This is a genomic window from Candidatus Accumulibacter propinquus (genome assembly GCF_056856495.1).
This window is the reverse complement of sequence record NZ_JBSEHC010000003.1, coordinates 399,891-456,282: the sequence shown is the minus strand read 5'-3', so window position 1 is coordinate 456,282 and position 56,392 is coordinate 399,891. Positions and strand designations below refer to the sequence as shown.

Genomic DNA, 56,392 nt, shown 5'->3' with positions numbered 1-56,392 from the left:
TTTTGACCTATCCGCGTACCGACGCCCGTGCGCTACCTGAGGACTATCGTCCAACAGTCTGCAGCACACTCGCGATGCTCACTGGCGAGGGAGTGGGCAAGGGTCACGACGAGGCCACGCTGGCTCGTTACGCGCCGTTTGCGGGGCGGATACTCGCAGCCAATTGGGTCGTTCCCAACAAGCGCATCTTCAACAACGCAAAGATCTCGGATCACTTCGCGATCATACCGACCCTGCAGGCGCCCAAGCACCTCTCCGAGCCCGAGTTGAAACTCTACGACATGGTGGTCAAGCGTTTCCTGGCGGTATTCTATCCCGCGGCGGAATACCTGATCACTACGCGCATCACGCGTGTCGAGGGCGAGCCCTTCAAGACCGAAGGCAAGGTCCTCGTCAATCCCGGTTGGCTCGCAGTCTATGGCCGCGAGGGCCAGGAAGGCGAGGAAGGCAACCTCGTCGCTGTGGCGCCACAGGAGCGTGTCAGAGCCGAGGAAATGGTGCTCAGCTCCCACCAGACGCGACCACCAGCCCGTTATTCCGAAGCGAGTCTGCTCACTGCCATGGAGGGTGCCGGCAAAGCCATGGACGACGAGGAATTAAGGGCAGCCATGGCAGGACGCGGGCTTGGCACGCCGGCAACGCGGGCCCAGATCATCGAGAACCTGATCGCTGAACAGTACCTTCTCCGCGAAGGACGCGAGTTGCAGCCGACAGCCAAGGCTTTTTCCCTGATGACCCTGTTGAACGGGCTAGGTATTCCTGAACTCACGGCACCAGAGCTTACCGGCGAGTGGGAATGGAAGCTTGCGCGTATGGAACGTGGGGAAATGTCACGCAGCGACTTCATGCGGGAGATCGCTGCCATGACCCAGCGCATCGTCGATCGGGCGAAGAGTTACGACAGTGACAGTATCCCCGGCGATTTTGGCGAACTCTCCACCCCTTGCCCCAAGTGCGCTGGACTGATCAAGGAGACGTACAAGAAATTCCAGTGCCAGTCCTGTGACTTTTCTCTGTGGAAAATCGTCGCCAGCCGCCAGTTTGAGGCCGCCGAAATTGAGGAATTGCTCACCCGGCGCAAGGTCGGCCCGCTAAGCGGTTTCCGCAACAAGATGGGGCGCCCTTTCAATGCGATCGTCCAGCTCAACGCCGAAAACGTACCTGAGTTTGACTTTGGCCAGAGCGCCACCGGTGATGACGGCGCCGTTGAGGTTGTGGACTTCTCCCAGAGTGAAGCGCTCGGCGCGTGCCCGAAATGTGGTGCGCGTGTGTTTGCGCACGGCATGGCCTACGTTTGCGAAAAGTCGCAAGGACCCACGAAGTCCTGCGATTTCCGTTCGGGAACCATCATTCTGCAGCAGGCTGTCGAACCCGAACAGATGCAGAAGCTGCTCAGCACCGGGCGAACCGACTTGCTGCGGAATTTTGTCTCCGCTCGCACGCGCCGCAAGTTTTCGGCCTATTTGGTGCGCGGAAGCGACGGAAAAGTCGGTTTCGAGTTTGAAAAACGAGAACCAAAGGCTGCTGCCAAGCAAAGTCGGACATCAACCAACGATGTGGCGTCAGATGAGGTGGCGGCCCTGCCAGCCAAGGCAGCAGTTCGCCGACGCAAGACAACGACTTAGCCTTGAGCCTTCTTCCCCGCTGCTACCAGACTGACGTTCCACGTGAAACCTATACGGACGCCAATCCTTCTCCACAGTTCGCCGCACGCATCCTCCCCTGCAGTTCCTCCACCCTTCGCCTGGCCGAACCCCTGTAACGCATCCCGAACTCCAGGGTGCGACACAGAGAGAACCGAGGCAAGGCATCCGCCCAGGTCCAGATAGCCAACCTCAGGCCACGACGACCCCGGGGGGCGGAGAATCCAGGATCGCCGCCCGTAAGACATCGATGGCCTGCGGGCGGGGAAAGGTCGCCCGCCAGGCGATGATCACCTGGCGCAGCGGCACGGGGTCCCGGAAGGGTCTCGATACCAGCAAGGCATCTTCCTGTGGCCAGGATGCGGCTGCCGATACCGGGACCACAGAGATCCCAGCTCCGCTTGCCACCATGTAGCGCACAGTCTCCAGAGAGCTGCCCTCGATGGCTCCATCCGTGCCCCCTGAAGCCGAAAGTTGCGGGCAGGCTTGAACAACCTGGTCCCGAAAGCAGTTGCCATTGCCGAGAAGGAGCACATTCTCCGCGGCGACTTGGCGCGTATCGATCAGGACCTCCCGCGCAAGGGCATGCCCGCGCGGCATCACTACACAAAAAGGTTCCGCATACACCACGCGCGAGACAATCCCAGGTTCAGAAAAAGGGAGCGCCACTACAATGACGTCTAGATCACCACGACGCAACTGAGCGCTCAGGCTCACGGTGAAGTTTTCCTGCAGATAAAGCGGCATCAGCGGTGCGCGTGCATGCAGTGCCGGAATCAGACGCGGTAGAAGGTACGGGGCAATGGTATAAATCACACCCAGGCGCAGCGGCCCCGACAAAGGATCCTTCCCTTTCGCACAAATCTCTCTGAGCTTCCCCGCTTCCTCCAGTACTCGCTCAGCCTGCGCTGCAATTTGTTCGCCCGTCATCGTCAGGCGAACATCCGCAGACGATCGCTCGAACAAGATCACCCCAAAACGTTGCTCCACCTTTTTCAACGCCACCGACAGCGTTGGTTGGCTGACATGGCATTTGTCAGCCGCATGCCCAAAGTGTCTTTCCCTCGCCAGAGCCACGATATACCGCAGTTCGGTCAACGTCATCGCCCAGGATCCCCCGCAAAGAGACTACAACCCTCCAAATCCTCCCCCTGCCGCCCCCCCCCGGCAAACAGAGAATGCCTGCTGCTTCGAATGTTTTATCCACGATCAGTCAAACACCTCAGTTCCCCGGATCCCAGCCACACCCACTGCCCTGGAGACAGGCTTGCGGGCAGCAACAGGCCGCCGATCGCCACCCGGTGCAAACCCTCGACGCTGTTGCCGGCAGCAGCGACCATTCTTTTGACGAGGTGATACTTGCCAAGCGTCACGGTCAGCCGCAACCGCCTGTCGTCGAGCCGCGAACAAGCCGCCGCGGAAAGCGATTGCGCCTCGCCATGCAACACCACCCCGTTCAACAGGGCGTCTACTTGCGCATCATCTACGGACTCACGGGTCGTCACTTCGTAAACCTTCGGCACCTGCTTCCGTGGTGAGGTGCAATGATGAATAAACGGCCCATCGTCCGTGAACAACAACAATCCGGTGGTGTCCTGGTCGAGCCTTCCAACAGCCTGGACCCCGCGCGCTACCAACTGCCACGGAAGTAGTGAATACACACTAGGGTGGTGCCCGGGATGTCGGGAACACTCATAGCCCGCGGGTTTGTGCAGCGCAAGATAGGCAAACCTGCAATAGCACCACTCCACCCCGTCGACCACAAAGCGAAGCCCCTCCGGCTCGAAGGCCAATGAGGCGTCCGTACAAACCCTCCCATTGATGCTGACGCGACCGGCGCACACCAGTGCGCGACACTCCGCCCGACTCCCGAACCCCTGCGAACGCAGCATCCGTTCAAGCTCCATACTGCCTACCGCCTCAGGACCATATCCACTACGCTCCCATATTGCCTATACTGATAACCGGCGTCAAAGAAGCGAGAGGAATGAACAGCCCAGAGCCAGGGTTGCAGACACTTCTCTTCGCATTCGTCGAATACCGGAAGTGCTCGCTGCTCGTTCTCAGGAACTGCCCAGGCTGCACCGCCATCCCAAAATCCATGGAGAACTTCCACATGCTGGTCAAATTCATTTCGAGCACTTCGGGCCAAATCATGATGTTCGCCCCTGTCGCGCGCCAAATCCTGGAGATCCTCGGCAAGGACTGCAACGCACGTGGAGTCATCACCAGCGAACAAATCCCGGAGGCCATAAACCTCCTGCGCCTGGCGGCTGCCGATTCCAGGCGCCAGGCCGAAGGCATCACACCGTCGCCCAGTGAAAACCGTGATGGCAAGGACGAAGCCTCGCCGGTTGACCTCAGCCAGCGCGCCCACCCCCTGATCGAGTTGCTCGATTGGACACACAAGGACGATGGCTTCGTTCTGTGGGAGGCTGCGAAGGACTTCTGACGATTGTCAGTACCTGCGGGTGACCCGATCCCTGCGGAAATCAGTGCGCTAGCTACCCAGGATATGGAAGGTGCTCATTATTTGACGCGCTGCAGTTTCGCTCGCCCGGCCGGTGGGGTCGGCGTGGGCGGATCACCGTCGTCTTCCCGACTACCTGTCGCACCTCCAGACGTACCGGCAGTCGCTGCGCTCTCCGGTTCAAAAGCCATGCCCGCGCCGTTCTCGCGAGCATAGATTGCCGAGACATTACCAATCGGTATAGAAATATCGCGCGCCACGCCACCAAACCTGGCTTGGAAACTGATGTAGTCGTTGGCGATGCTGAGTTGCGCGGTCGCGTCGTAGCCGACATTGAGAACGATCTGGCCATCGCGAACATGCTCACGCGGTACGCGCGTGCGTGCATCGACAGCCACCGCCAGGTACGGGGTAAACCCGTTGTCACTGCACCATTGGTGTATGGCGCGAATCAGGTAAGGTTTGGTTGATGGCAGGTCCACACGTTTTCCCCTTGCGCGTGATTGAGTTGCGCCACCATCGTAACGGTACAAGAGCGGCGGCGCCACATGATGACACGCACCTACTTGCGCATCGCTTTCTCGGACGGCGTCAGTGCATCAATGAATCCTTGCCTGCTGAAAATCCGCTCACCGTATTTCATCAGGGGCGCGGCAACTCGCGACAGTTCGATTCCGTAGTGATCGAGACGCCAGAGCAACGGGGCAATAGCCACATCAAGCATCGAGAACTCTTCGCCGAGCATGTGCTTCTGCTTGACGAACACCGGAGCCATTTCGGTAAGACGGTCGCGAATCTGCTGGCGTGAGCGATCCGCGGTCTTGCTGCCCTTTTCGAGCGCTTCGATGTAGGCGAAAACCTCTCGCTCCATGGTGATCAGCAGTTGCCGGGCCCGCGCTCGCATGATCGGATCCGCCGGCATCAACTGCGGATGCGGGAAACGTTCGTCGATATACTCGTTGATGATGTTCGGCTCATAGAGGATTAGATCGCGTTCAACCAGTACTGGCACACGACCATAAGGGTTGATGATGGCGATGTCCTCGGGCTTGGCGAAGAGATCCACATCGATCACCTGAAAATCCATGCCTTTCTCGTAGAGTACGATGCGGCAGCGGTGGCTGAACGGGCAGGTGGTTCCCGAATAAAGATTCATCATGATCAATACCCTCAAAAACGAATCGGCATCGCGGCGGCTACGGACGCTTGTCGCGCCCTCGCCGGCGATGCCGTGGCCTGAAACCCGGCGCTTAATCTTCTGTTATTTGATGTCTTTCCAGAACTTCTTCTTCATCGCATAGGCGAAGCCGAAAAGAACGACGAGAAAGGCCAGAACGCCGAAACCGAGATGCTTGCGGAAACCGGCATCTGGCTCGGCAAGCCAAACCAGAAATCCCACCAGATCCCCAACCTGCTTGTCGTACTCTCCAGGAGTCAGGGTACCGGGAACGGCCAGTTCCAGCTTGTGATCCTTGTTGAGCACCTGCAGACCCTGCAATTGCCAGAGCACATGCGGCATGCCGACGTTTGCGAAGACGGTGTTGTTCCAGCCGGTCGGACGTTTCTCGTCTACATAGAACGAGCGCAGATAAGTGTACAGCCAGTCGGCACCGCTACCTTCCTCGGACGCACGAGAACGCGCAATCAGAGACAGATCCGGTGGTGCCGCCCCAAACCACTGTTTCTGCTCGTCTGGGCGAGCTGCGACCCGCATCAACTCGCCCGTCTTGACAGCGGTGAACATCAGATTGTCCTTGACCTGCTGTTCGGTCAAGCCAAGCTCGGTCAGGCGATTGTAGCGAACATAGCTCGCGCCATGGCAGTTCAGACAGTAGTTGACAAAGGTCCTGGCACCGCTTTGCAACGCCGCCTTGTCGCCCTGCACGTCAGGCGCTTTGTCGAGATGGAGGCCTGCGCCGCTGGCAAGGGCGATGGCCGGGGCAAAGAGCAATGCCGTAAGCAGTTTTTTCATTGTGTGCAGTCCTATTACATCGTCACGCGATCAGGTTCCGGCTTGTACTTGTCGATCTTCGACCACCAGGGCATGGTCAGGAAGAACAGAAAATAGTACGCGCTGAGGACCTGCGCTACCGGAGCGCTGGGGATGACGCCGAAGAAGGCGTAAGACGGTGGTTGCGTGCCGAGGAAGCCGAGCAGGAAGAACGCGATCACAAACACTGTCAGCAGCGTCTTGAAAATCGGCCCACGATAGCGGATCGACTTGACGGGACTACGATCCAACCAAGGGAGGAAGGCCAGGATGACCACACCGGCACCCATGGCCACGACTCCCCAGAACTTGGCGTCAATACCCAGCAGCGGCCACACCATCGCCCGCAGCAGCGAGTAGTAGGGAGTGAAATACCAGACCGGAGCGATGTGCGGCGGCGTCTTGAGCGGATCGGCAGGGATGAAGTTGTTGTATTCGAGGAAGTAGCCGCCACCCTCCGGGGCAAAGAAAACGATGATGGAGAAAACCATCAGGAACACCACGACGCCGACGATATCCTTCACCGTGTAGTAGGGGTGGAAGGGTATGCCGTCGAGCGGGATGCCATGAACGTCCTTGCGCTTCTTGATCTCGACGCCGTCCGGATTGTTGGAGCCCACCTCATGCAGGGCCAGAATGTGCGCGGCGACAAGGCCCAGCAACACCAGCGGTACGGCGATGACGTGAAACGAGAAGAAGCGGTTGAGCGTCGCGTCACCAACCACGAAATCGCCGCGGATCCAGATCGACAGCGGTTCGCCGATCAGTGGAATGGCCGAGAACAGATTCACGATCACCTGTGCACCCCAGAAGGACATCTGTCCCCACGGCAACAGATAGCCCATGAAGGCTTCAGCCATCAGGCAAAGAAAGATCAGGGTGCCGAAGACCCAGATCAGTTCGCGGGGCTGTCGATACGAGCCGTACAACATGCCGCGGAACATGTGCAGGTACACCACGACGAAAAACGCCGAAGCGCCGGTCGAATGCATGTAGCGAATCAACCAGCCCCACGGCACATCGCGCATGATGTACTCGACACTGGCAAAAGCCACCGGAATGCCGTTTGCGTTGATCGATGCGTCCGGTTTGTAATGCATGACGAGGAAGATACCGGTCACGATCTGGATCACCAGCACCAGCATCGCCAGCGATCCGAAGAAGTACCAGAAGTTGAAATTCTTCGGCGCATAGTACTCGGACAGGTGCCCACGCCACATCGACGTTGCCGGAAAGCGGGCATCGAACCACTCGAGCAGATTGCCCTGCAGGGAACCATCAGACTTGTACTTTTCGAAACTGCTATTCGACGCCATGGCTTAAGCCCCCTTCTTGTCTTCACCGATGAGAATGCGCGTATCCGTCAGATACATGTGCGGCGGCACCTCAAGGTTGTCCGGTGCCGGCTTGTTCTTGAAGACCCGACCGGCGAAGTCGAAAGTTGAGCCATGACACGGACACAGGAAGCCACCTAGCCAGTTCCCGTCCATGCCTTCGTCGCTGCCCTTCTTGAACTTGGCTGAGGGCGAACAGCCCAGGTGCGTGCAAATCCCCACCGCCACCATGATCGCCGGCTTGATCGAGCGCGTCTCGTTCTTACAGTAATCCGGTTGCATTTTCTTGTCGGACTTTGGGTCGGCAACCGCCCCGTCGAGGACGGGCAGCGTTTCGAGCATGGGTTGGCTGCGGTTGATGATCCAGACGGGCTTGCCACGCCATTCGACGGTCATCATCTGGCCCGGCTCGAGACCACCGATCTCGACTTCGACCGGCGCACCGGCTGCCTTGGCCCGCTCGGACGGCAGCATGCTGGAGAGGAAAGGCACGAGCGCAGCTATCGCCCCCGCCCCGCCGACCGCAGCGGTTGCGACGACCAGTCGCCGCCTTCCGCAGTCCACCTTGCACTCATTGCTCATAGCGCTGATTCCTAGGACGTAATGAAAAGTTGGTACGAACTAAACCGCCGCATTATACGCCAATCTCAATACGGATTAAATCGAGGAACGCCTGTAACCCTTAGTTCGCGAGCGGTCTACGCTCACGCAGCGCCTGTGCCAGCGTCCCCGCATCGACGTATTCCAGTTCGCCACCGACCGGCACACCACGCGCAATACGCGACACGCCGACATCTCGGTTCCTCAGCATTTCCGACAGGTAGTGAGCCGTTGCTTCACCCTCGTTGGTGTAATTGGTGGCAATGATCACCTCTCGCACCACTCCGTCACAGGCCCGCGCGAGCAGGCGCTCGAGATGCAGTTCAGCGGGGCCAATGCCGTCCAGCGGCGACAAACGGCCCATTACAACGTAATACAGGCCCGAATAGGCCTGCGTCTGCTCCATCATGTTCATGTCAACCGGCGTCTCAACGACACAAAGCTGGCTGGCGTCTCGCTTCGCCGAAAGGCAGCGGCTGCAGATGTCGGACTCGCTGAAGGTATTGCAGCGTTGGCAATGGCGCAGTGTGTCGAGAGCCCGCTGCAATGAATCGGCCAGCCGACGCGCGCCTGGCCGATTCAGCTGCAACAGGTGGTAAGCCATGCGCTGAGCCGATTTTGGGCCAATGCCCGGCAGGCAGCGCAAAGCCTCGATCAATGCCTCGAGGCTCGAAGGTGTGCTCATCAGAAGGGCATTTTGAATCCGGGCGGCAGATTGAGCCCAGCAGAGAAACCAGCCATGCGCTCCTGCGACGCCTCCTCGGCACGCCGAGTGGCATCGTTGAGTGCCGCCGCCACCAGATCCTCAAGCATTTCCCTGTCGTCCATGACCGAGGGGTCAATGCTGACCCGACGCACGCTGTGGCCACAGGTCATCAGCACTTTGACCATGCCGGCTCCCGCTTGCCCTTCGACTTCTAGCTGCGCAAGCTGCTCCTGGGCCTTTTTCATGTTTTCCTGCATTTGCTGAGCCTGTTTCATCAGACCGGCGATTCCGCCTTTCATCATCTTGCTTGCCTCAAATTGAAATAATGGACTACACGGGTTTAATGGAAGATTCGATCAGTGTTGCGTCGAAGACCTCAATCACCTCGCGCACAAAACCATCCTGCTCGACCGAAGCGATGGCGCGATCCATGCGCTCGCGGCGGTCACGTTGCGCCGCCGCCGCGGGTGTATCGCCAGAGACTTCTTCAAGCTCGATGGTCAATTGCAACGGCCTCGCGAAGTACTCGCCAAGCGACTGCTGCAATTTGTCTTGCGCGGGCTTCATCAGCAGATGGCGATGTGCCGGCGAAAGACGAAGGACGATACGTGCCCCCAAAAATTCGCGCAACTCGCAATGCTGCGCCAACTCCCGCGCCATGCCGCCGATTTTGAGGGCCGCGAGAATGTCCGGCCAGTCGCCGGCCGGCCGACCTGGCTCGGCAGCCGCCACAAAAACCGCCTGCACAGCGGGCTGATCCAACGGCCCCCGCTCATCGTGGTCCAATCCGCTGTCGGACGCAGTGACCCGTGGCTCCGGTGCCGTCGGCGTGCCAACGCCGGAACTGCCAAGTGCCGGGTGCGTGCCGGCAGCGCCATCGAGCAGAGGGCGGAAAGCGTGCAGGCGCAACAACGTCATGATGAACCCGGCCTGCTCGTCAGGCGCCAAAGGCAATTCCTGACGCCCATGCACAGCGATCTGGTAGGCCAGATGAACGAATTCCGGATCCAGTCTGGAGGCGATTTCGAGAAGGCGCAAACGCTCCGGCATGTCGTCGGCGATCGCCAGCGGCGCCAGTTGGGCGATCTGAATACGGGTGAACAGACCGGCCATTTCCTGCAGCGCCGCGTCGAATGACAGGCTACGTGCGGCCATGTCATCGGCCACCCGCAATAGTGCCGTCGCATCGCCGGCAAGCAGAGCGTCAATGATCGAGAACAGGTGATCCAGATCGACTGCGCCAAGCATTTCGCGCACCTGTGCTTCCTCGACCTTGCCCGACCCATGCGCGATCGCCTGATCGAGCAGTGACAGCGCATCGCGCATGCTGCCTGCGGCCGAGCGGGCCAGCAACTGCAGGGCGCCAGGCTCGGCGCTGATCCCTTCGACTTCCAGTATGTGCCTCAGATGATCGGCAATCAACGGCTGGGTCATCTGCTTGAGATTGAACTGCAAGCAGCGTGACAGAACAGTGACCGGGATCTTCTGCGGGTCGGTGGTCGCCAGAATGAACTTCACGTGCTCGGGCGGCTCTTCGAGAGTCTTCAACATGGCGTTGAAGGCCGAGTTCGAGAGCATGTGAACTTCATCGATCACATAGACCTTGAAACGGCCGCGCGTTGGCGCATAGACCGCATTCTCAAGGAGCTGTCGCATTTCATCGACCTTGGTGTTGGTCGCCGCGTCTACCTCGAGCAGATCCACAAAGCGCCCGCTATCGATCTCCTGACATGCGGCGCAGGTGCCGCAGGGGGAAGCGGTGATTCCTGTTTCGCAATTCAAGGCTTTGGCCAGGATACGCGCCAGGGTGGTTTTCCCGACTCCACGCGTGCCGGTAAACAAATAGGCGTGATGCAGACGCCTTGCGGTCAGTGCGTGCGTCAGCGCCCGCACCACATGTTCCTGCCCGACCAGGCTGGCGAACGATCGCGGGCGCCACTTGCGCGCCAGGACTTGGTAACTCATGGCGGGATTCTAGCAGATGGCGTTACCAGCTCCGCAGGTGTTTTCCGTGCCGACCGGCAGGGAGACCCTGCATCAATCTCGACCAACGGCTTGCGAAACGAAGAGAGAAAGGTGGCGAGCCTTACCCCCGGCACTCACATCAGACGGCTGTGGCTGCTTCCTTCCGGACCTGACCAGGTTCACCATCCTGCGATGCGGGGAGACCCGCCACCACGAATGCTAGCACATCATCCGCCGCCGCACCCGAAATTGAGCATACGGTCCCTGCTTGTCAGGCGAAATGGCTTAGAATTCCGGCCTCCCGGATAGACTTGCCGGTCGAACCCGCTACCAAAACATGAGACGCGCACTTGTGGCGCGCAAGATAAAGCGATCTACCCCGACGCCCTTCCTTACCCACCGCGCGCCGACCAGGACCTGGTTCGGAACGTATTCATCGAACGACAGAATATGGAAGAAAAAACCCGAATTTGCATCGTCCGGCACGGTGAAACCACCTGGAACGCCGAGAAGCGTATCCAGGGACAGATCGATATCGGTCTCAATGCGCTGGGACAGACCCAGGCAACTGCCGCAGCGAAGTGGCTGTCAGGGCAGCCGGTGGCAGCCTTGTACAGCAGCGATCTGCTGCGTGCTCGGCAGACCGCCGAGCGCATCGCCGTCAGCCTGAGCCTGCTCCCGACCTTGCGACCGGAGTTCCGGGAACGGCGCTATGGCCTGTTTGAGGGCCTGACCTACGACGAATCCCGCGCCCGATACCCGGCCGAGTATCAGGCGTTCGAAAGGAGAGACCCGGATTTCGTGATTCCTCAGGGGGGTGAGAGCTTGCGGCAATTGTACGACCGCGTTCGCACCGGCCTGCAGCGCGTGGCCACCGAACACCAGGGAGCAACCGTACTCGTAGTCACCCACGGCGGTGTCCTTGATATTGTGAACCGCCTGGTCCGCGGCACTTCCCTGAGCCGTCCACGCGACTTCCTGATTCCGAACGCAGGGATAAGCTGGGTCAGCCTGTGCGGCGAACGCTGGGCTCTGGACACCTGGGGCGGAACCGAACATCTGGCCATGGTCGGCCTGGACGAACTACCCTAGTGCTGCTGCGGCAAATCTGCACTCGTCCTCGTGTGCGTATCGGAAGGAGGTTTCCCTGTATTCGCTGGCGTTAGTGCGGCGGTCGCCTACTGGGCGATGTGCCAGACGCCATTGAATCCATCACCGGTCTTGTCGCCTGGCTTCTGATCCTTGGACCAGAAATAGAGCGGCTTGCCCTTGTAAGCCCATTGCTTGCTGCCGTCGTCGCGGTTGAGAATGCACCAGTTGCCAGCGGCCTGATCGCTTCCACCGGCCGTCAACGGCGGCCAGTTGGTGGCGCACGGACCGTTGCAGACACTCTTGCCAGCGGCATCCTTGTCGAAGACGTAGAGGGTCATGCCGTTGTTGCCAACCAGCAGGCCCCCCTCGACGCGCGCTGGTGGATTTGTTTCAGCGGCAGCAACTGCTGCCTACCAGGGTTGCACAAAAGGCGAAGGTACGGATGGAAACGTGCAAGGCGCTCATGGGATCTCCTCCGCTGGTGTGAATTTGAGTAAACAGCACGCAACGCCAACTTATTCCGTTGCAACGTCGGTCATTGTCTGACGATTGGCGGCAGCAACGGAAACCTCTCTCCATCTGCGAGCAACCAGAAAACCGCGCTGAGCGATCATGGCCACCCGCGATGCCCGATTGAGCAATCAGGCATCAACGGGCTCAACCCAGTTCTTACGGCTACCGGCCTGCGCAACTGGGACGACGCGCACGCATGTACGCCGCCTCAACCCGCGATGTATTTTTCCATTTGCTGGATGATGAACTGCTGCTCACAGATCGTTTCCTTGACCACATCGCCAATGGAGACAATCCCCAGAACCTTCTGCTCGTCGTCAAGAACCGGCAGGTGCCGGAAGTGCTTTTCCGTCATGATGGCCATGCATTCATCGACCGTCCGGTCCGGCGTAACGTAAAGCACCTTGTCGGTCATGATCTCGCTTACCCGGGTGTCCTTTGAAGCCTTGCCATGCAGGATCACCTTGCGGGCATAATCACGCTCGGAGAAGATACCAACGAGATGCTCCCGATCGAGCACTAGAACCGCACCAACGTTATGGTCGGCCATGCACTGCAGCGCGTAAAAGACCGCATCGTCGGGAGCAACGGCCACCAGGGGTACATTCTTGGCGGCGAGGATTTGCCTGAGGGTCTTCATGAAGCGTCCTTTCTGGTCAGGAAGTCATACCATACTAGAGCGTCAGGCGGTCCTTGCCAAGGGGGCAGGATGTCTACTACTCGCCGCCCCCTGGCCTTCCACCCGTGTGAACGGGGACCACCGGCGCCTAGCGCAGACCGGCAGCGTACTCGGAAACAGCGCTGATCTGCTGATCGGAGAGCTTGCCGGCAATCACACGCATCACCTTCTCTGCGTCGTTGGCCCGCTCCTGACTCCGGAAGTTCTTCAACTGAGTGGACGTGTACTCGGCGTACTGTCCGGCCAGCCTCGGATACTGTGCTGGCAACCCGGCGCCGGCAGGGCCGTGACACCCGGCACACGCCGGAATGCCCTTCTCGAAATCCCCCTTGCGCCAAAGCGTCTTGCCATCCGCAAGCAACTTCTCGTCCTTGGCCACTGAAGGCTGCATCTTCTGCTGCGAGAAATACACCGACAGGCTCCGCATGTCCTCATCCGACAATGCTGCAACCATGCCGCCCATGATGGCGTTGTTGCGGACCGCCGGCTTGCCGTCGACTGCCTTGAAGTTGCTCAACTGCTTGTAGATATACTGGGGAATCTGTCCGGCAAGAATGGGATTGGCCGCCGCCGGGCTGTTACCATCGGCACCGTGGCAGGCAACGCAAACTCCGCCAGCGATTTCCTTGGCTTTCGCCAAATCAGGCTTGTCTCTTGCCTGTTCCGTTGCGACGGTGGGGAAACTGACGGCCAGGAGAACCGCAAGTGCCGTTGTACGAATCATGTCCAAACTCCCATTGACAACAATGACTAATCTCAGGCCGCAGAAGCGATGCAACAAAGCTGATATTCTATAACAGTTTGCCGTCTGGGCGCGTGCCTCTCCTCTCCATCCACTCTCGGGTTCCTCCATGCCCCTTTTCCAGCAGGCCATCTTTCACACCACCGTTGCCGATTTGCGTGATCTCCCCACCGATTCGCAGTGTGAGGTAGCTTTTGCCGGACGCTCCAATTCCGGCAAGTCTTCGGCGATCAACACCCTGGCCAATCACTCGCGCCTGGCTTTCGTCTCCAAGACGCCGGGACGAACTCAGCACCTGAACTACTTTCGCCTCGACCCGGGAAAGTATTTCGTCGACCTGCCAGGATATGGATTTGCCAAAGCCCCGGAGGCCATCCGATCGCAATGGGAGGGCCTGCTCGCACCCTATCTCCGTCACCGTGAAGCGCTGTGCGGCCTGGTGCTGATCATGGACAGTCGCCACCCGCTCACTGAACTGGACCTGCAGATGTTGGGCTGGTTCGCACCGACCGGCAAACCGATTCATGTTCTGCTTTCGAAGGCCGACAAGTTGACTCGCCAGGAGCAGGCCCTCGCATTTCGCGAAGTACAGACGGCACTGACCGCCATTGGCAGCAACTGCACCCTGCAACTCTTCTCCAGCTTGAAGAAGTCGGGGGTGATGGAGGCCGAGGCGGTTCTTGGCGCCTGGCTGGGTCTCGCCATCACACCGCAGGCACCACCGCCAACAGGTCTGGCCACCGAGAAGACGGCCCGCGCGAAAAAGCGCAGTGCCATCGGTTGGGGCGCCCGCAGTGTCGATCGTGCCGGCGGGCGTCACTAAAAAAAGCCCCCGGCGAACCGGGGGCAGGACATGCCTTACAGGAATAAGGCACCCGCTCAGGGAGGTGAAGCGGGAGATGGCATAGCCATCTAGGCGCTAAGAACAATTTCTCTGGCGGATAGTTCCCCCGCCACAAGACCATTCCATCAATTGTATCTATCGGACCACAACGACTTCCATGGACTACCACGCGAGTTTCCCTTGTACGCGCATGCGGCGGATGCGCCGCGATGACTTTTCGCGTCGCCTGATGCGCGAATCGCAACTCACTGCCGATGCACTGATCTACCCCGTGTTCGTTCTCGATGGCAGCAAACGCGTCGAGCCGATAGCCTCGATGCCTGGAATTGCACGGCAAAGCCTCGATCAACTGCTGAAAACCGCCGAACAGGCCTGCACCCTCGGCATTCCCGCCTTGGCCTTGTTCCCGGTCATCGAAGCCGAGAGCAAGACACCGGGGGCTGAAGAAGCGTTCAACCCCGAGGGTTTGGTACCGCGTGTGATCACCGCGCTGAAGCGGGCATTTCCCGACCTGGGCGTAATTACCGACATCGCCCTCGACCCCTATACCAGCCATGGACAAGACGGCCTGATCGACCCGGCAGATCCGCGCGGCTACGTGTTGAACGATGAAACGCTCGAAGTCCTGGCACGACAGGCGCTGGTCCATGCACAGGCGGGAGCCGACATCGTCGCGCCTTCGGACATGATGGACGGCCGGATCGGCCGCATTCGCCGCGAACTTGACGCTGCCGGGCAGATTCACACCCGCATCCTGGCTTACTCGGCGAAGTACGCATCGAGCTTCTACGGCCCTTTCCGCGACGCGGTCGGATCCGCCGGCAACCTCGGCAAGGGAAACAAGCACAGCTATCAGATGGATCCGGCTAACAGTGACGAAGCCCTGCGTGAGGTAGCCCTGGACCTCGCCGAAGGCGCCGACATGGTGATGGTCAAGCCGGGGATGCCCTATCTCGACATCGTCCGACGCGTAAAGGAAGAGTTCAAGGTGCCCACCTACGCCTACCAGGTCAGCGGCGAATACGCCATGCTCAAGGCTGCGGCAGGGAATGGCTGGCTCAACGAACAGGCCTGCGTTCTGGAGAGCCTTCTGGCCTTCAAACGTGCGGGGGCGGACGGCGTTCTAAGCTACTTTGCACTGGCCGCGGCAAAGTGGCTCAAGGCATTTGCCTGACGCCGGAAGCCGAGGAGGCTCCGCGAAAGAATCGTTGCGAGGGACTCTCGACCCAATGGTAGAACAGCGCGCCGGCAGCAATGCTCGCCAGCCAGGCAAAGAGCATTCCCGTCAGATTGATCCACGCGTCGCTGCCCGCGAAACGCGAAAATGTTCCGCTGATCAGCAGGCAAATGGGGAAGTGAATCAGAAATACCGAGTAGGAAATCCGGCCAAGGTAGGCCAGCACGCGCGACTGCGGCCAGCTCTCAAGAAAACCCAGCATGCGGGCCAGACTGAGCGCCAGCGCCACCAGCAACGCCACGGCAATACGCGGCCGGTAGTCCAGCAGCAGTGCGGCGATCACCGCCGCGACCAGTGGCAGTAGCCAGACCAGCGGTCGTCGCCCGTTTGTTGCCCAGTAGCCGGCAACCCCCAGACCGTAGGACCCGAAGAAGTACACCCCCCAGTCATCCCAATCGGCATCGCGATTGAAGTGGTACAGCGACGACAGCGCCAGACTGGCCACCAGCGAGGCCCCAATGGCAGCAGTTGCTGCACCTCTTTGTGAAACACCACGGGCCAGCCAAAGGATCGCCACCAGCAGTGTAAACAGTTGAAAATCGATGGCCACGTACCAGACGCCCGCCGACAGCCCGTCGTAACCCAGAATCCCCTGCAACAGCAGCGCGTGCGCCAGGATCTGTGGCAAGGTCGGCGGACCGGGTATTGAGTCATGCACCATCAATTCGCGCGCAATGGCCGCGCAGACGATGCCGATCACCACCGCGGCAAGGAAGGGTGTGACCAGTTTCAGATACCTTTGCTGCAACAGCACGAACGGCTCGTTCGACAGCAACGCCCCGTTGGGAGCAATGCTTCGTGCGGCCAGGAAGCCTGCGATCACCAGAAAAGCCTGCACTGCCATGCGTGCATCCTGGCTCAGCCATGTCATCAGGACGGGCGCCAGCGGGTAGGCATGGTCGGACATCGGCCCATAAAAAGCCAGGTGATGCAGAACGATCAACTGGAAGGCCAGCGCCTTCAACGCGTCGACGAAGGCCAACCTCGACCGGCCATCAGGCCTGCGGGCTTCAACCATCGAGGAAGCGCTGTTGATACTCGGCGAAGGGCATCGGCCGTCCCCGCAGGTAGCCCTGCATTTCGTCGCAACCCTCGCGTTTGAGGAACTCACGCTGGGTCTCGACCTCAACGCCCTCGGCAATGACCGTCAGTTGCAGGCTGTGCGCCAAGGCAATTACCGCACGCACGATGGCGCAGTCTTCAGTGTCACCGGGCAGCCCGCGCACAAAACTCTGATCCACCTTGAGCTTGTTGAGCGGCAACCGCTTCAGGTAGGCCAGCGAAGAATAGCCGGTGCCGAAATCGTCGATCACCAAACCCAGCCCCATTGCCCGCAGATTGTCCAGAACCTGGACACTGCTTTCGGCCTGACTCATGATGGCGCTCTCGGTAATCTCCAACTCCAGGAACTGCGCCGGCAGACGCGACGCCTCCAGCGCCTTGCGCGCGGTTTCCTGAATTCGTCCGCGCGCGAATTCAACTCCGGATACGTTGACCGACAGCACACCCGGAGCGAACCCGGCAGCCACCCAATCCGCCCACTGGCAGCAGGCAGCATGCTGGACCCACTCGCCGATCGGCACGATCAGGCCTGATTCCTCGGCAAGTTTGATGAACTCGCCAGGCATCACCAGTCCCCGTTCGAAACGAAACCAACGGACCAGAGCCTCCGCGCCGACGACTCGACCCGTGGTCAGCGAAAACTGTGGCTGCAGATACACCTGCAACTCGTCGCGTTCGATGGCCCGCCGCAGGTCGGTTTCCATTTGCAGACGCGCCAGCGAGGACTGAGTCAGGTCCTTGGTGAAGAATTCGTAGGCATTCCGGCCGCGCTCCTTGGCTCGATACATGGCCACATCGGCGTGCTTCATCAGGGTTTCCGCGTCGTCCCCATCTTGCGGAAAAACGCTGATGCCAATACTGGCGCCGACGAAGAACTCCTGCTCGACCGTCACCGGAGAGTCCTGCAGGATATTCAGAATCTTCTCCGCGATGTGCGACACCGCATTTGGCCCGACGACCCCCTCTATGACAATCAGGAATTCGTCGCCACCCAGGCGACCGACGGTATCGGATTCACGCATCAGCCTGCTGAGCCGCCAGGCCACTTCGCAGAGAACCCGATCACCGACCTGATGCCCGAGGGTGTCGTTGATGTTCTTGAAGCGGTCCAGGTCGATGAACAGTACGGCGAGTCCGCACTCGTCGCGGTGCGCACGCTGCAGTGCCTTGTGCAGACGGTCGCCAAGCAGCAGCCGGTTGGGCAGACCGGTCAGCGGATCGTGATGTGCCTGATGATCCAGTTGATCGTGGGCCTTGCGCAACTCGGTGATGTCGGAGAACACCCCGACATAATGCGTGAGATGCCCATCCTGGTCCTTGACGGCGCTGATCGTCAAGGACTCCAGAAAGGGCTGACCGTCCTTTCGACGGTTCCAGAGTTCGCCACGCCAGCGCCCATAGCGGCCAAGCGTCTGCCACATCTCGCGGTAATAGCTTCTTTTCTGACGACCGGACTGCAACATTCGCGGGTTGCGCCCGATGACTTCATCCTCGCTGTAGCCGGTAATCTCCGTAAACGCGCGGTTGACCGCAATGATGCTGCCGTCTGGCGCGGTAATGGTGATGCCCTCGGCACTGCTGTCGAAGACGGTCGCCGCCTGTTGCAGGCGCACCTCCATTCGCCTGCGATCGGTGATGTCAAGCATCACCCCGACCAGGCCGCCACCGGGCTCTCCGTGCTTGCCATAAGTCGCTTTGTGAAACACCACGTCACGATAACTGCCGTCAGCGTGCCGGACCTTGGTCTCATACACCTGCGAACCACTCCGCTTGAAAAGCTCTTCGTCTGCTGCCTGGTAGCGATCGGCCAGGTCGCGGGGCGCCAGATCATGGACCGTAGCACCGATCACCGCGCTGCGTGGCTTGCCCAGGAGCGCAAGAAAGGCCTGATTGCAACCCAGGTAACGTCCCTCCCGATTCTTGTAGAAGACCGGGCCAGGAATGGCCTCCACGAGTTGACGCATGAAATGTAGCTGCTGCGACAACGCCAGTGTACGTTCGGCAACACGGCCCTCGAGTTCCAACTGCGTTTGCTGCAAGGCCTGCTCGGCAGCCCGGTGGGCGGTGACGTCCTCATAGGTCCAGATCCAGGTCCGCTCTTCCGGATCATCGCCAATGGTGCGGCCGATCACATGCACCCAGATCGAAGTACCGTCGCGCCGGCGATAAAGGAATTCCCCGTCAAAAGTCTCGGTCCCCGGGCCATCTCGATAGATTTCACGTTCGGCCTCCTCCCATTCCTCCAGACTGCCGAAGAGTACACGAGTCGACTGGCCCCGCAGCCCTCGTGGTGGATAGCCAAAAATTTCTTCGCAACGTCGATTGCAGCGCAGGATCGTCCGATCGCGCTGATAGGAAATCCCGATCATCGCGTTGTCGAAGATCAGTTGCTGCTCCCATAGGCTCTCGACGAGCGCCTCCTCAGCGGCTCGACGCGCGCTGACGTCTTCGAACAGCCAGACATGTCCTTCGTCACGGTTGTCCGGGTTGAGCAGGCTACCGGTAACCTGGCACCAGATCGGTGTCCCGTCCGCCTTGCGGTACTCCACCTCACCAATGAACCTTCCCGACTGGTCAATCCCGGCGTGCGCCCGTTCTCCCGCCGCAAGCCATTCGGCTTCGCTGGCGAAACAGACGCGCGTGGATTGCCCCAGCATTTGCCCGGGCAAGTATCCGAAGATGCGCTCGAAACCGGGGTTGCAGCGCTTGATGATGCGGTCACGAAGGAAAGCGATGCCGATCGGGGCGCGCTCGAAGATCAGTGTTTGCTCGCGCAGCAGCGCATCCATCGCAAGGCTGGCCTGACGCTTTTCGGTGACGTCCTCGAATAGCCAGACGTGCCCTTCCTCAGGCTTCGCCGGGTTGAGCAAGCTGCCGGTAACCTGACACCATAGGGGGTTGCCGTCGCCCCTGCGATACTCAACCTCGCCAACGAATTTCCCGACTTCGTCGATCACCATACGGGCGTACTCGCCCTTTGCCCACCAGGCTTCGTGACTGGCAAAGCATATGCGGGTCGACTGGCCGATAAGTTGGCCGGGCGCGTAACCAAAAATTCTTTCGAAGCTTGGATTGCAGCGTTGGATGACGCGATCACGCACGAACGCAATGCCAACCGGAGCACGTTCGAAGATCAGCGTCTGCTCGCGCAGCAGCGCGTCCATCGCCGTGGTCGCCGCACGTTTCTCGGACACATCTTCGTACAGCCAGACGTAGCCCTGGGTCGGGTCTGGCGGATTGATCATGCTGCCGGTGATGTAACAACAGAAAGGCGTACCGTCGCGCCGGTGGAACAGCGTGTCGCCGCGGTAGATGCCGGTTTCGACGATCGCCGCATATGCCCGGCGGCCGGTTTCCAGCCAGGCCTCCTCGCTCGGATAGTAAATGCGAGTCGATTGGCCCAGCAACTCATCAGGCGCGTAATCCAGGATCTCTGCAAAGCGGCGGTTGCAACGCTGGATGATGCGATCGCGCACGATCACGATACCGGTGTCGGCGTTCTCGAAGATGAGTTGCTGCTCGCGCAACAGGCGCGCGCTGGTATCACGCGCGCAGACCTCTGTAGAGACATCGCGAACGATCCATACCGTTCCCTGGCGCGGCGCAGCGGGGTCGATTGCGCGCGCGATCAGATGCGCGACGAACATCGTGCCGTCACGCCTCGCCAGCCGGGTTTCGAAGTCAACGGTCTGCCCAATGCTCAACTGCGATCGAACCCTGCGGCGCAGTTCTTCACGCGCCTCGCTATTGCGATAGAAGACCAGATCCGGTTGGCCCACCAGCGATCCTGCCGCCCAGCCAAAAAGCTCCTCTGCACGCGGATTGCAGCGGTAGACTCGGCGACTGCGCATGCATACCACGGCGATCCCCGAATGGTCGAGGATCGCCTTGTATTCGAGCAGTTGCTGTTCCAGTGAACCTGAATCCCTCATCGCGACGAGCTATTACTCCTTCCGGCGATGCCAATCTGACGCCGTTGTTGGGTCCTGAGTGTCGGACGCGGCGATGGTTGTCACCGGCAATGGCAGCGCGTCAAATCCACCCCGCCAGACCCTCACCGATGAAGCGTCGCGCGCCGCAGGATGGCGGGTTGCCCGGCATCGTCACCGGCACAACGACCTCAACCCCAAGCTCCTGCTCACCAGACGGAGGTTTACTGGTAAGCGGTCGCAAATGCGCGGTCGTGGCAGCCCTGGATGCTCCGAGAATTGGCTTGTGGAGTCCACAAGCGCTGCATCTGGCGCGGCAGGTCAAGAACCGACGCCACCCGCACATCGACCCAGGCAGGTTGACGCGTGGCGGTGCTCACCCACACCGTCTTCATCCCCAACTGCTTGGCGGTCCACAGATTGGACAACGCGTCTTCAACCATGATGCAGCGATGTGCCGAAATGCTTTCGCTACGCAGCAGGAAACGAAAGCCGCCAACTGCCGGCTTGGGTTGAAAGCGAATGCGTTCGATCGAATAGACCGCATCGAAGCAGGAACTGATGCCGGCCAGTCCGAGCACCTTTTGACTATAACACAGGGGCGCGTTCGAGAAGACCAGCTTGCGCCCCGGCAGGCGACGCAACATGGCTCTGAGCCCACGCTCAAGGACCAGCATGTGCTTGAGATCGGGGAACTGGTGAGTGTGCCACAGGAAGTGCCGGGCATCGGTACCGTGATGACGCATCATGCCCAGCAGGGTTGCACCGTAGCGCTGCCAGTAGACTTGCCGGATACGCGTCGCCTCGTCTTCCTCAATACCGAGATGGTCGCGGATGTACTCGACCATCGAGCGATTGATGTGCGGAAAGATGTGCGGACCAGCGTCGTGCAGCGTATTGTCGAGGTCAAAAAGCCAGACCGGTGACGCGGATTTCAGCACTACCAGGCGATCAGTGCGACTTGATCATCGTGCCGACCCCGTGGTCGGTCAGGATTTCCAGCAACAGCGCGTGCTCGACACGACCATCGATGATATGCACACTCTTGACGCCGTTGCGCGCGGCATCGAGCGCCGAACTGATCTTTGGCAGCATGCCGCCGGACAGGGTCCCGTTGGCGACCATGTCATCAATCTGTTTGGGGGTCATCCCGGTGATCAGCGAACCCGCTTCGTCGAGGACGCCGGGCGTATTGGTCAGCAGGACCAGCTTCTCGGCCTTGAGAATTTCGGCAATCTTGCCGGCCACCACGTCAGCGTTGATATTGTAGGTTTCACCGCCCTTGCCGACACCGATTGGCGCCACCACCGGGATAAAGCCTCCGGCCTCCAGATGCCCGATCAATGACGGGTCGATCTGCATGATGTCGCCAACCTGGCCAACGTCGATCAGGTCATCGCTGTCGTCCTGGTTGGCCAGCAGCAGTTTCTTGGCGCGAATGAAGCTGCCGTCCTTGCCGGTCAGGCCGACCGCCTTGCCACCGGCCTGGTTGATCAGGTTGACCACATCCTTGTTCACCTGACCACCCAGCACCATCTCGACGATTTCCATCGTTTCCGCATCGGTGACGCGCATTCCCTGCACGAACCGCCCTTTCTTGCCGACACGTTTGAGCAGATGTTCGATTTGCGGCCCACCGCCGTGGACCACCACCACGTTCATCCCGACGAGCTTCAGGAGCACGACGTCACGCGCGAAGCACTGTTTGAGATTCTCGTCGGTCATGGCATTGCCGCCATACTTGACGACGATGGTCTTGCCGTGAAATCGTTTGATGTACGGGAGTGCCTCGGCGAGAATGGCGGCAGCATTGGCGGGGGTGATCGAACGATCAGTCATGGCGGCAGTCCTGATAGTGACCGGCGGATTCTACTCGGCGCGGCTGGAAATACAAAGGCGGCTCGCCACGCAGGTCAAACAGGTTGCCGTCGAAGTACCTGCCAGCCCCCTCGATTGGAGTGACCATGAGCCTTGCACCGCTGCCTGACGGAAGCGATGGCGGGATCTACCGCGGCCGCTTTGCACCCTCACCGACCGGCCCACTCCACTTCGGTTCGCTGGTGACGGCAGTCGGTAGTTACCTTGACGCCCGCGCCAATGCCGGCGAATGGCTCTTGCGCATCGAGGACGTCGACCAGCCTCGGACACTGCCGGGCGCCGCCGACGCGATCCTGCGGACCCTCGAGGCCTTTGGCTTTGAGTGGAATGGCCAGGTCCTGTTCCAGAGCCGGCGGCTGGATCAGTATCATGCGGCATTGAACCGACTGCAATTCAGCGGCGAGGTTTATCCCTGTACCTGCTCTCGGCGCGAGATCGCCATGCGCCTACCCTCGCCATCAGTGGACGGCGGACTGGTGTACCCCGGCATCTGCCGCGCCGGTCTGGCCACCGGACGAGCGGCACGCGCCTGGCGGATGCGCGTTCCGGATGAGGTCATCGCCGTTGCCGATCGCGTGCAGGGAACTGTGCAGCAGAACCTTGAACGTGCCGTCGGGGATTTCGTCCTGATGCGCGCGGATGGTCAGTTTGCGTACCAGTTGGCGGTGGTCGTCGACGACGCTGCGCAGGGCATCAACGCCATCGTCCGTGGCGCCGACCTGCTCGACTCGACACCACGCCAGGTGTGGTTGCTGCAGCGACTGGGACTGCCGACACCTGCTTACGCCCATCTGCCGGTGGTCAACAATGCCACTGGCGAAAAACTCTCCAAGCAGACGCGCGCAGCGGCCGTACCCCCCTCGGGTGGCAGTGCGCTACTCTCGGCAGCAGCACACTTTCTGGGCCACCCGGTGCCAAGCGAGATGGTTGGCGCACCGGTCCCCGAGTTCTGGGACTGGGCGATTGCCAACTGGTCCATTGAACGCGTTCCACCACTGCGCGGTGCCTTTCCTGGTCGACGGTAATGCTTTTCCATGGCCTCGCGCTGACCACCTGCCTGCTCGTTGTCCCGGCTTCGACGTGCCCATGCAGGATACATTGCTGGCGTAGCCTCAACGCTTGCCACCGTAACCGGTAATGCCCATGAGCGTGCGGACCAGATTGTAGCTACCCCAGCGCAGCAGGCGGGAGTGCCAGGGCAACCGCTTCCAGCTATCGACCGGCAACTCGTGGGCGCCATTGCGCATCGCCTGGCGAAGACTGTGCCGCAGTTCGCTGGCGAACTTCTCATCGCGCATGACCACATTGGCTTCCCTGGCCAGCAGCAGGCTGAAGGGATCGATGTTCGACGAGCCGACAGTCGCCCAGTGGCGATCGATGACCGCGACTTTGGCGTGCAGGAAACTGCGCTGATACTCGAAAATGCGGATCCCGGCACCAAGCAGTTTGCCGTAGAGCGCCTGTGTGGCGTAATGCAGCAAACGGTATTCCACACGCCCCTGCAACACGATGACCACCTGCACACCACGTTTCACGGCATCCTGCAGGGCACGCCGGAAACGCCGGCCAGGCAGGAAGTAGGCGTTGGCCAGAATGATATCGTCCTCGGCGGCGGCAATGGCCTGCAGATAGGCCTCCTCGATGTCGCGCCGGTGACGGATATTGTCGCGCACCAGGAAAGCCGCCGTTTGGTGCCCGCGCGGCTCCGGTTCCTTGTACGAGATTCTGCTCAGGCGGTAGCGGCGATTGAGTTTTGCCCACAGGACCAACTCCCACAAGCGGTGCAACGCCAACTGGATCGGTGCCAGCAACGGCCCTTCGACGCGCACCGCGTAGTCGTAGCGTGGCGGCAGCTGATGCGGGGAGTTCAGATCGTCAATGATATTGATGCCACCGACGAAAGCAATTTCACCATCGATCACCACCAGCTTGCGATGCAAACGCCGGAGACGATGGCGACGCAAATGAAAGCGGGCGATGTCGGGTCGGTAGATCATTGCCTGAACACCGGCCGCCACCAGTCCAGGCTGCAACCGATCGGCAAACTCGCGGGCACCGAAACCGTCGACGAGGACGCGAACCGTGACGCCGCGGCGCGCGGCATTGGCCATCGCTGCGGCGACGGCACGACCCGTGGCGTCGTCCTCGAAGATGTAACTCTCTAGATGTACTTGTCGCCTCGCCTCGTTGATCGCCGTGATCAGTGCCGGGAAATACTCCGCTCCACTGTTCAGCAGCGTCAGCCGGTTACCAGGAAGGAACTTGGCATCCATCACGTCGCCACGCCGGTAGACAGCCCGATCCTGACTGCCATCGATACGGGACCGCTACGCCTGCGATACCCTCTCAGTTGCGCTCTGGCTGGCGAACCGCGTTCCCCCCGGGATATTGGAGAAGGTGCTGAAACCCGAAGGGGCATCGTCCGGGCCCCCTGCCACGAGAATCCCCTGCGTTTCAGCCTGGTTACTCGCTGTCCCGGACTCTCGCGGCGCAGATCCCTGACGCTACTGCTGATTGACAAACACCACCTGCGCGGGCATCGGTGCCGGGAAGCCCGCCGCTCCGAGTGCTTCACGAATGGTCCGGTTGGTGTCGAAATAGACCTGCCAGTAGTGGTCGTTGTGGCAATAGGGACGTACGGCAAGCACCGGCCCGACAAGATTGAATTCGAGAATCTCGACCTCCACCGGCGGGGTCGCCAGCACGTTCGGAACGAACCCGATTTTCTCCTTGAGCAGTGCCATTGCCGCCGCGTGGTCGGCTGCGCCGGACAACTGGGCCTTCAGTTCGACACGCCGGTAGGCATTGATCGAGAAGTTCTGGATGGTGTCCGAGAAGATCTTGTTGTTGCCGACCAGGGTAAGCACGTTGTCGGGCGTGTTGATCGCCGTGGTAAACAGGCCCACCTCCTTGACGGTGCCCGTAATGCCGGCCACCGAGACAAAATCGCCAACCTTCATCGGCCGCAGGATGATCAGGAACACCCCGCCGGCAAAGTTGGCCAGCAACCCGGACCAGGCCATGCCGATGGCCACACCGGCGGCGGCAAAGAGTGCGGCGAAGGTGGTGGTCTGGATTCCGAAATAGCCCAGGATGCCGATCACCAGCAGGATGTTCAGGGTGACATTGATTACCGTGCCCAGGTAGCGCATCAACGTGGCATCGACCTTCTGACGCTCCAGTGTGCCCTGTACGATACGGCCGACCTGATGAATCAGCCAGCGACCAATGACCCAGAAGGCAATTGCCGCGAGTACCTTGACGCCCAATTCCGAGCCATACTGCAACGCCATGTCCTGCCAGCGCGTCACGTCCTGTGCATTCATGTGTTTCTCCAGTGAGTTTGAGAGTGGGAGCAGTTTCCCATTGTGCTGCGGGCAGCGCAAGCCCCGGCGACCAGCAGCGGAACAGCAATCCAATCAGGCGAAGGGCGCGACGCCAATCAGCCAGGCGTGCGCAAACCAGGCGAAGGCATTCCACGCAGTGAGACCGACAACCAGGACCCAGACGTCACCTGACAACCGCGCCTCGACAAGTGGACTCGGACTGCGGCCGCGATCACGCCGACGCGCGGCGGCAAAATCAGCGACCGCCCAGCATAGAAAGGCACCAAACAGCAGCACGTCCGCCAGATTGCCGTTCGTCAACAGGTGCGCGACAGCCCATACGGCCGTACCGGCGACCATCGGATGCCCGACCATTCGCCTGATGCGGTTGCCGGGCACATACGCCGCGGCCACCAGCACGAAAGCCGGCACCGTCAGCAGCGCAGCCAGATGGCGTGTCCATACGGGCGGCAGCCACAATACCACCGGGTCGGATCGGCTCTGTCCATAGCCCCAGACGAGCAGCGCGAAACCGAGCAGCGAAGCCAGCGAAAAGATCGCCTTCCAGCGTTGCTCACCGAGTCTCTCGACCTGCCAGGTACGCCAGTTTTCGGCGAAGATTCGCGTCGAGTGGGTACCGAAGAAGATGACCAGACCAAGCAGCAATAGCACCATGAGCGTTCCCCGCAAACCAGACACGTGCAAGAATAGCGCGCGGCAGACCTGCGGAGAAGCCCCGGCTTCTCCGGCAAGCACCGGACGGTCCTGTTCATCGCGCACGCGCGTCCTTGATCCACGTCAAGGCCATTCCTCCTGGCCTGACTTCTAATGGACTGCTTTCTTTCGGGGATGGCACGATGTTTCGGATCTCGCAGTACATGCAGGAACTCACGACCCCCAGACCACCCGGCCCGAAAGTAAACCCGCCGGCGCCGGTGGTGATCTGGAACCTGATCCGGCGCTGCAATCTGACCTGCAAGCATTGCTACTCGATTTCCACCGACAAGGACTTCCCCGGTGAACTGACTACCGACGAAGTCCTTGCCGTGATGGACGATCTCAAAGCCTTTCGCGTCCCGGTCCTGATCCTCTCCGGCGGTGAACCGCTGCTACGGCGCGACATCTTCAACGTTGCCAGCCATGCCAAGGCGATGGGCTTTTACGTCGGCCTGTCATCGAACGGCACGCTGATCGACGCCACCACTATCGACCGCATCGCCGAATGCGATTTCGACTACGTCGGCGTTTCGCTCGACGGCATCGGTGCAACCCACGACAAATTTCGGCAGATGCCGGGAGCGTTCGACGCCTCGCTGCGCGGCATCCGCCTCTGCCGCGACCTCGGACTGAAAATCGGGGTTCGTTTCACGATGACGCAGGAAAATGCCCACGACCTGCCACGCCTGCTCGAACTGGTCGAGAACGAAGGTATCGACCGATTCTATTTCTCGCACCTCAACTATGCCGGGCGAGGCAACAACAACCGCAAGGATGACGCCCAGCACCGGCTGACGCGCTGGGCGATGGATTTGCTCTTCGATAGCTGCTGGCACTATCAGCAGCGCGGTCTGCGCAAGGAGTTCACCAGCGGCAACAACGATGCCGACGGCGTCTACTTTCTGCACTGGGTACAGAAGCGATTCCCCGCCCAGGCATCCAACATCCACGCTCGCCTGCTCCAGTGGGGTGGCAATTCATCGGGGGTCAACGTGGCCAATATCGACAATCTCGGCAACGTCCACCCCGATACCATGTGGTGGCACTACAGCCTCGGCAACGTGCGTCAGCGTCAATTTTCGGAAATCTGGATGGATCTTTCCGACCCGCTGCTGGCCGGCCTGAAGCAGTTTCCACGCCGCGTTTCAGGACGCTGTGGGGAATGCCGGTACTTCGGAATCTGTAACGGCAACACCCGCGTGCGTGCCCAGCAACTGACCGGCGACGCCTGGGCGGAAGACCCCGGCTGCTACCTTGACGACGAGGAAATCGGCGTCGCCCCCGGCCGTGAGCGCCTGCGGGTGACGCCACACATCAAACTGCGGAGGGTCTGATGAACTGGCGCTCTGGCCTTGCTGTCGTCGGCCTGGCGGCCGGTCTTGCCGCCGGGTCATCCCTGGCCGGCGCGGACGGCGCGTCGGCGCTGTACCGGGAACACTGCGCCGCATGCCACGGCGAAACCCGGCTCGGAGGCATCGGCCCGGCGCTGCTGCCCGAGAGTCTCGAACGCCTGCGGCAGACCGAAGCGCTGAAAGTGATCCGTGCCGGCCGTGTTGCGACGCAGATGCCGGCCTTCGGCGACAAAATCAGCGCCGTCGAAGCGCAGCAACTGGTGGAATGGATCTACCGCCCGGTAACGCCGGCCCCCGCATGGGGGGAAACCGAGATCCGCGGTTCGCGGATCTTCAATGCCGACGCCGCAAAGCAACCGGCACAACCGGGACCCGCACTGAAAGGTGCCGACCCGCTCAACCTGTTCATCGTTGTCGAAACCGGCGACCATCATGTGTCGATCCTCGACGGCGACAGCTTCGAGCGACTGCATCGCTTTCCCAGTCGCTATGCGCTGCATGGCGGACCAAAATTCTCACCGGACGGTCGCTTCGTCTACTTCGCCTCCCGCGACGGCTGGATCAGCAAGTTCGACATCTACAACCTGGTCGTCGTCGCCGAGATCCGCGCCGGCCTCAATACGCGCAACGCCGCGGTATCGAGCGATGGCAAGTGGGTGATGGTCGCCAACACCCTGCCGCATAACCTGGTGGTACTCGATGCCGCCGACCTCTCTCTGGTGAAGATCATCCCGACGATGAATGCCGCCGGTGACCAGAGTTCGCGCGTTGCGGCGGTCTATGATGCCGCGCCGCGCAAGAGTTTCGTGGCTGCGCTCAAGGATGTGCCGGAGGTCTGGGAAATCAGTTATGACCCCGAAGCCGAACCGATTGCCGAGGGGCTCGTACATGACTATCAATACAAGGAAGGTCATTTCAAGCCGGCAATGTTCTCCCCACGCCGGACGAAACTCGAGGACTGTCTCGATGACTTCTTCTTCACCCAGAGTTACGACACGATTCTCGGCTCTTCGCGATCGGCAACCCGGGGACAGGTGGTCCTCCTGGACGTCCGCCGCAAGGTTGCCGACCTGGATCTGCCGGGGATGCCGCACCTGGGCTCCGGAATCACCTGGAAGTGGCGTGACCGCTCGGGGAGCGAGCGGACCGTGATGGCCACGCCCAATCTCAATGAGGGCGTGGTCACGGTGATCGACCTTGGTACCTACCAGACCATCAAACAGATCAAGACCCTTGGGCCCGGGTTCTTTCTCCGCAGCCACGAAAACAGCCGATATGCCTTCACCGATTCCATGATGAGCAAGGAACACAAGAACGCTCTGCAGGTCATCGACAAGCAGACGCTCGAAGTGGTCGCGCAAATCACTGCCGAACCCGGTCAGACGCTGGCGCATGTCGAGTTCACGCGTGACGGTCGTTACGCGCTGGCCAGTCTTTGGGAACAGGACGGCGCGCTGGTGGTCATCGACGCGCAGACGCTGCAGGAAGTGAAACGCATCCCGGCGAAGAAACCGGTCGGCAAGTACAACGTCTGGAATAAAATATCGCGTTCCGAAGGCACCAGTCATTGATCCGGCCAGAAAGTTGACCATGAGCAAGCTCCCCCACCGTCTGTTGCGCTGGCTGCTGGCTGCGGCCTTGTCCTTGTTCGCGGTGCTGACCATGGCCGTTCCGAAGGCAGCCGAGGATGCGGATGCGGCGGTGACCTTCGGTGAAGCCGCGGCCCCGCCGAAACCGGCAGCACGAACTGCCCCGCAAGCGGTGGTCAAGGCACCCAAACCGCCCGTAGCCGGCGCAGCGAAGAAGCCGCTGGCCCATCCCGGCAAACCAGTGACGACGGCCAAGCCAGCAACCGCCACCAAGGGATCACGCCCGGCCACGGCCCCTGCCGCCAAGGCGCCAACAAACCGGAAGGCTCCCGCGAAGGCCGCGCCGGGAGGTCCTCGGAAGAAATCGTAACCGTGATCGCCGGGCCGTGCCCGGTGCGGACGTGCGACACGTGATGCGCACGGCTCTCTCGCCATCCATACCGATCACCTTTCCGCCCCCCGATCGCCGTCTACGCCGGAGTCTTGCATGTCCAGGTCCGCTTTTTCCTTTTTCCCCCTTGCCCTGCTGCTGGTCGCACTGCCGATTGCGGCGCAAATGCCGCGCATCGAACTGACGGCCGGCTTCTACCGCATTGAGGCCGAGGTGGCGGCCAATGACCCGAACCGGATGCAGGGATTGATGCATCGCCGCAGCATGCCGGCCAACCAGGGGATGCTCTTCGTCTTCGCGCAGCCCGAACGCCATTGCATGTGGATGCGCAATACCTTGCTACCCCTGTCGGTTGCCTTTCTCGACGAAGAGGGGCGCATTCTGAACATCGAGAACATGCAGCCGCAGACCGAGGACAATCACTGTGCAGCGAAGGCGGCACGCTTTGCGCTTGAAATGAATCTCGGCTGGTTTGCGAGCAAAGGCATCAAGCCAGGGAGTCGAATTGGCGGTCTCGAAAAATCCCCTGCGCCACAATAAGCGGCGGGAGTACGCCGTCTGCGGCAAGTGAGCGTCACCGCCGGTCGGTCCTGGCGCAGCAGCTTGATGCGCGCGCCCGACAACGTGTCCTTCATGCCATGGTTGCGCGATCGCGGCTCGCTGACCGCTCGCATCCAGGCGCGAGGACATTTTGCCGTTCGGGTGCTGCGCCAGGGCCTCGACAGTCCAACGGCCGATGAAGCACTGGCGCTCGGGTTGCCACGCCAGGCACGGGCCTGGGTGCGGGAAGTGGCCTTGTTCTGCGATGGTCAGATCGTCGTCTTCGCGCATACCGTGCTACCCCATCGACCGCGTGGTCCGCTCACCCTCTGGCTGGCTCGCCTCGGCAACCGCTCGCTTGGCGCCTTGCTCTTCGCGCATCCCGGTTTCGAGCGCGGCACGATGAAGTTCAAGCGCCTTGATCGCCGGCAGGCGTTGTACACACCGGCGCTGGCGGCCCTGCAACTTGCCGATGGGGCTACGAGCGCGCTGTGGGCACGCCGCTCGCAGTTCGATTTCGCCGGGCAATCCGTCCTGGTGACCGAGGTCTTTTCACCATACGTGTTGCGACTCTCACCATCCGGAAAAGAAAACTCGACGAAGCCTGGGTGGGTGCTATAATGCGCGCCGCACGACGCCGCCTCAGCGGAGCGTGCAACAAGCATCGCGAACCTGGCCGTAACCCTCAAGCCCCCCTGCCTTCTGGTGTCGATTCAATCAGCGCCGTCCTGGCACAAAGCTTTTGTGCTGATTGGTGCTGACTCCTGTTGATCGAACAGAGTCTGTCTCTCAGCTTTTTCGTTGGTTGGCGTTGCTTTTTTCCCTTGGCAGCGTGCCATGCCGTTACGGCAGCGCGCAGCACACCCATACGAAAGAGAAATATGACTTTTGCAGAAATCGGCCTTCACCCGGCCATCCTGAAGGCACTCACCGACTCCGGCTACAGCGAACCGACGCCGGTCCAGCAACAAGCCATACCCGCCGCCCTCGCGGGCCGCGACCTGATGGTTTCCTCGCAAACCGGTTCCGGCAAGACGGCGGCCTTCATGCTGCCGGCGCTGCACCTCTTCGCTTCGCAGGAACGGCCGGCCGCCACCACCCGTGCGGGCGACCGCCGGCCGGCACACGCGCGCCAGCGCTTCCAGGCTGCGCAACCGAAGATGCTGGTCCTGACCCCCACCCGCGAGCTTGCCCTGCAGGTCACCGCCGCCACTGAGAAGTACGGGCGCCAGCTCCATCACCTGCGCGCGGTCGCCATCCTCGGCGGCATGCCTTATCCGAAGCAGATGGAACTCCTCGGCCGCAATCCCGAGATCCTGGTTGCCACGCCGGGTCGCCTGATCGACCACATGAGCTCGGGCAAGATCGACTTCTCGCAACTGCAGATACTGGTCCTTGACGAAGCGGACCGCATGCTTGACATGGGTTTCATCGAGGATATCGAAAGGATCGTCGCCGCAACTCCGGCTTCGCGCCAGACGCTGTTGTTCTCGGCCACCCTCGACGGAACCGTCGGCGAACTGGCACAGCGCATGACACGCGCGCCGCTGCGGCTGCAGGTCGACGCCGTTTCGGCCCGGCACGACAACATCGAGCAGCGGATGCACTTCATCGACGACCTCGCGCACAAGAACCGCCTGCTCGACCACCTGTTGCGCGACGTCTCGATCGGTCAGGCCTTGGTGTTTACCGCCACCAAGCGCGATGCCGATACCGTCAGTGATCGCCTGAACGTCGCCGGATTCAACGCCGCGGCCTTGCACGGCGACATGCAGCAGGGTGCCCGCAACCGCACACTCGCCGCGATGCGCCGTGGGCAGGTACAGATCCTGGTCGCCACCGACGTGGCGGCGCGTGGCATCGACGTGCCGACGATTACCCACGTTTTCAACTACGATCTGCCGAAGTCGGCTGAGGACTACGTGCACCGCATCGGCCGCACCGGCCGTGCCGGGCGCAGTGGTCTGGCCATCTCGCTGGTCCATCACGCCGAGCATTTCAACGTCCGGAAAATCGAACGCTTTACCAAGCAGATGATTCCGGTCGAAGTCGTCGCCGGCCATGAGCCCACTCGCCGGCCGGCGTCGGCGAACCCGCGCCCAACCACCAAGCCCGCCTGGAAAGGCGGGGAAAAGCGCAGCTACGGGCAACCGGCGGGAGCAGCAGCCGACAGCCGCTTCAGCAAGCCCGCCGCGCCGCGCCGCGACGGCGCACCGCGGGCACCGTACCACGAGTCCGCCAAGGGCAGCCATGGCGCAGGTGCCAGCCGCCGGACTTACGGCGAGCGCTGAAAGACGCGCAGGCTGCACACAGAAGCCCGCCGTGTGCGGGCTTTTTCCTGCCTGCTAATTGCTTCACCGACGCGTCGGCAAGCTCCCGTCTCTCCTCTCCAGGCGATCCTCGAGTTCGCCGATGCAGGCGGCGAGACCGTTCCCCGACTGCTCGATGGCGGTCAACAATTCCCTTTCGAGCCGGTCGAGTCGGGCGACGATCGCTGCATCCACCGGCGCTCCGGCATTGCCGCTGGCCAGTTTCTGCAACTCCACCTCAAGAAAGCTGCGCAGTTCGGTAAAGCGGGAGGCCTCGGCCTTGTCGGCCAGTTCCCGGTTGGCCTGCAGTTCCTGAGCATGACGGCGGGAGTCGAACAGCGCGGAAGCCTGCACGTAAACCACGAACACCAGGAAGAATGCGGCGAGAAAGGCAACCACCCCGAGCATGATTACCCCGAGCGGCGCCTGCACTTCGGCAACCCCCAGAGAAAGCGTTGTCGGGGTGTTGAAGGCGCTCCAGTTCAGCGCGGAAAAGGCAGCGATGGCGCCAAGAACGAGTAGCAGAAGGATAGTGCGAAGCTTCATCGGTTGATCACTCCATGGATTGACATCGGCCACCGACCGGCAGGCGCGGCGGCAGGAAAACACGGCAAGTATCTCAGGCTTTCCGATCGCCCGCCATCGCCCGGAGTACGAGCGCCTGTACGACTGCTCGAACCTTCAGGGTACATCGGCAGACGGCATGCGGGCGAGAATGATCGCCGTCTTCCGGGCAAGCCCCGGTGCACTGCGGTTGCGGTCGTAAAAGCGTGGGCTGGGAATCATGCCCGCCAGCCGCGCTGCCTGTTCCGGTGCGAGCTGCGCGGCGGAAACGCCGTAATAGTGGCGGGCCGCAGCTTCGGCACCGAACACCCCGTTACCCCATTCGATGACATTGAGATAAACCTCGAAGATCCGCTGCTTGCTCCAGAGGGTCTCCAGCATCAGTGTGATGATCGCCTCTTCGGCCTTGCGCCAGGGGGTCTTGGCCGGCGTCAGGAAGAGATTCTTGGCCAACTGTTGCGAGATGGTCGAGCCGCCGGCAACGACTCGCCCCTTTTTCTGGTTCCTTTCGAGTGCGTGCTGGATGCCTTCCCAATCGAAGCCTTCATGATCGACGAACTTGGCATCCTCTGCGGCGATGATCGCGCGCTTGAGGTTGTTCGACACCTTCTCATAAGCAATCCACTGTTTTTTCAGTTGCGCTTGCGGATTACTGACCCGCAGTTCGTCGAGGCGGATATTCATGAAACGTGTGTTTTCCGGATTGGCCCAGTTCCACCAAAGCACCCAGCCGAAGAGCCAGAACTGGTACAGCAGCAGCAAGCCGAGGCATCCGAGAAGCAGCCGCTTCACCCAGAGCGCAAGGCCGCGCATGGTCAGTGGGCAGGTACAGTGGCCACGGCGCGCAGCATGGCCAATACCGGCGCGCTGTCGGGAAGCACCCCTCGCCAGAACCGGAAGGCCTCGGCCGCCTGCTCCACCAGCATGCCGAGCCCGTCCGCCAGACGCGCCGCGCCCTGCGCCCTGGCCAGGAGAAGAAATGGCGTCTCGCCGCGCCCATACATCATGTCGTAGGCCAGACTGCCGGACGCGAAAACCCGCTCGGGCAAGTACGGTGCTTCGCCACCCAGGCTTGCCGACGTGGCGTTGATCACCAGGTCGAAGGATTCGCCGACGAGGTCCGGATAGCCGCAGGCACGCAACGGACCGCGGCCGGCAAAGCGCTCGGCAAGATCGGCAGCCCTTGCGGCAGTACGGTTGGCAATGACCATCGCCGCCGGTCGGGCCTCGAGCAAGGGCCCGACGACGCCGCGTGCCGCGCCACCGGCGCCGAGCAGGAGCAGGCGTTGTCCGGTAATACGGCAACCGAGGTTGTTGGTCAGGTCGCGCAGCAGACCTGCACCGTCGGTATTGTCCCCAAGCATCCCGGACGGGTCGAAAACCAGCGTGTTGACGGCACCCGCCTGCGCCGCCCGCGGCGTCAAGCGCGTCGCCAGGCGGCAGGCCTCCTCCTTGAACGGGACGGTGACGTTGGCTCCGCGTCCGCCTGCGGCGACGAAAGCGCACAGGCTGTCGGCGAAGCCGTCGAGCGGTGCCAGGATCGCCTCGTAACTGAGATCGTGACCACACTGAGCAGCAAACGCCGCGTGGATTGCCGGTGACTTGCTGTGGGCCACCGGATGGCCGAAGACGCCGTAGCGATCGCTCATCGCTTCATGGCCCTGGTTTCAAGGCTGTCGCGCTGGGTAAAGTTCCAGGTGCGCGTAATCTCCAGGACGTCGGTGTCGTGTCGGATGGCCGGCGGGAAGGCGGCGAAGGGGGCGGCCATGGCGACGATTCGGCGAGCGGCGTCGTCGAGGATCTTGTGACCCGAAGAGCGGTTGATCTCGATGCCGTCAACGCTGCCGTCATTCCTGATGGTCACGGTCAGCACCAGGCTGCCGTAGAGCTTGCCCCTTGCCGCTTCCGGGTAGTTGAGGGTGCCGACGCGCTCGACCTTGGTCCGCCATTCCTCGAAATACTGCGCAAAGCGGTATTCCACAGCGCTGGTGCCGATGAACTTCTTGCGCGGGCGCTTGTTGTAGTCGTCGAGTTCCTTGGCGATTTCCCCTTCCAGGCGGGCCATCGCCAGCGCGCTCTGTGCCAGATCGCGGCCGCGGACATTCGGTACCGGTTCGGGCTGGGCTTCCTTTTGAGCCGTCGGAGCGACCGCGGTCTTGCTGTTTGTTTGTGCCGCCAGCCGCTGCTGGTGTGCTTCGAGCGCCTGGATACGCTTTTGCGAGTGCTCGAAATCGTCGCCATCCTGGTGTCTTGGCGCGGGTGGCAAGGGCGTCTTCGCCCGCCGCTCATGCTCGGTATTGCCGCCATTGTCCAGATTGGCCTGCGCCTGGAACTGTGCGTCGGAAGGTCTGCGGGCCGAACGGCTATTGACCAGAATGATGTCGAGTGCACGCGCCTTGAGTGCGCGCGAGGCATCGGGAAACTGAAAATGCAGCGACAGCACCAGGCCGTGCAACAGCAGGGAAACGCCGAGCGCCAGCCACAGACTGTGCGCAGCCAGCCATCCCTTGGGCAGTCGGCGTGAGGCGGCGTTCACTTCAATCGACCGCCTCGAGAACCTCGTCATCGGCAGCGCCTGCGGCGACTGTCGCTGGCCCCAGTGTTTCGAGGTAGCGACAAGCAAGCCCAAGGGTCAGGAAGTCGATCGACTCGATGTGCAAACGGATCCGCTGTCCCGGTTTCAGTTCCGGTGCCGACGGCACCCGCTGTATCAGCGGCAGGCCCTCCAACCGGGCCAGATTCTCGCGCCCGATGATCGTCGCCTCGATGGTATCCATGACCTGCTGGCGCAGCCAGCGCAGGCACCAGTAACGTTCCATGCTGCGCTGAAACTCGGCGTAAGCACTATAGGTCAGTTCGAAATCACGTAGCGCGGCGAAGAGTGCGTCAGAGCGCGCGGCGAAGGGAGGCGTCTGACCGTTCAGGCAGGCGATCAACTGCCACTGGTTGAGCAGGTCCACATAGCGGCGCAGCGGCGACGACGACCAGGCATACTGCTTGACCCCCAGGCCTTCGTGTGCCTGCGGCGAAGTGCTCATACGCACCTTGCCGCCAGTCTGTACCCGATAGATGGCGGCGACCTCCTTGTTGGCCAGCAGTCCGCCCCAGGTGCTGTTGGCGACAATCATCAACTCGGCAACCAGTTTGTCGAGTGGGCTGCCGCGCTTGCGTGCCGAGATGTCAACGCGACACGCCTCGGCATTACCGAGGTCGCCGTCGATCCGGAAGTTGTAGTCGTGCTGGCCCTGCATCGCCGATGCCTTGCCCCGCCGACCTTCGCAGGCATTCGCCAGTTGCCAGAGGGTCATCAGCTCGTCGCGAAAAGCAAAGTCGCTCAGGCCCTCGGCGATCGATTGCTCGTTGAACAGCGGTTCGAGGTCGTGGTGCCGCAGGTTGGCGACGACGGGGACAACTTCGAGAAGTGTTTCATGGGCCGAGATCTCGAACTCCGGCGTCACGGTGAGATACAACGAAACGGCCGGGCAATCGCGGCCGCAGCCCAGCGTGAAAGCGTCGAGCACGCCATTCGGCAACATCGTGATCTTGCTGCCCGGCAGGTAGACCGTCGACAGCCGTGCGCGTGCGATTTCGTCCAGTGGCGATCCCGGCGCAATGCCCAGCGCCGGCGCCGCAATGTGGATGCCGACCCGCCAGCCCAGACCTGGCAGCTTCTGCAGCGAAAAAGCGTCGTCGATCTCGGTCGTCGTCGCATCGTCTATCGAAAATGCCCGCACCTCGGCCCGCGGCAGACCGCTCGGCAAACCTGGCAACTCGACTGCCGGGAAAGTCGTGCCGTGCGGGAACTGTTCGAACAGGAAGCGCTGCAGGTGGTAGTCGTGGGCCGAGCGGATGGCGCCACACCTTTCGAGCAGGTGTGCGGCCGACAGGCCCGTCTCGCTGCACGCCGCTTCAAGCGCCTTGGTCTCGCCGCGGTTGCGATCGGGTCGATAGAGCAACTGACCGAGCAGCGGCGGAAACTCGGCTGGCAGCGCAAATGTCTTGAGCTCGGCAACCATGCGTTCGATGGTCAGGGCTTGCTGCCGCTTCTTCTCCAAACCGGTGAGTGCCGCCTGGAGGATGTCGGCAGGTGCCTTGCGGAAGCGGCCCTTGCCCTTGCGATGGAAGTAGATGGGTGCCGCATGCAGGGCCAGCAGCAGCGCTGCCGCTTCGACCGCCGTGGCGGCGTGACCAAAGTATTCGTTGGCCACATCGGCGAAGGAAAACTCCCCGTCAGCCACGCATTCCCAGAGAAAATCAGCCTCGATCCCGGTCGCCAGGACTTCGGCCTGATCAAGCAGCAGCGCTGGCGCCGGTTCACTGTAACGCAAGAGGACGTTTGCCGTCTTGATCTTGCTGCGTTTTCCGGAGGCCGTCTCGACCTGCAGGGATCTGTCGTTGTCGGCGACCAGGGTGGCCGCCTTGAAGGCCCCGTCTTCTTCGAATAGAACATGCATCGCAGTGATTATAACCCACAGAATTCAATGATTTGCGGCACGAGTTCGGGGAAGCGCGTAAAGCTGTGGTCGCCGCCTTCGAGGACCACCTGTCGGCTACCGGCGTAGCGCTCGACCGCCTGCCGATAGTCCAGCACTTCGTCCCCGGTCTCCACCAGCAGCAGGTAGCGCGCGGATGAGACCGTCGCTGCTGAAAGCGCACGTAATTGTTCCACGTGTTCGAAAGTGAACTCGAAACTCACGCCGGTGTGAAAGTTGGTGTGCGTTCCCACCAGGCTGCTGAGGAGGACCGGTGCCATCACCGCGGGGTTGATCAGGACTGCGCGCAGATCGTGCTTTTCGGCCAGCCAGGTCGCGTAGTAGCCACCGAGTGAACTGCCGACGACTACGGTCGGGCCTTCGGCATCTGCCAGAGCCGCTTCGGCGCAGGCCATCGCCTCAAACGGAACAGGCGAAAGGAACGGGCACACAAAGCGATCAGCCAAACCGGCCGCTGCGAGGCGTTCGCCAAGCATCCGGGCCTTCCAGGACGCCGGCGACGAGCAAAAGCCATGCAGATAGAGAATTTGCGGGCCCACCACCTCAGCCGCTCGTCCAGGATACCCAGCCGTAATGCCAGGTCGCCAGCACGACGATGCCGAAAGCGATCCGATACCAGGCAAAGATGGAAAAATCGTGCGTGCTGATATAGCGCAGCAAGCCGCGCACCGCCCAGAAGGCCGAAACGAAGGCTGCCAGGAAACCAACGCCCCACATCCCGAGGTCGTCGAAGGAAAGTAGCGCCCGTTCCTTGTAAAGCTGGTAGATGGTGGCACAGATCAACGTCGGGATCGCCAGAAAGAACGAAAACTCGGTGGCCGCGCGGCGCGACAGCCCGAAAAAGAGACCGCCAATAATCGTCGCTCCCGAGCGTGAAGTTCCCGGTATCAGGGCCAGCGCCTGTGCGCAACCCAGCTTCAGTGCGTCGCCCAACGAAAGCTCGTCGACCGATTCGATACGGATGCGATGCTGGCGCCGCTCCGCCCAGAGGATGATCAGTCCACCCACGATGAACGCCGTAGCCACGACCGGCGCGTTGAATAGATAGGCCTTGATGGTCTTGCCGAACAACAGTCCGAGGATCGCCAGGGGCAGGAAGGCAACCAGAAGGTTGAGGGCAAAACGTTGCGCTGCCCTATCACTTGGGAGCCCGAGCAGCACCTCCGCGATCTTCGCCCGGTATTCCCAGCACACGGCCAGGATTGCACCCGACTGGATGACGATTTCGAACAGCTTGCCGCGCTCGTCGTTGAAGTCGAGCAGGTCACCGGCAAGAATCAGGTGACCGGTCGAGGAGACCGGCAGAAATTCGGTGACGCCTTCGACGACCCCGAGAATCAGGGCCTTGAGGAGGAGCAGCAGATCCACGGCGACCTTTCGACAAAAAGGCGCATTCTAGCACTCAGGGTCGAGTTGCCCGCTCCAGTGCCGACAGCCAGGCCAGCGCATACCGGCGATCAGTACCACACATTTCCGGTGCCGGCTTCAGACCGGCACAAAAGCGGGGCCGCTCGGGCTGATCCCACAGACGGCAACGCAGATCATCGGTCAGGTTCGCACAGCACTCACCGGCCGGTTTGCCCTCGGGATGACCGGGGATCGGTGTATTGATCGAGGGTGCGATACAGCATGCCCCACATTGCGGCCGGCAATCGTGAAGCGGACTCATCGACCCCGCCTACAAACTTGCGCGTGCCGGCGCCAGCTGTTTCTCGCCGCTGCTGTCGACGCTGCCGTGTCCCAGTCGCCTGGAAAGGGTTGCCGCAGCGTCCCTGGTGCTCTGCGCCATCGGACTGTCCCAGTCCAGATCGAAACTCCCGATGATACCCAGCGAAGTGATGGCCGCGACCATGTGGCCGGTGTGATCGAAAACCGGCGCGCTGAAACCATTGATCCCCGGGTTAAAGCTGCCCGAAGCCCGTGCAATACCGCGGCGGCGGATTTCGTCGAGTCGTACGGTAAGCGCCTCGAGCAAGGCCGTCGGCGTCGCATTCCGCACCTCGGCCATCGCCAACACTTCGTTATCGAGCATCCTCCTGAGATAGGGCGAGCGGTAGAAGGCGGCGAAGGCCAGGCCAGTGGCCGACGCGGTCAGCGGCAGGACCACGCCGGTGCGCAGGGTGACCGTCACCGGGCCACCGGCCTCGACCCAGCGCACGCAGGTGGCGCCGTGGTTACCCCACATCGCCAGCGCCACGGTTTCACCGAGGCGCTCACAAAGATCGTCGAGCACAGGCCCCGCCAAGCGCACAGGATCGAGCCGCGCCAGGCTGGCCAGCCCGAGCTCAAGAGAAAACTCGCCGAGGTCGTAACGCCCGGTGTTGGCATCCTGCTCCACAAGCCCCATGCGCATGAAGCTCACCAGGTAACGGTGCGCCTTCGCTGCCGGCATCCCGGCGTTGCGGGCAACGTCGCGCAGCATCATCGAGCGCCCGTTGGCCGCCAATGCTCGCAACAGGCGCGCACCAACCTCGATCGACTGGATACCCTGGCGCTGTTTCGTGGATCTATGTCGTTTCGTGTGGAACGGGCGGTGGCCTTGTGGTTTTGAGGGGGCGGCGATGTCAAGGGCGGACGAAGTCCGGGCGTAGCCGAACCCTTGACATCGCCGCCCCCTCGCTTACGCTTCCTCCGGGCCGAGGGAGGCAGCCTGCCGCACTCGGCATGGAGGACAATAGCGGCCTTCCTTCTCTCGACCGGTTCCCCATGATTGAAACGCTGTTCACCCAGGCTCTGGGTCTTGTCGCTCCTTGGCAAGTGGATCAAGTGATCTTTACACCCGAAGCGGGGCGGATTGACTTCCAGGTGACGTTCAGCGCAGCAGTTCATGCCTGTCCGGCCTGTCGAACGGCGGCGCAGCCACTGCACGACCGCTTGGCGCGCTCGTGGCGTCATCTGGATTTTTTCCAGTATGAAGCTCATCTGCATGCCGCCGTGCCGCGCGTGGCCTGTGCCGTCTGCGACAAGGTGACACAGATTCCCGTGCCTTGGGCACGGGAAGGGAGTCGCTTCACCCTGCTGTTCGAAGCCTTGACGCTGATGCTGGCACCGACCATGTCGGTATTGGCGGCCGGCCGGCTGCTGCGTGTCCGCAGTCGCAGACTGTGGCGCGTGATCGAGCATCATGTGAACAAAGCGCGCGCCAAGGAAAGCCATGCCGAGGTTCGCGCCATTGGTGTTGATGAAACCGCCAGTAAGCGCGGCCAGACGTACATCACTGTTTTCCATGATCTAGACAAGCCGCGCCTGCTGTTTGCCACGCCTGGCCGGGATAAGGCCACGCTGGGGATGTTCGCCACCGACCTCACCGAGCATGGCGGCCAACCGAGCGCGATTACGCATGTCAGTATGGACATGAGTGGATCCTTTCAGGCCGGCGCCGCCGAACACTTTCCCGAAGCCGAGGTCTGCTTCGACAGATTTCACGTGGTCGCCCTGGGCAGCACGGCCCTGGACGAGGTGCGCCGTGCGGAGGTCAAAAGCGAACCTGAACTCAAAGGCACCCGCTGGAGCCTGCACAAGAAACCCGCCGACTGGACCATCAAGCAAACCCAGACCATGCACTGGTTGCAGCGCTCCAACCTCAAAACCGCACGTGCCTGGCGCATCAAGGAAGCGTTGCGCGCGATCTATGCCACGGCCAAGACACCTGACGAGGCCAAGCCCCTGTTGAAGCGCTGGCTCAGTTGGGCCTGTCGTTGCCGACTGGAACCCTTCAAGCGCCTCGGCAGGACCATTACCAAGCACCTTCCTGGCGTACTCAACGGCTTCGAATCCGGCAAACACAACGGCCGTGTCGAAGCAATGAATAGAGCTCTTCAGGAGGCACGTGCCCGCGCCCGCGGCTATCGCCGCGTCGACAACTTCATCGCCATGGCCTACCTCATCGCCGGGAAACTCATCCATTTGCCCGTATCTCCCTTCGTCCCTTTCAGGCCCGTTCCACACGAAACGACCTAAACCCTGTTTCGTTGGTTCGACGGTGGCGCTCTCGTTCATCGACCATTCATGCGGTGGGTCGTGGGGTTTTTCAGAGCAGGGCCCGCAGGGCAGTGTCGTAGTCGGGCTCGTCCTTGATTTCGCCTACCAATTGGCTGTGCAACACCCGGTCGTCAGCGTCGAGAACAATCACCGCGCGTGCGGACAGACCCGCCAGAGGGCCGGTACTCAGCGCCACTCCGTAGTCTTCAAGGAACTCTCGACCACGCATGGTGGACAGCGTCACCACCTTGTCCAGACCTTCGGCACCACAGAAGCGACTCTGTGCGAAGGGCAGGTCGGCCGAGATACAGAGCACCACCGTATTTTCCAGTTCGCTCGCCTTCTGGTTGAACTTGCGTACCGACGTCGCACAGGTCGGCGTGTCGATGCTCGGGAAGATGTTGAGGACCTTGCGCTGTCCGGAAAAACTGCTGAGCGCTCGGTCGGCGAGATCCTTGCCGACCAGCGTAAAAGCTTTCGCCGTCTGGCCTTCTCGCGGAAAACTGCCGTTCACCTGCAACGGATTTCCGGCTAGCGTGACTGTGCTTGTCATATTGCGTCCTTTGTTGAATGTCAGAGTAGGGGAAGTACTGTCTCGACTGGCGACTGCTGGCGTCAGTGCTCCTTTGTCCTTGTTTGGCGCCGGGAGTTCAGCACGTCGCCTCTAATGCTATCAAAGCTTCCGATACAGTTCGGCCCCCGCCTTGACGAACTCGATCGCCTTGCCCTCCATACCTTTCGCCAGCGCCTCGGCATCACTCATGCCCTGTGCCACGGCGAACTCCCTCACCTCCTGGGTGATCTTCATCGAACAGAAATGCGGACCGCACATCGAACAGAAATGCGCAACCTTGGCCGAGTCCTTGGGCAACGTTTCGTCGTGGAACTCGCGCGCCTTGTCGGGGTCGAGGCCGAGGTTGAACTGATCCTCCCAGCGAAACTCGAAACGCGCTTTCGACAAGGCATTGTCCCTGATTTGCGCGCCCGGGTGACCTTTGGCCAGATCCGCAGCGTGCGCCGCCAGTTTGTACGTGATGATCCCTGTCTTTACGTCATTCTTGTCCGGCAATCCGAGGTGTTCCTTCGGCGTCACGTAACACAACATGGCGGTACCGAACCAGCCGATCATCGCCGCACCGATGCCACTGGTGATGTGGTCGTAACCCGGCGCGATGTCGGTGGTCAGCGGGCCAAGCGTGTAGAACGGCGCCTCCTTGCAGTATTCGAGCTGCAAGTCCATGTTCTCCTTGATCATGTGCATTGGCACATGGCCCGGACCTTCGATCATCACCTGTACGTCGTGTTTCCAGGCGATGTCCGTCAATTCACCCAGGGTCTTCAGTTCACCGAGTTGGGCCTCGTCGTTGGCGTCGTAGATCGAGCCGGGACGCAGGCCGTCACCAAGGCTGAAGGCAACATCATAGGCCTTCATGATTTCGCAGATTTCTTCGAAGTGCGTATAAAGGAAACTCTCGCGATGATGGGCAAGGCACCATTTGGCCATGATCGAGCCACCTCGCGAGACGATTCCGGTGAGGCGCCCGGCGGTCAACGGGATATAACGCAGGAGCACGCCAGCGTGGATCGTGAAATAGTCGACGCCTTGCTCGGCCTGCTCGATAAGAGTGTCGCGAAAGATTTCCCAGTTCAGTTCTTCGGCCTTGCCATTGACCTTCTCGAGCGCCTGGTAGATCGGCACCGTACCAATCGGCACAGGGCTGTTACGAATGATCCACTCGCGCGTCTCATGGATGTTCCTGCCGGTCGACAGATCCATGACCGTATCGCCACCCCAGCGGATGGCCCAGGTCATCTTTTCGACCTCCTCCTGGATGCTTGAACCGAGTGCCGAATTACCGATGTTGGCGTTGATCTTGGTCAGGAAATTGCGCCCGATGATCATCGGCTCGCTTTCCGGGTGATTGATGTTGCACGGGATGATCGCTCGACCCCTTGCCACCTCGGAGCGGACGAACTCCGGGCTGATTTCTTCCGGAATGCTGGCGCCGAAATCCTTGCCCCGGTGCTGGCGGCAGAGGATTTCAACAAAACGCTGGCCTTGCGGACCGGAGGCCTGCAACTGCTCGATGTAGCCGCGACGGTTATTGTTCTCGCGGATCGCCACATATTCCATTTCCGGGGTAACGATGCCGCGCCGCGCATAGTGCATCTGACTGACATTGGCCCCAGCCCTGGCGCGCAAGGGTCGGCGCTGCAAACCAGGGAAGCGCAATTCATCGAGCGCCATGTCGGCGGCTCGGATGCGCCCAAACTCAGAACTCAGAGCAGCCAGTGGTTCACTGTCATTCCTCTCGGCAATCCACTGCGCCCGCAGCGCCGGCAAGCCCTTGCGGATATCGATTCTCGCCGTCGGATCGGAATAGGGTCCCGAGCAGTCGTATACATAGATCGGAGGGTTTTTTTCGCCACCAAAATCGGTGCCGGTATCCGATTGAGCAATCTCCCGCATCGGAACACGAATGTCCGGCCGACTACCGACGACGAAGATCTTTCGGGAATTGGGTAGCGGCTTGATCGCCGCCTCGTCCACATGAGCGGCGGCGGCGATGAATTTTTCGTTAGCGTTCATGGTGATTCCTGGCAAAAGGCGGTGGCAAAGGCGCGGCGGACACAAGGAACGAGCGAGGGCCAAGCGGGGCGAGGAGAGCGGCAAAGAAGATACTGCGCAAGGAAACCTGCGCTCCGCTTCCCTACGACGGCATGACCCGTACAGGTTCGAAGGGACTCTCTCAGCCACAGCGAAACCGCTATGGCACCCCCAACGTAAGCAGCCAAGTTACTGGAATTGCCCGCCTTTAGCAAGGCGCTTGACGCCCGCTCGCCCACCAGGAGCGGAGCGCTGCGCGGTTGTCGGCAGCCCAAAATGGACACTGGCCAAGCGCGACGCCGCTTGGCCAGTGTAGTCCACTGTTCAAAGCAGCCGCATCAATTGATCATGGCCACCACCAGGACGCCGTCGTCACCGAATGCGACCTTGTAGGAGGTCTCCTTGTAGGTCTTGTTGTCGGCCAGGAGTGTTGTCTTCACGGTGTATTTCTTGCCCTTGGCCGAAGCGGGCAGTTTGAACTTGGAGTTGGTCTCGTAACGCCCGCTCCCATCCACTGCGGCCACTCGTTCGGACTTTTCTTCGACCAGTTTGTTGTTCTCATCATAGATGGCGTACTTCTGGGTAACCTCAGGCGCCTTGTCGCCGTAGCCGATCAGGTCGGTATTCGAGGTCACCTGTACCTCTCGTTGCCCATCCTTCTCAGGCACACCTGGCTTGACGACGGTTTCGAACTTTGCCGGTTTCACTTCGTCCTTCGGAATGATCTGGCCTTTTTTCTTGTACTCGTTGTTAACCTGGCTAGCACTCGCCACTTTCTTCGACTCGAAATACCACCCGATCATGAACCCCACCGCCGCGCCCATCGCCGCTCCGGCTAGACAACTGTGGCCGGTCGCGGAAGCCAGCGCGCAGCCAGCGGCGGCGCCAATGAGTGCGCCAGTCGCTCGATCATCCATCCTCTTCGATCCGTCCGGATTGGTGACACAGGCCGTGATCAAGAAAATGCTTGCCAGCGCCGCCGCACTGCGGCGCAAGGTAAAACAATGCTTCGTCATACTCCCCCCCTGAAATCCATCCTATTGCGATTTGACGGCTATAGGATCATCAATGCCAACCGTGAAGACCACGGGGCGCTGCTCCTTCTTCGTCAATTCCATGACCCGCTCGGTGACATAGCTTTGCAAGGTCGATGGACGAATCAGACCGTCCTTCCTGAAATCCGCCCCACCGCGAATCCCTTCAATGATGGCTTTGGTAAACGCTCCGTTTCCCCATGCCGGGTCTTCCTGCGAAAGCTCCTTGCCCGTTGAGGAAGCGAATACGATTACCCCGCGCTCTTCGTTGATTTCGTTCAGGGCCTTGGTCAAGTCCGGGTTGGTCGATTGACCTGGACGGGCGTTCACTCCCGAGTGACAGGTATCGATAAAAAATGCTGCACGCCCCTTGAGGCCGAGGAGGGTGCGGGAAATCTCTTCTCCGGGAACCCAGCGCTGCGGAGCATTCTTCTGCTTCCACAGATCAAACTCCTGGGTACTCTTGAACGCCGAACGCGACGGCAGAACGTCCGGGTCACCTGGAATGAAATAATACGCGGGCCCCACCCGATCGCCGTGCCCGGCCATGAACACGATGCCGGCATCCTTCTCGCCAACGTTTTCCCGCAACCAGCGCAGACCCTCGAGGATTTTTTCTCGGGTCGCCTGCTCGTTGATCAACAACCGGGGCACCGCGGTGCCATACAGCTTTCCGGCCTGCCGAACCATGTGGTAATTGAAGTCCTGAGCATCCTTCTCCGCAAGGTCCAGTTTCCACTCTTCCGGGTACTTGCTGACCCCGATGATCAATAAATAGAGCTTCTCAAAACGGGCTTCAGTGACCTTGGCAGGTTCAACACTGCGCCGGACATTGACCACAACCGGCTCGGATTTGCCATTCTTGTTGGCTGCAAACAGCCTGATCTGGCTATCCACAGGTGGTACTGCCACCTGCACTTCCTGAACATCGCCGCGCGTACTCCGCAAAGCCCTGTTGTCGAGTGATCGGACAAGCTTGTCATTGACCCGCACCTTGACTTCGCTCACCGGTGCATCCGGCGGGCTGCGCAGAGCGAATCGCACCGGAACCGTATTCGCCGAGGTCTCGATCTGACTGTCGGTCTGCAGATCGATCACCGGCGGCAGCACCGTGGCTACCGCCGTCTTTTCGAAAGCCAGCGGTGCCTGCGGTGGTGGCACCGGTGCTGCGGGCTTGCTGGTTACAGCCGTTGGCCGTACGGTGGGTTCGCTCACTGCCAGAGCGACCGCGGCAGCTTGCACCCGACGTACTGCCTCCCCCTCATCCATCGTCTGAACAATGCCCTGGATGATTTCCGGACGATAGAAGCGGTCCCGGAATCGGCCAACCGAGAAGAAGTCGGAAGCCTGGTTCATGCCCCGGTTAAGGTGCCAGCCAACCAGATCTTCACCGTCCAGAGAGGTGTCGTAGTAACCTGCCGGCGACCAGATGATCCATCGTTTGCCGTCAACGTGGACGAAGAGTGAAAGTTGCTCCTTACCGTCCTGCATGCGATACCAGCGCACCGTGCCGTCCCCCAGCGCTGCGAGCACCCATCTGCCATCGCCGGAAATATTGACCGCCCACGCCGCTGCAGGCGTTCGCTGCTCCCAGAGTGGATTGCCGTCACCGTCAAAAGCTCGCAGATACCATTCTGTTCCGAGTACAAAGCGCTGCTTGTCAGGGGATAGCGCGACGCTACGAGAAACCTCGCCCGGACGCAGGGCGAGTGCTCGTGAACCGACCTTCGGTGCAGTCGAGTTCTTCCAGTTGCTCGGCCCGCCGCTCCAGCCTGGCAGCCGCGGAGGATCGACCTTTGCATCCGCTGTGTAGGCTCGGATGTCACCTTTCGCAAGATCGAACAGCAGAGCCTCGCCGCCACGCGTCGTCGGGAAGGAAACGCGTTGGGCGTCCGCTGCCACCTTGAACTTGTCGTCAGCGTCGCGGAAGTCACCGGTCTGTGGTCGGGCGAAAAGGCGCCGCTTTCCGCTACCGTCGAAGGTGGCCCAGGACGGCTCGGCACTGGCCGCGATAAAACCATCGCGCAGCGGTGCCAGCGAAGTCACGATGTTGCTGAACCCGGCAAGTTCGCGACCCGGGCCGCGGCCCGCGTCGACAAAGCCGAAGACGGCGAAACGCTCGCTGGCCCTGGCTGTTCCGGCGCCGATCAGCAAGCTGCCGTCGGCCGTCCAGGCGACGCGCCCAAGATTGCCCTCCGGAGTGGCCGCTGTCGAGTAACGCACCGACAGCGACGCTGCATCCAGAACGTCAATGTGGCCAGCGTCCTGATAACCCACCGCGATCAGGCTTCCGTCAGGGGAAAACGCCACGGCATATGGCCGTCCACCCGGCATCTGCTTCCTCGCTGTCCGTGTCAGACCGCGTTTATCTACGCGGTACAAGCGAATGCTGCCGTCGAGGCTGCAGGTGACCAAACGACCGTCGGCCGCAAAATCGGCGCCGTAGATGGCCTCGTTGTACTCCGGGTCACTACCGACAAATGCAAGGTTGCGCTGAAATATGCGCAAGCCCGATTGTCGCAGACCAACTGCCACAAACTGGCTGTCCTTCGACCACGCCAGTTGCGTCAGCGGCGCTTCCAGACCGGATAGGGTGCTTTTCGGGGGAAGGCGGCCGGTCGATCGATCAAACAGATAAAGCGAGTGACTCTTCCCGTCAAAAGCGGCGTTACCGCCAAGCGCCACCTGTTTGCCGTCCGGTGACAAAACAGCCGCGTAAAGGGCGCCCACACTTTCCGGTCCAACCGGCGGGCGAAGAACGGAGAGCAGGCGTCCTGTAGTAGCATCCCAGACACGCGCGGTCTTGTCCTCCGACGCAGACACTATCCAGCGCCCCTGAGCGTCGGTGCTGACGCGGGTCACCAGTGACAAATGCGCCCCCGCCTCAATGCGCAAGATGGGCTCGGTTGACAGCTGTGCTGACGCACCTCCAGGCGAGCCCATGCAGGCCGCCATGGCGACAAGCAGGAGCGTCCGGAGAATTTTCGTGAGGATCATTCTTTACCGATTGAAAGGGACTACCGGACCAGAATCTCCACCCTGCGGTTGCGTGGCTCGGCTGTTTCGTCAGGTGTTTCTATCAATGGCTCGCGTTCACCGCGGCCGGCGGTCTGAATCGCGTCGTCGGCGAGTCCTCGCTCCTGCAGCCGCTTCTTGAATGACTCGGCGCGACGCTTGGCAAGACGATCGTTGTCAGCCACTGTACCCACCCGATCAGTGTGGCCGACAACAACAATGTCCGGTGCCGGACGCGCCGTGATCTCCGCCATGATCGCCTCGAGGTCACGTTTCGACGCTGGCGTGAGTTCGTCGCTCCCTTCCAGGAAATAAAGCGTGAAGCGCGCCACGGGCGGGGGAGAGGCGTCCAGAGCCGCTGCATAACGCTTCTTCACGTCCTGCTCGCTGCTTGTTCCTTCTTCGAAACCGCCGCCCAGAGTCGAACTTGCCGCCTGATACGGTTGATCGAGTTTGATCGGTTTGCCGCCTTCCACAGGTTTGACATTCAGCGTTCCGGCCTGACCCGTGCGGTCGGGCAGCAATACGTAATTGTCCCGATGCGCGCAAGCGCTGGCCGTAAGAGCGAGTGCAAGTATGATCAGTAGCCTGTTCATTGCTTATTCCCCAACGCTGACAACGTAATTCTTGGCCGTTCCGCTGAGTTCGGCTTTGGGCGTCACCATCCGCATGGCATCTGGAGCCTGCTTGGCGATGTTACCCGCCTGTACCGAGACGGTTCCTCGCTTGATGTAGGCATCGAACGCTCCCATATAGGTGGTCGAATCGTAAGCATAGCGTTGCAGGATTACCTCGGCATCGGGGCCGAGTGACAGCGTCGAGTTGTCGTTGAACATGACACCAACCGAACCGTTTCCGCCCGTCTGGATAACGTCTTTCTCCTTGAGACGGGCGCCCACCAGGCCGGGATAGCGTTGCCCGTCACGCTCGATACTGACGACTCCTCGTGAAACCTTGATCTGTGCACCCCATATATTCCCGGCTTGCGGTGCAGCCTCTGCAGCAAAGACGGTGGCCGAGAACATTGATGCCAACCCAAACGCCACGCTGCCGAGGTGAATGCGAACCCTGATGTGTTTTCCTGTTCGAAACATGGTCGCTATCCCAAAAAACGTTGTTCGGAAGGAAAGCGCAGTGTAGCGCCGAAATACGCCCTTGGCGATGCCAAAAACGCTCGCTGGCCGGGCCAGCAGTGGTCCAGAGACAAAAAAACGACGACACCGTGCCTTTCAACCCGGCGCCGGGGTTGCGGGCGCACCCGCACAAGCTTCCCGCCTGGCTCCCTATCCTGGTCCCTTTGGCTTCCCTGATGGAATCGAGCGCACCAAAAAAAGCAGAATAAGTCTGGCCGGTCCATCAGCAATCGAGGTTGCGCAGGCAAGACCGGACCGACAAAACAAAAAAAGCCACCGATGACGGAAAACCGTCATCGGTGGCCTCAAGCAAACAATTATTTCTTGGCGTCGCCGATAACGCCAGCTTCGTTGGCTGCGGTGTTGCCCTTGCCAACAGCAACCGCTGCTGCATTCTTCTGCTCGGCCTTGATCTTGGTATCACCCTTGATCTCGGTGTTGCCCTTGATGGCGCCGGCGGTGTTCTTGGCGACGTTGTCCTTACCTACTGCAACTGCAGCCACATTCTCCTGCTTGGCTTTGATCTCGGTGTCGCCCTTGATCTTGGTCTGAGCAAAAACCGGGGAAGCGGCAAAGACGGCGGCCAGGACGAGGGTAGCGATAGTGCGCATAGAATTTCTCCTTGGTTAATTGATATGGTTGGTACTACGATGTCTGCCGTTAGCCGGCAACAACCTTGAACACCACGCGGCGATTTTTCGCATCGCGAGGATCCAGGTCTCTTAACGGATCGGTTGAACCCTTGCCAACCGGCACCAGCCGCTTGCGTTCAACCGCTCCCTTGTCCGCAATGAACCTGACAACAGCATTGGCACGCTCGCGCGACAACGCCAGGTTCTTCTCGGGATTACCCTCCGCATCGGTGTGTCCTTCGACAATCACGCAGCGGTCAGGTGTCAGTGCGAGAATCTTTCCTATTTCGGTCAGTGTGCTCCCGGACGCCGGAGTGATCACCGCGCTACCCGGACGAAACTGGATCGGAAACTGCACCGCTGTAGCTCGTACATCCGGTGGCAACGCCGCACAGTCCAGCGGGCCACTGCTCGCCGCGGGTGCGCTGGCCGGCGCCTGCGATGCGTCGCCGTCAAAAACGATGGCACGTGTCCGCTTCTTCTTCGGAGCCTCCGAGGGTTCGGTCATCGCCCGCTTCAACTCCTCGAGACTGGATGCTTCATCATCGGCTGCCCGCGCCGGAACCACGCTAACACCATTGGCCAGTGTCAGAAGAGCCACAAACGCTGCACGATAGAGGTTCATTTTCATTGGGTTTCTCACTTGCAAATGTTGATGACTTCTTTGGTCGTGACGACGATATCCTTGGGGGCCTTCTGGCCAGGTTTCACGGTACCCACGTTAACGTCGCACGTGCCAGCTCGCTTACTTCCGATGTTAACCACCTGTTTCTTCAAGTTGGGGTCCGACTCGGGGTTACCGCCCTTCTGCCAGGCCTTGGCCATGGCGTTGTTCACCTTCGTCTGAGAAGAGGCATTCAAGCCCTGCACGGCAAACGCGACGCCCGACGACGCGCACAGGATCATGATCACAAGGTATCGCACAAGCCCGGATCTATTTGCATTCATCACTGACAATCGCTCCTATGTTGGTACACGCTTTCTTGTTCCGTCCCGAAACGACCGTTGTTACGTTGCTGGCCGAAACATTGATTTTTGTGTTTCCCTTCTTTTCACCCTGTATAACGCCTACCCGGTTCTTTGCGATGACATTCTCGCCAACCGCAACTGCAGTTGTATTGTTCGTCGTGGCATTGATCTCGGTATTCCCCTGAATGCGCGTCGACTTCTGGGCCAGACCAGACTGGCAAACTCCCAGACCGGCCAGCAGGACCACCCCTACCCTGATAAGGTCAAACTTGCTCATGGCAAATCTCCAGCCTTGACACCAATCGGCAGTCGAACTGGCGGGCGACCTTTCAGGAACGCAGCGCGCATTGCTGCCAGTTCGCTTTCCGGAATGCCGAGTCGGGCTGCGGAAAACGATCCTGCATCCGGTGTAAACATCAGGTACGCGTGCATCTCGTTGATCAGGAGATCTTCATCCTCGACCGAGTAACGCATGCTGGCAAGGAATCTTTTGAATGCTTCTTTCTGGCGTTCACTCAGTCCATCTGCCCAGAAGGCCCGACAATACTTGTTGTAAGCCGCGTTGGTGTGAAACTCCGCATGCGCAAGTTCGTGCAGGAGTATCGCGTAACGGGCATTGCTGGTCACCCCGGGCTCATTCGCACGCCTATCCTGAACCTGCGGAATCGAAAGGATTACCGTGTGGGGCTTTTGCGACTGGTGGAATCCACGCCACTCCTTGATCAGGCCTTGCTCGTTGAGAAAGTCCCGAAGTGCGTACTCTTCAGGAAAAAGTTCGACCTTGTCCCGATCCGCCAGGTTGAAGAACTGCACCAGGTCGGAGACTCGCAGGTCGTGTCCAGCCGCAAAACTTGCAAAGGTCCTGTTTGCTGCAACGATGTATTTTGCTAGCTCCTCCGAGGTCAGCACCCGGGGATAAGGCTCGGTGTATTGCTGTTCCTTGAGTTGTGTCACCCGGTTGAACGTCCGACCCAACAACTCCAACCCAGGCATGTCCAGAATCCAGATTTCGCTGTTGGGCGTATAACGCCAAGCTACCGACACGTCGGACTTTGCATGGAATATCGTCTTCAGGTCGCCATCCTTGACCTCATAGGCATGAAGATGTCCACTCTCCAGCAAGGTGACGATCAGGCCAATCAACAACAACACCGATTTCACGAATTGAGGCAGGCGCACAGGTTTCTCCAACTTCGTCAAAGACTGTCCAAGGGACTCCAATCAGTTCTTCTCCGTGACTGTCACGCCCTCACCCTTTTTTCCCCACCGGATAGAATAGACCTTCCGGGTCTTCTTCGATACATACTCGGCCGCACCTCGGGAAATTTTGTGGCCATCAATATAAAGTTGATCGTTGATGATGACGACTCCTTCAATGTCGGCATCCGGATCAATAGATCCTTGTTCGTTGGCAACCGTATTCTTGGACCCTGCACCTGCCTTCACACCAACTCCCGAAAGATCGACAGACACCTGCGCTCCAGCAAGCATGGAGAAGAACATCAGAACTGGTGCAAGAGGAAAACGCATTACCTAACTCCTCGTAAGGTGCAGGTGCCCGGCGCCGGAATTGGTTCCCTCATCTTCGAGTAACCTGCCGTGCCCCACACCAGACACACGTTTATTCACTGCGCTCTCTGTAGCTATTGGCGCGCAGACGGTTATCGTGCGCAGACTGACCGGCCGGGGTATAAGGTTGATGCACTGTCGTCCCCGGTACTGGCGCTAAAATAACCTGATTAGTTGCAGACACCTCATCCCCATTCAGGCGGTTGGCGTTCGCCCGCACTCGATCGTATGCGGCACTGTTGGCTGCCTGAGAACCAGCGCCTGTCCAACCATTTGCGCCATCAATAATGACGATGTTCTGACTGGATCCGTCTTCGATCCGGCTCACTGTGGCGCGTTGACGGTTTTCCCTCGCCGACTGTGCGGCACTGCTCGCGCCAGCAACACCACTCGAAACAGTATTCGACCCAGGGCCCACGATAATCTCTCCCGCAGCCAGCTGCCCATAGGAAACAAGCAAACAAGCAACAGCCCCCGCCGCAAACAGCCAAGACAGCCGTGTTGAATTTGTCTTCATTGAATGGGTCCAGTGGCAATTTCACTCACTGCGGCGTAACCGTAATATCAACCATGCTGGTAACGGCAGTAGGATTGTTCTGCTTGAACTGACCGATAACATCGTCTACCGACCTGACCGGCAATGGGGAAAGATCACGCGCCCCACGCAAAGCGCTCGGCACGATCAACTCCCGATCAGAACCGATACACGCTACACGCTCCGGGCCCGGTTTGTCGAAACGGATCTTGAACCCACCCGAAGGCAGTCTGACACCCGCCCCTGCCGGAACCGACGAATCGGATCGAAACTGATTCGGAAAAATTCTGGCGGTGGTCGTCGATACGTCCTGGTAGTAGCAATACGCCGTGCCCTGTGCATTCATCGATAAGGTCATGTTGAGGAATTCGCCAACTCTATACGATGGCTTGCTTCCTCGGTCAGTGTCGAGCTTCATCCGGAAGATTGGATTCGGGGCACCTGCCGGACCAGCAGCCGGGCTGGCTACGACCTGAGTCGCAGCGGGCGGTCGAGGCGCAGCCGGGCTTACCCCGGGAACATAATTCGACTTCGGTCCTCCAGCGGCAGGGAGCGCAGCAATCTGGTTCTGGAGATCATCGAGAAGGCTTGCGTAAAGGTCGAAATTGACGACGCCATCGGCGACCAGGCCGGTAGTCGCCTGATACTCGGCGATCGACGCCTTAAGCGCAGCACTGGGGACTCCGTTGAGGGGACCGGCATAACGACCCATGCCCGCAAGCTTGCGTTGCACGAACAGGACGCGGTCGTTCTCCTTGGCATTGTCGTACCACTCCCGCGCCTGTTCACGGATCAACGGGTTAGTGAGGTCGGTATCCAGACATTTCCAGTAGGGAACCTGTGTGAATTTGCCGAGGGCCTCGATCAGTCCCAACTCAACAAGAGTGCGAGTAGCCGCGCCAACGCCTTCGCTACGACTGATGTCAATGTTGAAACTCAGACCTAGCTTGCCAATCTTTCCACCACCTTCACCAGCGACGCCACCCTTGCTAAGGACCAAGGTGTTTGAGGTGCTGGTAACCGGAATGATCTTTCGAGTCGCTGCATCCCCAATGCTGATATCCATACTGAGCAGGTCATAGCCATCGTCCTTCGATGCTCCGAGGTCCAGAAATGGCAACGAGAACCCGATACCCTTGTTCTTGCGGACAGTGTTGTCGTCCATCTGGGTAATCGAGCCGCGAATATAGTAATCGGGCATGGTCCGGTTTTGCTCACCACGGGCAGCAAAAAGGGCCGACAGGTCGTCGGCCGCCGAATGAAAGTCGATGAAATCAAAAGCGTTGCTTTTCACTGTCATCTTCGACACGGCAGTAATCAACATTTCCTTGGTGCCGGTCTTAACCTTGCCAGTCTCGTCAGGAATTCCCGCCGAAGTTATGGCAATGCCTTGCTTCCCGTAGGCGTAAAACAGCTCGTCCATACAGCGCAAGGATTGCGTGAAGTTAGTAATCGTCTTGATGGCCGGAGTTTTCGGTGCAGCACTCGTTTGCACCTCGGCACCAAGATCATCACCAATACTGGGCAGGGGAAACAGCGACAAGGCGATCAACGAGAGACGAAACGTTTTCATTATGACCCTTCGACATGGTTGACTGCACCTTGCCCACCACGGAAGCCTGAGTAACTCTGCCGGAAACGTCGATCGCAAGCACGGTCGTAGCCGCCGCGCTCCGACAACATTGCGGCCACGCGAGTTTGCAGTTCGTCTAGGCCATACACAGCTATTCTCACAGCTCCCCCTCCTGGCGCCAGACAGCATAGCCACCGCGAAACCTCGGACTTAAGCAGAGCAGTGTCCAAGCAGCACCTCTCGGAGCGAGAGAAACATCTGGCGAGACAACGGAGACTACGAAAACGTACCCCTGACCAGTGTTCTCGCCAGCTTCGCCCACGCTCTTTTGATGCCTGCCGGAAACTTTCCTACTTCTCAGTTCTCAATAGCGACTGACCGTCAAAATAGTTGACAAGAATGCCAAAAAAAGAAATTCATTGAATCAGGCGAAAACGTGTAGATCACTGAGCATGCCAATACAGAACTTGCGACCACTTGTGCCGGCTTTCCTGCAACCCCTTCAGCAACCCATACGTGCATTGCCCATCGCGTGCTGTAGAACGGGCTCCATGCTTCAGTAAGTCTAACATTGGGACCTCAGCAGCACTTGAGAAGTTTGTCGCAGATCGCGGTTCGTGGTCAACCGCTGAGCACTTGCTGAGGAAGTCTCGGAAAGGCTGCCAGGGCCTCCGCACTCGGATAGCATAGTCAATTTCGTCATACCTTGCGAAGCAAAAACCGTTGCCAGCCATAAATTTATGCTAATAGCTTGTAAACCCGCGCGAAATCGGTTCTACTCTGGTCTTTTGGACGACAGAAATGACTCTGACGAGGGGGGCAAGCCTGATGTGCTGTTTCAGAGAAGTGGACGACCCGCGCAAACCCAGCAATGGGACGCTGCATGACTTCCTGGAGATTCTCGTGACGGCTATCGCAGCCGTGCTCTCCGACTGTGACACCATCGAAGACATCGCCCATTGGGGACGTGAGAAGGAAGATTGGTTGCGTCAGTTCCTGGTGCTCAAGAACGGCGTTGCCTCCGAGGAAACGTTTCTGCGCATCTTCCGAGCCCTCGACCCGAAGCAATTTCACATGGTCAGCGCCTTCGCGACGGAACTGGGCGTCGTTCTCGGCCAGGAAAAGGTCGCCAGCAAGAGCAATGAGATCACCGCCATCCCGGAACTGCTCAAGGCACTGTATATCCACGGATTGCTGGTCACCATCGATGCCATGGGGTGCCAGAAGAACATCGCCCGTCAGATCACGGACCAGGGCGGTGACTACCTGCTGGCGGTCAAAGGCAATCAGCCGACGCTGCTGGACGCTATCGAGACGGAATTCATTGACCAGTCCCCATCGGAAGAAGCCGACCGTCACCGCCAGGTACACCCGTCCC

General features: G+C 60.4%; 56 protein-coding genes, 1 other RNA gene, 1 pseudogene and 1 riboswitch (2 of these 59 only partly in view). Of the genes and pseudogenes, 14 read left to right on the top strand and 44 right to left on the bottom strand.

The features are described 5' to 3' along the window. Positions 1–1,625, top strand: the 3' portion of a protein-coding gene (locus tag AC15MQ_RS08245; protein ID WP_350497013.1) for a DNA topoisomerase III. 970 nt of this gene lie to the left of the window's left edge; only the last 1,625 of its 2,595 coding nucleotides appear in the window; its start codon lies off the left edge, out of view; it ends in the stop codon at positions 1,623–1,625. 210 nt (positions 1,626–1,835) lie between these two features. Here the strand turns inward: AC15MQ_RS08245 and AC15MQ_RS08240 are convergent, their stop codons facing one another. Both AC15MQ_RS08240 and AC15MQ_RS08235 read right to left on the bottom strand, forming a co-directional pair. After that, entirely contained in the window at positions 1,836–2,747 is a 912-nt protein-coding gene (locus AC15MQ_RS08240) for a hydrogen peroxide-inducible genes activator (RefSeq protein ID WP_332337616.1), read from the bottom strand. A 95-nt stretch (positions 2,748–2,842) separates the two neighbouring features. Continuing rightward, entirely contained in the window at positions 2,843–3,550 is a 708-nt protein-coding gene (locus AC15MQ_RS08235) for a 16S rRNA pseudouridine(516) synthase (protein WP_287667350.1), read from the bottom strand. 209 nt (positions 3,551–3,759) lie between these two features. Here AC15MQ_RS08235 and AC15MQ_RS08230 point away from each other — a divergent pair, with 209 nt between their 5' ends. Continuing rightward, positions 3,760–4,095, top strand: a complete 336-nt coding sequence (locus tag AC15MQ_RS08230) for a DUF1840 domain-containing protein (RefSeq protein ID WP_287667352.1) — start codon at positions 3,760–3,762, stop codon at positions 4,093–4,095. 77 nt (positions 4,096–4,172) lie between these two features. On the opposite strand, the gene AC15MQ_RS08225 is transcribed toward AC15MQ_RS08230, so the two are convergent. The 9 genes from AC15MQ_RS08225 to ffs all read right to left on the bottom strand — a co-directional run bounded on the left by AC15MQ_RS08225 (position 4,173) and on the right by ffs (position 10,917). Beyond that, entirely contained in the window at positions 4,173–4,595 is a 423-nt protein-coding gene (locus tag AC15MQ_RS08225; protein WP_287667354.1) for a ClpXP protease specificity-enhancing factor, read from the bottom strand. Positions 4,596–4,675: 80 nt separating this feature from the next. Continuing rightward, positions 4,676–5,272 (bottom strand): glutathione S-transferase N-terminal domain-containing protein, encoded by a 597-nt coding sequence (locus AC15MQ_RS08220; protein WP_287653224.1) that lies wholly within the window; start codon positions 5,270–5,272, stop codon positions 4,676–4,678. A gap of 102 nt (positions 5,273–5,374) precedes the next feature. Continuing rightward, positions 5,375–6,085, bottom strand: a complete 711-nt coding sequence (locus tag AC15MQ_RS08215) for a cytochrome c1 (RefSeq protein ID WP_287653223.1) — start codon at positions 6,083–6,085, stop codon at positions 5,375–5,377. 14 nt (positions 6,086–6,099) lie between these two features. Next, a complete protein-coding gene (locus AC15MQ_RS08210; RefSeq protein ID WP_287653222.1) occupies positions 6,100–7,419 on the bottom strand; it encodes a cytochrome b in 1,320 nt (439 codons plus the stop codon). A 3-nt stretch (positions 7,420–7,422) separates the two neighbouring features. Then, positions 7,423–8,019 (bottom strand): ubiquinol-cytochrome c reductase iron-sulfur subunit, encoded by a 597-nt coding sequence (gene petA, locus AC15MQ_RS08205; protein ID WP_287653221.1) that lies wholly within the window; start codon positions 8,017–8,019, stop codon positions 7,423–7,425. A gap of 100 nt (positions 8,020–8,119) precedes the next feature. Continuing rightward, positions 8,120–8,722 carry a recombination mediator RecR gene (recR, locus tag AC15MQ_RS08200; protein WP_287653220.1) on the bottom strand — a complete coding sequence of 201 codons (603 nt, stop codon included), beginning with the start codon at positions 8,720–8,722 and terminating at the stop codon, positions 8,120–8,122. After that, positions 8,722–9,045 (bottom strand): YbaB/EbfC family nucleoid-associated protein, encoded by a 324-nt coding sequence (locus AC15MQ_RS08195; RefSeq protein WP_287653219.1) that lies wholly within the window; start codon positions 9,043–9,045, stop codon positions 8,722–8,724. Before AC15MQ_RS08195 ends, recR begins: the two co-directional genes overlap by 1 nt. A gap of 28 nt (positions 9,046–9,073) precedes the next feature. Then, the gene (gene dnaX / locus AC15MQ_RS08190; protein WP_483079853.1) at positions 9,074–10,708 is read right to left on the bottom strand and encodes a DNA polymerase III subunit gamma/tau; all 1,635 of its coding nucleotides are present in this window, start codon (positions 10,706–10,708) and stop codon (positions 9,074–9,076) included. Positions 10,709–10,818: 110 nt separating this feature from the next. Then, positions 10,819–10,917: signal recognition particle sRNA small type (gene ffs, locus AC15MQ_RS08185), an RNA gene on the bottom strand. A 241-nt stretch (positions 10,918–11,158) separates the two neighbouring features. Between ffs and AC15MQ_RS08180 the strand changes: the two genes are divergently transcribed. After that, positions 11,159–11,800 carry a histidine phosphatase family protein gene (locus AC15MQ_RS08180; protein WP_287653217.1) on the top strand — a complete coding sequence of 214 codons (642 nt, stop codon included), beginning with the start codon at positions 11,159–11,161 and terminating at the stop codon, positions 11,798–11,800. Positions 11,801–11,886: 86 nt separating this feature from the next. On the opposite strand, the gene AC15MQ_RS08175 is transcribed toward AC15MQ_RS08180, so the two are convergent. The 3 genes from AC15MQ_RS08175 to AC15MQ_RS08165 all read right to left on the bottom strand — a co-directional run bounded on the left by AC15MQ_RS08175 (position 11,887) and on the right by AC15MQ_RS08165 (position 13,716). Then, a complete protein-coding gene (locus AC15MQ_RS08175) occupies positions 11,887–12,138 on the bottom strand; it encodes a COG4315 family predicted lipoprotein (RefSeq protein WP_483079852.1) in 252 nt (83 codons plus the stop codon). Between the two features lie 383 nt (positions 12,139–12,521). Continuing rightward, positions 12,522–12,953: a CBS domain-containing protein gene (locus AC15MQ_RS08170; RefSeq protein ID WP_332337610.1), complete on the bottom strand. Its 432-nt coding sequence runs from the start codon at positions 12,951–12,953 to the stop codon at positions 12,522–12,524. A 127-nt stretch (positions 12,954–13,080) separates the two neighbouring features. Next, positions 13,081–13,716, bottom strand: a complete 636-nt coding sequence (locus tag AC15MQ_RS08165) for a c-type cytochrome (protein WP_287653274.1) — start codon at positions 13,714–13,716, stop codon at positions 13,081–13,083. A gap of 127 nt (positions 13,717–13,843) precedes the next feature. Between AC15MQ_RS08165 and yihA the strand changes: the two genes are divergently transcribed. Together yihA and hemB are read left to right on the top strand one after the other, a co-directional pair. After that, a complete protein-coding gene (yihA, locus tag AC15MQ_RS08160) occupies positions 13,844–14,557 on the top strand; it encodes a ribosome biogenesis GTP-binding protein YihA/YsxC (protein WP_332337609.1) in 714 nt (237 codons plus the stop codon). Positions 14,558–14,735: 178 nt separating this feature from the next. Further along, a complete protein-coding gene (gene hemB, locus AC15MQ_RS08155) occupies positions 14,736–15,752 on the top strand; it encodes a porphobilinogen synthase (RefSeq protein ID WP_483079851.1) in 1,017 nt (338 codons plus the stop codon). Here hemB and AC15MQ_RS08150 read toward each other — a convergent pair. The 4 genes from AC15MQ_RS08150 to argB form a co-directional block, all read right to left on the bottom strand. After that, positions 15,736–16,833: an acyltransferase family protein gene (locus AC15MQ_RS08150; RefSeq protein WP_483079850.1), complete on the bottom strand. Its 1,098-nt coding sequence runs from the start codon at positions 16,831–16,833 to the stop codon at positions 15,736–15,738. The two genes, hemB and AC15MQ_RS08150, sit on opposite strands and share 17 nt — an antisense overlap. Next, positions 16,826–20,809, bottom strand: coding sequence for a PAS domain S-box protein (locus AC15MQ_RS08145; protein ID WP_483079849.1), 3,984 nt, complete (start codon positions 20,807–20,809; stop codon positions 16,826–16,828). The genes AC15MQ_RS08150 and AC15MQ_RS08145 overlap by 8 nt, the downstream gene beginning before the upstream one ends. Positions 20,810–21,030: 221 nt before the next feature. Continuing rightward, positions 21,031–21,747, bottom strand: a complete 717-nt coding sequence (locus AC15MQ_RS08140; RefSeq protein WP_287653210.1) for a pyrimidine 5'-nucleotidase — start codon at positions 21,745–21,747, stop codon at positions 21,031–21,033. Between the two features lie 10 nt (positions 21,748–21,757). After that, positions 21,758–22,645: an acetylglutamate kinase gene (gene argB / locus AC15MQ_RS08135; RefSeq protein ID WP_287653209.1), complete on the bottom strand. Its 888-nt coding sequence runs from the start codon at positions 22,643–22,645 to the stop codon at positions 21,758–21,760. A gap of 125 nt (positions 22,646–22,770) precedes the next feature. On the opposite strand from argB, the gene gluQRS reads away from it, so the two are divergent. Further along, positions 22,771–23,709, top strand: a complete 939-nt coding sequence (gene gluQRS, locus AC15MQ_RS08130; protein WP_287653208.1) for a tRNA glutamyl-Q(34) synthetase GluQRS — start codon at positions 22,771–22,773, stop codon at positions 23,707–23,709. 87 nt (positions 23,710–23,796) lie between these two features. Here gluQRS and clsB read toward each other — a convergent pair whose 3' ends face one another. The 3 genes from clsB to AC15MQ_RS08115 form a co-directional block, all read right to left on the bottom strand. Continuing rightward, on the bottom strand, positions 23,797–24,957 hold the full coding sequence (gene clsB, locus AC15MQ_RS08125; RefSeq protein ID WP_287653207.1) for a cardiolipin synthase ClsB: 1,161 nt from the start codon (positions 24,955–24,957) through the stop codon (positions 23,797–23,799). A gap of 231 nt (positions 24,958–25,188) precedes the next feature. Further along, on the bottom strand, positions 25,189–26,010 hold the full coding sequence (locus tag AC15MQ_RS08120; RefSeq protein WP_287653206.1) for a mechanosensitive ion channel family protein: 822 nt from the start codon (positions 26,008–26,010) through the stop codon (positions 25,189–25,191). 93 nt (positions 26,011–26,103) lie between these two features. Next, on the bottom strand, positions 26,104–26,685 hold the full coding sequence (locus tag AC15MQ_RS08115) for an NnrU family protein (protein WP_350496246.1): 582 nt from the start codon (positions 26,683–26,685) through the stop codon (positions 26,104–26,106). Positions 26,686–26,867: 182 nt separating this feature from the next. On the opposite strand from AC15MQ_RS08115, the gene nirJ reads away from it, so the two are divergent. The 6 genes from nirJ (at position 26,868) to AC15MQ_RS08085 (ending at position 32,890) form a co-directional block, all read left to right on the top strand. Next, a complete protein-coding gene (nirJ, locus tag AC15MQ_RS08110; protein WP_483079848.1) occupies positions 26,868–28,061 on the top strand; it encodes a heme d1 biosynthesis radical SAM protein NirJ in 1,194 nt (397 codons plus the stop codon). Then, positions 28,061–29,650 (top strand): nitrite reductase, encoded by a 1,590-nt coding sequence (locus tag AC15MQ_RS08105; RefSeq protein WP_287667373.1) that lies wholly within the window; start codon positions 28,061–28,063, stop codon positions 29,648–29,650. Before nirJ ends, AC15MQ_RS08105 begins: the two co-directional genes overlap by 1 nt. A 19-nt stretch (positions 29,651–29,669) precedes the next feature. After that, positions 29,670–30,038: a hypothetical protein gene (locus tag AC15MQ_RS08100; RefSeq protein ID WP_287653200.1), complete on the top strand. Its 369-nt coding sequence runs from the start codon at positions 29,670–29,672 to the stop codon at positions 30,036–30,038. A 117-nt stretch (positions 30,039–30,155) separates the two neighbouring features. Continuing rightward, complete coding sequence (locus AC15MQ_RS08095; RefSeq protein ID WP_483079847.1) at positions 30,156–30,599, top strand: DUF192 domain-containing protein; 444 nt, start codon at positions 30,156–30,158, stop codon at positions 30,597–30,599. 66 nt (positions 30,600–30,665) lie between these two features. Beyond that, a complete protein-coding gene (locus AC15MQ_RS08090) occupies positions 30,666–31,220 on the top strand; it encodes a chorismate--pyruvate lyase family protein (RefSeq protein ID WP_483079846.1) in 555 nt (184 codons plus the stop codon). 260 nt (positions 31,221–31,480) lie between these two features. Beyond that, entirely contained in the window at positions 31,481–32,890 is a 1,410-nt protein-coding gene (locus AC15MQ_RS08085) for a DEAD/DEAH box helicase (RefSeq protein ID WP_287653198.1), read from the top strand. Positions 32,891–32,953: 63 nt separating this feature from the next. On the opposite strand, the gene AC15MQ_RS08080 is transcribed toward AC15MQ_RS08085, so the two are convergent. From AC15MQ_RS08080 to AC15MQ_RS08040, 9 genes are all read right to left on the bottom strand, one after another. Continuing rightward, complete coding sequence (locus tag AC15MQ_RS08080; RefSeq protein ID WP_483079845.1) at positions 32,954–33,454, bottom strand: LapA family protein; 501 nt, start codon at positions 33,452–33,454, stop codon at positions 32,954–32,956. Between the two features lie 135 nt (positions 33,455–33,589). After that, positions 33,590–34,285, bottom strand: a complete 696-nt coding sequence (gene mtgA / locus AC15MQ_RS08075) for a monofunctional biosynthetic peptidoglycan transglycosylase (protein WP_483079844.1) — start codon at positions 34,283–34,285, stop codon at positions 33,590–33,592. Between the two features lie 2 nt (positions 34,286–34,287). After that, entirely contained in the window at positions 34,288–35,121 is an 834-nt protein-coding gene (aroE, locus tag AC15MQ_RS08070) for a shikimate dehydrogenase (protein ID WP_483079843.1), read from the bottom strand. Beyond that, positions 35,118–36,008, bottom strand: a complete 891-nt coding sequence (locus tag AC15MQ_RS08065; protein WP_483079842.1) for an energy transducer TonB — start codon at positions 36,006–36,008, stop codon at positions 35,118–35,120. Before AC15MQ_RS08065 ends, aroE begins: the two co-directional genes overlap by 4 nt. A 1-nt stretch (position 36,009) precedes the next feature. Beyond that, the gene (locus AC15MQ_RS08060) at positions 36,010–37,926 is read right to left on the bottom strand and encodes a ribonuclease catalytic domain-containing protein (protein ID WP_483079841.1); all 1,917 of its coding nucleotides are present in this window, start codon (positions 37,924–37,926) and stop codon (positions 36,010–36,012) included. 8 nt (positions 37,927–37,934) lie between these two features. Beyond that, positions 37,935–38,507 (bottom strand): YqiA/YcfP family alpha/beta fold hydrolase, encoded by a 573-nt coding sequence (locus AC15MQ_RS08055; protein WP_483079840.1) that lies wholly within the window; start codon positions 38,505–38,507, stop codon positions 37,935–37,937. A 1-nt stretch (position 38,508) separates the two neighbouring features. Continuing rightward, on the bottom strand, positions 38,509–39,333 hold the full coding sequence (locus tag AC15MQ_RS08050) for an undecaprenyl-diphosphate phosphatase (RefSeq protein ID WP_483079839.1): 825 nt from the start codon (positions 39,331–39,333) through the stop codon (positions 38,509–38,511). Between the two features lie 34 nt (positions 39,334–39,367). After that, positions 39,368–39,634 carry a YkgJ family cysteine cluster protein gene (locus AC15MQ_RS08045; RefSeq protein WP_483079838.1) on the bottom strand — a complete coding sequence of 89 codons (267 nt, stop codon included), beginning with the start codon at positions 39,632–39,634 and terminating at the stop codon, positions 39,368–39,370. A 9-nt stretch (positions 39,635–39,643) separates the two neighbouring features. After that, complete coding sequence (locus tag AC15MQ_RS08040; protein ID WP_483080627.1) at positions 39,644–40,450, bottom strand: IclR family transcriptional regulator; 807 nt, start codon at positions 40,448–40,450, stop codon at positions 39,644–39,646. A gap of 221 nt (positions 40,451–40,671) precedes the next feature. Here AC15MQ_RS08040 and AC15MQ_RS08035 point away from each other — a divergent pair, with 221 nt between their 5' ends. Further along, the gene (locus AC15MQ_RS08035; protein WP_332337375.1) at positions 40,672–41,925 is read left to right on the top strand and encodes an ISL3 family transposase; all 1,254 of its coding nucleotides are present in this window, start codon (positions 40,672–40,674) and stop codon (positions 41,923–41,925) included. Positions 41,926–41,995: 70 nt separating this feature from the next. On the opposite strand, the gene tpx is transcribed toward AC15MQ_RS08035, so the two are convergent. The 14 genes from tpx to AC15MQ_RS07965 all read right to left on the bottom strand — a co-directional run bounded on the left by tpx (position 41,996) and on the right by AC15MQ_RS07965 (position 55,014). Next, on the bottom strand, positions 41,996–42,499 hold the full coding sequence (gene tpx, locus AC15MQ_RS08030; protein WP_287653189.1) for a thiol peroxidase: 504 nt from the start codon (positions 42,497–42,499) through the stop codon (positions 41,996–41,998). A 120-nt stretch (positions 42,500–42,619) separates the two neighbouring features. Further along, the gene (gene thiC, locus AC15MQ_RS08025; RefSeq protein WP_483079837.1) at positions 42,620–44,536 is read right to left on the bottom strand and encodes a phosphomethylpyrimidine synthase ThiC; all 1,917 of its coding nucleotides are present in this window, start codon (positions 44,534–44,536) and stop codon (positions 42,620–42,622) included. Positions 44,537–44,637: 101 nt separating this feature from the next. After that, a riboswitch (TPP riboswitch) is annotated at positions 44,638–44,737 on the bottom strand. A 155-nt stretch (positions 44,738–44,892) separates the two neighbouring features. After that, entirely contained in the window at positions 44,893–45,570 is a 678-nt protein-coding gene (locus tag AC15MQ_RS08020) for a glycine zipper domain-containing protein (RefSeq protein WP_483079836.1), read from the bottom strand. A 21-nt stretch (positions 45,571–45,591) separates the two neighbouring features. After that, a complete protein-coding gene (locus tag AC15MQ_RS08015; RefSeq protein ID WP_483079835.1) occupies positions 45,592–48,483 on the bottom strand; it encodes a hypothetical protein in 2,892 nt (963 codons plus the stop codon). 122 nt (positions 48,484–48,605) lie between these two features. After that, positions 48,606–49,127: an OmpA family protein gene (locus tag AC15MQ_RS08010; RefSeq protein WP_287653185.1), complete on the bottom strand. Its 522-nt coding sequence runs from the start codon at positions 49,125–49,127 to the stop codon at positions 48,606–48,608. Between the two features lie 75 nt (positions 49,128–49,202). Next, the gene (locus AC15MQ_RS08005) at positions 49,203–49,697 is read right to left on the bottom strand and encodes a FecR domain-containing protein (protein WP_287667385.1); all 495 of its coding nucleotides are present in this window, start codon (positions 49,695–49,697) and stop codon (positions 49,203–49,205) included. Positions 49,698–50,053: 356 nt separating this feature from the next. Continuing rightward, positions 50,054–50,347 carry a hypothetical protein gene (locus tag AC15MQ_RS08000; RefSeq protein ID WP_483079834.1) on the bottom strand — a complete coding sequence of 98 codons (294 nt, stop codon included), beginning with the start codon at positions 50,345–50,347 and terminating at the stop codon, positions 50,054–50,056. Positions 50,348–50,396: 49 nt separating this feature from the next. Next, positions 50,397–50,999, bottom strand: a complete 603-nt coding sequence (locus AC15MQ_RS07995; RefSeq protein ID WP_287653182.1) for an OmpA family protein — start codon at positions 50,997–50,999, stop codon at positions 50,397–50,399. An 8-nt stretch (positions 51,000–51,007) separates the two neighbouring features. Then, the gene (locus tag AC15MQ_RS07990) at positions 51,008–51,280 is read right to left on the bottom strand and encodes a hypothetical protein (RefSeq protein WP_287653181.1); all 273 of its coding nucleotides are present in this window, start codon (positions 51,278–51,280) and stop codon (positions 51,008–51,010) included. A gap of 22 nt (positions 51,281–51,302) precedes the next feature. After that, positions 51,303–51,614 carry a hypothetical protein gene (locus AC15MQ_RS07985; RefSeq protein ID WP_287653180.1) on the bottom strand — a complete coding sequence of 104 codons (312 nt, stop codon included), beginning with the start codon at positions 51,612–51,614 and terminating at the stop codon, positions 51,303–51,305. Continuing rightward, positions 51,611–52,516 (bottom strand): hypothetical protein, encoded by a 906-nt coding sequence (locus AC15MQ_RS07980; protein ID WP_287653179.1) that lies wholly within the window; start codon positions 52,514–52,516, stop codon positions 51,611–51,613. Before AC15MQ_RS07980 ends, AC15MQ_RS07985 begins: the two co-directional genes overlap by 4 nt. Positions 52,517–52,558: 42 nt before the next feature. Beyond that, on the bottom strand, positions 52,559–52,867 hold the full coding sequence (locus AC15MQ_RS07975) for a hypothetical protein (protein WP_483079833.1): 309 nt from the start codon (positions 52,865–52,867) through the stop codon (positions 52,559–52,561). Positions 52,868–52,958: 91 nt separating this feature from the next. Continuing rightward, positions 52,959–53,423: a hypothetical protein gene (locus AC15MQ_RS07970; protein WP_483079832.1), complete on the bottom strand. Its 465-nt coding sequence runs from the start codon at positions 53,421–53,423 to the stop codon at positions 52,959–52,961. Positions 53,424–53,448: 25 nt separating this feature from the next. Next, a complete protein-coding gene (locus tag AC15MQ_RS07965) occupies positions 53,449–55,014 on the bottom strand; it encodes a DUF4384 domain-containing protein (protein ID WP_287653176.1) in 1,566 nt (521 codons plus the stop codon). A gap of 828 nt (positions 55,015–55,842) precedes the next feature. Between AC15MQ_RS07965 and AC15MQ_RS07960 the strand changes: the two are divergent. Further along, positions 55,843–56,392 (top strand): annotated as a pseudogene (locus tag AC15MQ_RS07960) (ISAs1 family transposase); its annotated part runs 422 nt beyond the window's last position; the annotation flags it as partial.

Bases quoted from the DNA above. Each gene is read 5' to 3' on its own strand.
- AC15MQ_RS08085 (WP_287653198.1), top strand. From the start codon at position 31,481: ATGACTTTTGCAGAAATCGGCCTTCACCCGGCCATCCTGAAGGCACTC.
- clsB (WP_287653207.1), bottom strand. From the start codon at position 24,957: ATGGATGCCAAGTTCCTTCCTGGTAACCGGCTGACGCTGCTGAACAGT.
- AC15MQ_RS08145 (WP_483079849.1), bottom strand. From the start codon at position 20,809: ATGAGGGATTCAGGTTCACTGGAACAGCAACTGCTCGAATACAAGGCG.
- AC15MQ_RS08105 (WP_287667373.1), top strand. From the start codon at position 28,061: ATGAACTGGCGCTCTGGCCTTGCTGTCGTCGGCCTGGCGGCCGGTCTT.
- petA (WP_287653221.1), bottom strand. From the start codon at position 8,019: ATGAGCAATGAGTGCAAGGTGGACTGCGGAAGGCGGCGACTGGTCGTC.
- yihA (WP_332337609.1), top strand. From the start codon at position 13,844: ATGCCCCTTTTCCAGCAGGCCATCTTTCACACCACCGTTGCCGATTTG.
- AC15MQ_RS08115 (WP_350496246.1), bottom strand. From the start codon at position 26,685: ATGGTGCTATTGCTGCTTGGTCTGGTCATCTTCTTCGGTACCCACTCG.
- AC15MQ_RS08035 (WP_332337375.1), top strand. From the start codon at position 40,672: ATGATTGAAACGCTGTTCACCCAGGCTCTGGGTCTTGTCGCTCCTTGG.
- AC15MQ_RS07985 (WP_287653180.1), bottom strand. From the start codon at position 51,614: ATGAGCAAGTTTGACCTTATCAGGGTAGGGGTGGTCCTGCTGGCCGGT.
- AC15MQ_RS07970 (WP_483079832.1), bottom strand. From the start codon at position 53,423: ATGAAGACAAATTCAACACGGCTGTCTTGGCTGTTTGCGGCGGGGGCT.
- AC15MQ_RS08080 (WP_483079845.1), bottom strand. From the start codon at position 33,454: ATGAAGCTTCGCACTATCCTTCTGCTACTCGTTCTTGGCGCCATCGCT.
- AC15MQ_RS08020 (WP_483079836.1), bottom strand. From the start codon at position 45,570: ATGACGAAGCATTGTTTTACCTTGCGCCGCAGTGCGGCGGCGCTGGCA.
- recR (WP_287653220.1), bottom strand. From the start codon at position 8,722: ATGAGCACACCTTCGAGCCTCGAGGCATTGATCGAGGCTTTGCGCTGC.
- AC15MQ_RS07975 (WP_483079833.1), bottom strand. From the start codon at position 52,867: ATGCGTTTTCCTCTTGCACCAGTTCTGATGTTCTTCTCCATGCTTGCT.
- AC15MQ_RS08235 (WP_287667350.1), bottom strand. From the start codon at position 3,550: ATGGAGCTTGAACGGATGCTGCGTTCGCAGGGGTTCGGGAGTCGGGCG.
- AC15MQ_RS08215 (WP_287653223.1), bottom strand. From the start codon at position 6,085: ATGAAAAAACTGCTTACGGCATTGCTCTTTGCCCCGGCCATCGCCCTT.
- AC15MQ_RS08240 (WP_332337616.1), bottom strand. From the start codon at position 2,747: ATGACGTTGACCGAACTGCGGTATATCGTGGCTCTGGCGAGGGAAAGA.
- thiC (WP_483079837.1), bottom strand. From the start codon at position 44,536: ATGAACGCTAACGAAAAATTCATCGCCGCCGCCGCTCATGTGGACGAG.
- AC15MQ_RS08000 (WP_483079834.1), bottom strand. From the start codon at position 50,347: ATGCGCACTATCGCTACCCTCGTCCTGGCCGCCGTCTTTGCCGCTTCC.
- AC15MQ_RS08045 (WP_483079838.1), bottom strand. From the start codon at position 39,634: ATGAGTCCGCTTCACGATTGCCGGCCGCAATGTGGGGCATGCTGTATC.
- mtgA (WP_483079844.1), bottom strand. From the start codon at position 34,285: ATGCGCGGCCTTGCGCTCTGGGTGAAGCGGCTGCTTCTCGGATGCCTC.
- AC15MQ_RS08120 (WP_287653206.1), bottom strand. From the start codon at position 26,010: ATGAATGCACAGGACGTGACGCGCTGGCAGGACATGGCGTTGCAGTAT.
- AC15MQ_RS08195 (WP_287653219.1), bottom strand. From the start codon at position 9,045: ATGATGAAAGGCGGAATCGCCGGTCTGATGAAACAGGCTCAGCAAATG.
- AC15MQ_RS08180 (WP_287653217.1), top strand. From the start codon at position 11,159: ATGGAAGAAAAAACCCGAATTTGCATCGTCCGGCACGGTGAAACCACC.
- AC15MQ_RS08090 (WP_483079846.1), top strand. From the start codon at position 30,666: ATGCGCGCGCCCGACAACGTGTCCTTCATGCCATGGTTGCGCGATCGC.
- AC15MQ_RS08230 (WP_287667352.1), top strand. From the start codon at position 3,760: ATGCTGGTCAAATTCATTTCGAGCACTTCGGGCCAAATCATGATGTTC.
- AC15MQ_RS07995 (WP_287653182.1), bottom strand. From the start codon at position 50,999: ATGAAAATGAACCTCTATCGTGCAGCGTTTGTGGCTCTTCTGACACTG.
- aroE (WP_483079843.1), bottom strand. From the start codon at position 35,121: ATGAGCGATCGCTACGGCGTCTTCGGCCATCCGGTGGCCCACAGCAAG.
- gluQRS (WP_287653208.1), top strand. From the start codon at position 22,771: ATGAGCCTTGCACCGCTGCCTGACGGAAGCGATGGCGGGATCTACCGC.
- argB (WP_287653209.1), bottom strand. From the start codon at position 22,645: ATGACTGATCGTTCGATCACCCCCGCCAATGCTGCCGCCATTCTCGCC.
- nirJ (WP_483079848.1), top strand. From the start codon at position 26,868: ATGTTTCGGATCTCGCAGTACATGCAGGAACTCACGACCCCCAGACCA.
- AC15MQ_RS08095 (WP_483079847.1), top strand. From the start codon at position 30,156: ATGTCCAGGTCCGCTTTTTCCTTTTTCCCCCTTGCCCTGCTGCTGGTC.
- AC15MQ_RS08150 (WP_483079850.1), bottom strand. From the start codon at position 16,833: ATGGTTGAAGCCCGCAGGCCTGATGGCCGGTCGAGGTTGGCCTTCGTC.
- AC15MQ_RS08210 (WP_287653222.1), bottom strand. From the start codon at position 7,419: ATGGCGTCGAATAGCAGTTTCGAAAAGTACAAGTCTGATGGTTCCCTG.
- AC15MQ_RS08005 (WP_287667385.1), bottom strand. From the start codon at position 49,697: ATGTTTCGAACAGGAAAACACATCAGGGTTCGCATTCACCTCGGCAGC.
- AC15MQ_RS08100 (WP_287653200.1), top strand. From the start codon at position 29,670: ATGAGCAAGCTCCCCCACCGTCTGTTGCGCTGGCTGCTGGCTGCGGCC.
- AC15MQ_RS08175 (WP_483079852.1), bottom strand. From the start codon at position 12,138: ATGACCCTCTACGTCTTCGACAAGGATGCCGCTGGCAAGAGTGTCTGC.
- AC15MQ_RS07965 (WP_287653176.1), bottom strand. From the start codon at position 55,014: ATGAAAACGTTTCGTCTCTCGTTGATCGCCTTGTCGCTGTTTCCCCTG.
- AC15MQ_RS08220 (WP_287653224.1), bottom strand. From the start codon at position 5,272: ATGATGAATCTTTATTCGGGAACCACCTGCCCGTTCAGCCACCGCTGC.
- dnaX (WP_483079853.1), bottom strand. From the start codon at position 10,708: ATGAGTTACCAAGTCCTGGCGCGCAAGTGGCGCCCGCGATCGTTCGCC.
- tpx (WP_287653189.1), bottom strand. From the start codon at position 42,499: ATGACAAGCACAGTCACGCTAGCCGGAAATCCGTTGCAGGTGAACGGC.
- AC15MQ_RS08165 (WP_287653274.1), bottom strand. From the start codon at position 13,716: ATGATTCGTACAACGGCACTTGCGGTTCTCCTGGCCGTCAGTTTCCCC.
- AC15MQ_RS08060 (WP_483079841.1), bottom strand. From the start codon at position 37,926: ATGCATGTTCTATTCGAAGAAGACGGGGCCTTCAAGGCGGCCACCCTG.
- AC15MQ_RS08170 (WP_332337610.1), bottom strand. From the start codon at position 12,953: ATGAAGACCCTCAGGCAAATCCTCGCCGCCAAGAATGTACCCCTGGTG.
- hemB (WP_483079851.1), top strand. From the start codon at position 14,736: ATGGACTACCACGCGAGTTTCCCTTGTACGCGCATGCGGCGGATGCGC.